The following is a 57,671-nucleotide window of genomic DNA, read 5'->3' on the forward strand; positions in this document are numbered from 1 at the left end:
GTGGAGAGTTCGACGCCGAACATCCGCATCCCGACGATGGTGACGGCGGTGGCCGCCCCCGCCGCGAGGAGATAGCGCAGCCAGCGGTACCGCCGCCGTCGGGTCTCCGACGACCCGGACTCCTCTTCGTCGTCCAGCAGGTCGTCGAGGCCGAATTCGCTCACCGCCCCACCTCCGTGCCGGCCACGTCGGTCAGCTTGGCACCGGTCTCGTCGGTCAGTTCGGCGCGCAACCGTTGCAGGGCGGAGCGGGCCTGGCTGCGCATCCGCTCGTCGACGGTACGGGTGGTGTACCGGGCCTCGCGGTAGACCTGGGCGAACGCGGCCAGCACGTCGGCGCTGACGGTCGTCCGGCCGCGCAGCAGCCGGGTCACGAGGTCGGTGGGGGTGTCGCCGACCTGGCGGGGCAGGCCGGCCGCGGCGGCGGCCTGTTCGAGTCGTACCCAGCAGGCGATCACCGCCCGGCGTGGGTCCACGTCGTCGTCGGATAGTTCGACCAGCCCGGCGTCGAGGGCGTCCACCACCTCCCGGGTGGTACGCGCCGACGTCGGCCGACGCCCATCCGGCCCGGCCCGGCCGGTGTTCCGGCGACGCCGCAGGTCCCGGACGAGGACCCGAAGCAGCAGGCCCACGACGACCGCGACCACGACGACGCCGGCCGCGACGGCGACCACGGTGATCCAGCCGGGTAGTTCGCCCTGCTCGGCTGCGGCCACCCGAGCAGGTGCCGGGGGCGCGGAGGCAGTGGCCGGCTGGTATTCCGGCAACTCGGGGAGTTCGCCGGACGACGTGTCCAGCCGGGTGAACTCGAGTGAGGAGTGGGTGGCGGCGACGCTGGCCAGACCGAGCAGGAGTATGACGGCCACGACCGGCCACAGTCGACGCAGCAGATCGGTGGTCACGACAGCACGCCCGGGCGGTCGATGTGGTCAGTGCACGTCCTGCCGTGCCTTTCCATCACCGTCACCTTTCCGAATCGTCGCCGTCCGCGTCGGTCCACGCCGACGCCGGTTGATCACCCGACGTCGGCCGATCGTCCGGTGCCGCGTCAGTCCACCGCAGCCAGGTGCTTCGCCCGGGCGAAGACCTCGTCCAGCATGGCTGGGGTCAACCGGCCGGTGAACGTGTTCTGCTGGCTGACGTGGTAACAGCCCAACAACTCCGGCGCGGCGGTCCCGCCGGACCAGTTTGCCCCATGGCCAAACGCGGGGCGCGGGCTGGGCGGGCGAACGCCGTACACCTGGGAAAGGACCGGCCACCACGCCGCCCAGGCGAACGCACCCAGCGCGACCACGACGCGGAGGGTGGGTCTGATCAGTTCCACCTCGCGGTGTAGCCACGGCGCGCAGGTGTCCCGTTCGGCCGGGGTGGGTTTGTTCTCCGGCGGGGCACAGCGGACCGCGGAGAAGATCCGGATGTCCCGCAGGGTCAGCCCGTCGTCGGCGGCCACGCTGGTCGGCTGGTTGGCCAGCCCGGCCCGGTGCAGGGCGGCGAAGAGTACGTCCCCGGAGCGGTCGCCGGTGAAGATCCGGCCGGTGCGGTTACCGCCGTGGGCGGCGGGGGCGAGGCCGAGGATGGCGATCCGGGCGTCGGCGGCACCGAAGCCGGGCACCGGCCGGCCCCAGTATTCCTGATCCCGGAACGCGGCCCGGCGTACTGCCGCCACGTCCTCCCGCCACGCCACCAGGCGAGGGCAGGCGAAACAGTCGCTGATCGCGGCGTCGAGGTCGGCCAGGTCGGCCGCCCGCGGTGCGCGGGCGGCCACCTCGTCGGCGGTACGCGGCTCAGCCAAGCCGGGTCCGGAACAGTTCCACGGTACGGGCCCAGGCGCTGGCCGCGGCCGGCTGGTCGTACACCTCGGGGCGGTCGTCGTTGAAGAACGCGTGGGAGCTGCCCGGGTAGTCGTGGAGGGTGCATTCGCCACCGGCCGCCTCGATGGCCTGCCGGGCGGCCTGCACCCCGTCGGCGGCCGAGGTGCCGTCCTCCGCCGAGCAGTGGATGACGGCGGCCTTGCCGGCGTAGTCGGCCCAGTCCGGGCGCATCCGCTCCCACGGCAGGACCGGGTAGAAGCCGGCGGTCGCCACGATGTGGTCGGAGAGCGTCGCCGACCACAGGGCCAGGCTGCCGCCGGCGGAGAACCCGACACAGCCCACCTTGCCGGTCGTCTCCGGGCGCTTCGCGAGATAGTCGGCGGCTCCGGCGATGTCCCGGGCGGCCTGGTCCATCGCCAGCCCCAGGATGAGTTTGCCGGCGCGGTCCGGCTCGGTGGTGGAGACACCGTGGTAGAGGTCGGGGGCCAGGGCCACGAAACCGGCTTCGGCAAACCGGTCCGCGACGGCGGTGATGTGTGGTACGAGTCCCCACCACTCCTGGATCACGATGACGGCCGGACCGGTCGCGTTCCCGGTAGGTAAGGCCAGATAGCCCTCGCTCGTCCCCCCGTTGCTGGGGTAGCTCACCATCTCGCCCATCGGCCGGTCCTCCTGACGGTCAGTCATCGTTGGCTGGTCGCCCAGTGGCGCTGTCGCGCGTGCGGGTAGCCTGCCACGCCGCAGCCGGCCGAGGAAAGACAATGGCAACGTGGTGTACACCTCCCCCTGTCTCGGTGTACACGACGGGGTCTGTCCCCGTACCCGGGCCGAAGCCGCAAAACGGCGGCGCGGTGGGACACCGCGCCGCCGTCACCCGTACGGGCCGAACTACTTCTTGACCGGCTCCAGGCACAGGACGTAACCGTTGCCGCCCTTCTTGCCCTCCCAGTAGAAGGTCTCGGCGGTCGGGTACGCGGTGCAGGGGTTGTCGGACGCCTGGAACTGAGCCTCGGTCTGGTCCTCCACCTTGCCGACCACCTTGTGTTCCGCAGAAGCGTCGTCACACTTGACGGTCTTCAGGTCGCTGCTGGTCTGGCCAGCCATGCAGTCACCGACCTTGGCCGTCTCCGGTGCACCGGAGATGTACTTCCACGCCAGGCCACCGAGACCGATGACCGCGAAGACAACCACCGCCCCGATGATCCGCTTGACGATGCCGCCAACCGGCGAGGACGACTTGGGCGCCGGGCCCGGCTGCGCCGTGGGGGCGTCCGGCGGGACCGGAGCACCCTGCTGGGGCGGGGTGGGTGGGGTGGCCTGCTCTGTCACTTGTGTTTCCTTCCGGGGGGTTGGGAGGAGCCGGCCGATTCGGCGGCTACTCCCCAGATGCAGGCGACACCGTAGCGACGTGGGCCGACATCCCGCATACCCCAGCCATCCACCGTTCAGCTAGTTGGTGAGGGGCTGACCGGTTGTTCCGGCGTTGTTTCGTCGATTCCCCCCGGCGATGTCACTTCAGGTCCCGGGGTCGTCACGCTCCGGCCTGGTTCGCCGGACGTACTCGACCCCGAGGGCGTCGGCGCACCTGGCTGCTCGATCCGGAACGGTGCCCCCTGCGGGCAGTACGGATAGGTCGCCCCCATCGATTCGGGAACGGCCACCTCCTGCTGGATGTCCTCACACCAGGGGTAACCCAGCCGGATGGGTCGACCGTCCTGATCGAACAGGCGCGCCCCCTTCACCAGGCGCCCCTGACTGTCGTAGACGTAAACGTCCCGAATGTCCTGGTAAGTGTTATCCGCAGAGGACGGAACGAAGTAGTCGCCTTCACGGCTCCGACCGTCCGCATCCGCGAAGGCGACGAAACCGAAGAAGACCAGCAGGCCGGTGGCCACCCTGATCGTCCACCTCGGCCAACGGCTGAATCCTCGACTGCGTCGACCGAACCAGATCGAGGCGACCACGCAGACGGCGAGCAGCAGCATCGCGCCGATAATGCTGCCGCCCAGCCGGGGCAGCAGACCGACCGACCACCCGCTCGTCGCCACGGTGATGAACATCGCCACCAGGTAGCCCCGCAACACCCACCACGCCGGCCGAAGCAGCCCGAGGAAGTCGCTGACTTTGGCGTACCCGATGATCGGACCAAGCTGGACGTCGGCGGCCCGCAGCCGTCGCTGGGCCACGACCACGGTCGCGCCGACCCGCTGGTCCAGGTTGCGACGGGCGGCGGCCGGACCGACGCCGGCGGCCAGCCGCAGTTCATTCGCGTACGTCTCCGGCGACCCGAGCCGCTCGACGAGCGACCCGTCGGTTTCGGCAGCCACCTCGGCGAGGTGTTCCGGCAGCTCTTCGAGCAACTCGTCCTGGGTAGCCACGGGCAGGTCGGCCAGCGCGACCCGGACCTGGTCGACGTAGCGCGCGATCTCCTGGTCAGTCGTGACGGTCATGCCGCCCTCCCCCGATCGTCGAGCAGCATGTCCATTGTGGTCGCGAAGGATCGCCACACCTTACCGGAGCGGGTGAGATGGTCGCGGCCGGCGGCGTTGAGCGAGTAGTACTTGCGGTTCGGGCCGGACTCGCTGGGGACCACGTAGGTGGTCAACAGACCAGCCTGGTAGAGCCGGCGCAACGTGCCGTAGACGGAGGCGTCGCCAACCTCGTCCAGACCGGCGGTACGCAGACGGCGCATGATGTCGTAGCCGTAACCGTCCTCCTCCTTGAGGACGGCCAACACCGCGAGATCGAGCACCCCCTTGAGCAATTGGGTGGTGTCCACGCCGGAACACTACAGCGCATAGCGCGGTACCGTCAACGATGCGGTAGGCGTGGCACCTGGGCCGGTGACACCGCCGGGGTCGCTCGCGACGCCGCACTCGTCGGCGCCGCCGGGTTCGCTCGCGACGCCGCACTCGTTGACGCCGCCGGGTTCGCTCGCGACGCCAGCATCGTCCGTGTCGACGAGGGGCGAGCGCGGTGCCGGCGCACCGCATCCCGGTTGGCACACCGGGCCGAACAGTAGCGCTGCCGGCCGCCCCGGGAGATGTCGGCGTAGACGGCAGTGCAGCCGGCCCGGTCACATCGTCCCAGCCGCCCCATGCCCCGCCCGGTGAGGTGCAGCGCGGTGCCGACGCTGACCAGCGCCCGCAACACCGTACCGAGCGAGACACCCTCGTCGCGGTAGTGCAGGTGCCAGCCGGTGCCTGCATGGTTGGACAACCGGGGGTACGTCGACGCCGCCGCGAGCATCCGGTTGAGCACCTCGGACCGAAGCTGCTCATCCTCGGCGTCGACGACTTCACACCACTGGTCGACCAACTCCAGCGCCTCGGTCAGGTCGTGCTCGGTCACCGGCATGTCGATGACGAGCCCTGCCTCGGCACACCGGCGCACCAACTCGTCGACCGAGGCGGGCCGCTGGTTGGCCAGCTCCACGATCAGGCAGACCGCGTCCTGTCCGTAAGGGTTGATATGCACAATGCCATTACACCAGGCTGATGGTCATGACCACCAGTGACGACCACACCTGGACCATCCGGTCCCGGCACCGAACCAGCACGGGCATCGTCAGTTACCAGTCCTGCCACTGCGGCCTGTGGCGGATAACCCACGGGACCGAGAGTGTCCTCGCCCACCACGCGGGTGCAGGCCAGCCCGGGATGACGACGCGGCGGTGGGCACCGGAGTCATCGCCGTACCCGGCGGTGCGCCGACCTCGGAAGTGATCACGCAGTCCGACGCTGCTCCAGACTCAGAAGTGATCACTCAGTCCGACGCTGCTCCAAACTCAGAAGTGATCACGCAGCTCGGCGAAGGCGGTCAGGTGCAGCACCCGCTCGTCTGCCGGGTCCAGCTCGTCGTACTCCAGCACCCACGTGTGCTGGTGCGGGATGAAGACCGCGTTCAGGCCCGCTCGCCGCGCCGGCAGGATGTCCGACTTCGGAGAGTTCCCGATCATCCAGGTCGCCTCGGGCACCAGTTCGTGCTCCACCACCAACTGCCGATAGACCTGCGCGTCCTTCTCCGCCACGATGTGCACGCTGGTGAAGTGGTCGGCGAGGCCGGAGGCGTCCAGCTTGCGCTGCTGCTCCTGGACCGCTCCCTTGGTCAGCAGCCACAGGTCGTGCCGACGCCCCAGCTCGGTCAGCGTGTCGGCGACCCCGGGAATCAGCTCGATCTGGCCCTCGACGAGCGCCACCGCCAACTCCTCGATCTCCCGCTGCTCGGCGGTGGTGGCCGGCCGCTCCCGCAGCCGGCTCAGGCAGTCACCCAGACTTCGCAGGAAGACCCGACTGCCGTACCCGTGGGCTACCGTGTTCGCCCGCTCGATGTCGTCGAGGATGGCCCGGATCTCGACCCGGTCCAGGGTCGGATGCGCCAGCCAGTCCAGGAAGTCTTCGATCACCCGCTCGAACAGGATGTTGTTCTCCCAGAGCGTGTCGTCGGCGTCGAAGACGAGCACCTGCCGGGAGGCGGTCTCCGTCAGGCCCGGCACACTGAGCAGCACCTTGTCACGATCAACACTCACACTGGCACGCTATCCGCCCCCGCAACCGGTTATGGCACCCCGGCCCGACCCGGCGAGACCATGCCCCCGCCATAGGGCACCGGTCGAAGCCCGTTAGGGTCCACTTCTGTCATCGACTGTCGGTGATGCTGACCGAGACGGGAGAGCGCCGTGCCTGGTCTACGGACCGCCCAGCGATTCCGCCGGACAGCCGCCCTCTTCGGGACCCTCCTGCTCACCACTGCCTGTCACATCGCAGACACCGCGCCAGAACGGGTGGATCTGGTGAAGACCTGGTGTGGCGCGAACGGGGAGATCCTGACCCTCAACGACGACGACACGTTCATGGTCGAACGGCTCTCCGAGCGCTACGCCAACGACATCCTGCATGACGACCACTACATCGAGGGTTACCGTCTCCGTACCGAGTTCGGCGGCGTCGTACCCGACTCCGCAGCGGGTAGTTGGGAGCTGGTGATAGCCGGCAACGACTACTTCAGCAGCCACGAGAGCCGGGTCGAACTGTCCTTTCCGGATTTTGGCAGCCAAGCCAGCACGGAATACAACGATCTCTTCTTCGAGTACGACGAGAACGGCCAACTGATCCTGGTCGTATCCCGTACGGACCCGCCCCGGTACGATCCGCTCTTCGCCAGCTGCCCCAGCCCGTCCGTGCGCCCGACGTGACGTCGCGTAGCCTCGGCCCACGCCTGACGCCCCGTCTGCCGCTCTGATCATGGTGAGGAATGGCCCCGTGGGGAGCCTTTTCTCACCGAGATCCAGTCGCTCGGCATCGGCGATACGGGGGGCTACGCCGCCACGGACGCGCGCAGCGCCTCGTCGAGATCGGTCGCCCGCATCCCGAACGTGGCGGTCGCCGCCGCCGAGTCCAGGACGAACGGCCGTTCGAACTGGTAGCGCATCTCCAGGAACTCCCGGGTGAACGAGTCGAACAGCGCCGCCGCACGGATCATCGGCTTGGGGATCTGTCGGACCGTGGGTTCGGGCAGCTTGGCGACCTTGGCCGCCCGGAGGACCAGCTCACGCGCCGTCATCGGTTCGGACGAGGGTACGTGCCAGGGCCGACCCCAGGCCCGCTCGTCGCCGGCGGCGACGACCATGAGCCGGGCGACATCCTCCGTGTACGTGAAGGTGTGCGGGATGTCCAACGGCACCGGCAGCCGAACGGTCTTGCCCGCACGTAGGGCCGGCAGCGACATTTCCAGCACCGAGTTCTTCGGTGCGATGAAGTCGGAGGCGCGGATCTCGGTGACCCTTATCCGACCGGCCCGGTGCGCGGCGAGGGCGTCCTGCCACATCCGTATCCGCACCTTGCCCTTGACCGTGGGTGCGGCGAGGGGCATGTCCTCGGTCATCGGGCGGTCGACCGGCCCGTAGACGTAGAGGTTGCCGGTGATGACCAGCACGGCGCCGCTGGCCTCGGCGGCGGTGAGCAGTGCGGCGGCCAACGGGGGCCAGTCGGTCGGCCAGGTGTGGTACGGCGGATTCGCGCAGTTGTAGAGCGCGACCGCCCCGGCGGTGAGCTGACGCAGCACCGCCGCGTCAGCGGCGTCGGCGACGACTCGTTCGATGTTGGGGTGCTGTGGCCCACCGCCGCTTCGGGTGATCACCCGAACCTGGTCGCCACGCTCGGCGAGCAGACGGGCGACGCTTGATCCGATGGTGCCGGCACCGACGATGACGTGCATGGTTGTCCCTCCACAAGCCACTTAGAGAGCAGCGCTCTCAACCGAGAACAACAATCGCAGATCATGCGACCACAGTCAAGAGCAGTGCTCTCGTATGCGACCATGGGACACATGAAAGCAGCCTCGATCCGTGCCCGCGTCCGTGCCGAGATGACCGACGAGATCAAGAAGATCGCCCGCCGCCACCTGGCCACAGAGGGCGCCAACCTGTCACTGCGCGCGGTCGCCCGGGATCTCGGCATCGTCTCGTCCGCCATCTACCGCTACTTCGCCAGCCGCGACGAGCTACTGACCGCCCTGATCCTCGACGCGTACAACGCGATCGGCGCGGCCGTCGAAGAACGCGAAAGGGCCGTCGCCCGCACCGATCTCGAAGGCCGCTGGATGGCGGTGTGCCACGCGGTACGGGACTGGGCGCTCGCCCACCCCCACGAGTACGCGCTGGTCTACGGCAGCCCGGTCCCCGGCTACCACGCCCCGACCGACACGGTGGCCGCCGCGACCCGGGCGGTAACCGTCCTGGCCGGCGTCCTCCAGGACGGTGCGACATCCGGAGTGCTACGTGACCAGGCCGACGAGAAGCTACCGGCCGGGGTCGCCACGGACGTGGCCAGGCTCGCCGCCACCATCGCCCCGGACGTGCCGCCTCCGATCCTCGCCCGGGGCCTGGCCGCCTGGGTGCAGCTGTTCGGGCTGATCAACTTCGAGGTGTTCGGTCAGCTCAACAACACGATCGAGCACCGGGACGCGTTCTTCACCTACCAGATGCGCGCCCAGGCCGCCCTGATCGGGCTGTAGTCCACCGAGCGGCACCCAACCCGGGTGGCCTGGTCAACTCGCCTTCACACGAATGCGACTCCCCGGACCGATCTTACGCGTACACGAAAGCGCGTACACTACGTTCATGGCCGAGAACACCGTAACTGTCCGGGAAGCCCGCGCACATCTCGCAGACCACATCAACCGGGCCGAGGAAGGCATTCCGACGGTCATCACGCGCAACGGCGCACCAGTGGCGGCCGTGGTTCCGATCTCGGACTTCGCAGCGCTGGAGGAAGCGGCCGACGTGCTGCTGGCCCGCGAAGCGGAAGCGGTCCTGGCCAAGGGCGGCCCCACCGTGACGATGGCGGAACTGCTGGCGGATCTGTTCACCGAACATGGCGGCGAAGCGGCGTGAAGTACGCCTTCCGGTTCACCACGGCAGCACAGCGGCAACTCCGGGCCATCGGCCGGCTCGACGCCATGCGCATCCTGACCGCGTTGACGGCGCTCGGCGACGACCCGTACCGCGAAGACGCCGACATCAAGAAACTCACCGGCCCCTCGGGGCTCTACCGGCTCCGGGTCGGTAGCTACCGGGTCGCCTACCAAATCAACAACGGCGAACTCGTCATCCTCGTCATCAAGGTGGGCGATCGGCGGGACGTCTACCGCAACCTTTAACGCCGCGCCCCGGCACCATCGCCTCCATTACCGACGGACGGTTCCGGATCCGCCCCTCAACGCGGGTCGGGTGCCAAAGACCAGGCGATACCGTCGAGGATGTCGTGCTCGCTGGCCACCACCGAATCCATCCCGGCCCGTTCCATGATCACCCGTAGCACCAGCGCACCCGCGCCGATCACGTCCGCCCGGCCGGGGTGCATCACCGGGATCGCCAGCCGCTGCGCCGCCGACATGGCGAGCAGGTCGGTGGTCACCCGGGCCACCTCGTCGTACGAGATCCGGGCGTGGTGGATCCGGCCCGGGTCGTACGACGTGAGCCCCTGGGCGATCGCCACCACGGTGGTGACCGACCCGGCCAGGCCGACCAGCGTCGCCGCCTCGCGTCCCGGCACCGCCGCCAACGCCCGGTCAACGGCGGCTGTGATGTCCGCCTCCGCCGCCGCGATCTGCTCGGCGGTCGGCGGATCGTCGTGCAGGTGCCGCTCGGTCATCCGGACGCAGCCGATGTCGACCGATATCGCGGCGTCCACCCCGCCGGAGCCGACCACGAACTCGGTGGACCCACCGCCGATGTCGACCACCAGGAACGGTGCCTCGGCGTCGGCGGGCAGGCCCCGCACCGCGCCGGTGAAGGAGAGCCGCGCCTCCTCGTCGCCGGTGACCACCTCGGGCTCGACCCCGAGCGTACGCAGCACCATCGCCCGGAACTCGTCGGCGTTCTCGGCGTCCCGGGAGGCGGAGGTGGCGCACATGCGTATCCGGTCCGCACCCAACGACTCGATCTCGGCCGCGTAGCCGGCCAACGCCGCCCGGGTCCGTTCGATCGCCTCCGGTGCGAGTCGGCCGGTGCGGTCGACGCCCTGACCGAGCCGGACGATCTCCATCCGGCGGGCCAGGTCGACCAGCGGAGCGCTGGGGCCGGCACTCGGGTCGGGCAGGTCGGCCACCAGCAGGCGGATCGAGTTGGTCCCGCAGTCGATCGCCGCCACTCTCTTCGTCACGGCGGCAACCCTAGTACGGCCGCCACGCATCGCCGTAGAGAGTCAGAGTCGCAGCAGCATCCGGGTGTTGCCCAGGGTGTTGGGCTTGACGCGTTCCAGGCCGAGGAACTCGGCGACACCCTCGTCGTACGAGCGCAGTAGCTGCTCGTAGACGGCCTGCGGCACGGGTGCCCCGTCGATCTCGACGAACCCGAAGGAGCCGAAGAACCTGGTCTCGAAGGTGAGTACGAAGACCCGCGAGACGCCCAACTCCCGCGCTGCGGTCAGCAACTCGGTCACGATCCGCTGGCCGAGCTTCAGTCCCCGGCAGTCGGGGTGCACCGCCACGGTCCGGATCTCGGCCAGGTCTTCCCACATGACGTGCAGTGCCCCGCAGCCGACGACCGTGCCGTCGGCGGGGCGGACCGCCACCCAGAACTCCTGCACGTGCTCGTAGAGCGTGACGGTGGCCTTGCTGAGCAGCCGTCGCCCCGAGCTGTACATGTCGATCAGCTCACGAATGCCCCGAATGTCACCGGTCCGGGCACGCCGGACGACGACCTCGGCGTCGGTCATCCGACGGCACGACCAGAATCAGCCGCCGCCTGCTCCGTCGGCTGCTCCGGCACCGCCACGCAGGGGCCGTCGACCCACCAGGGCTCCACCAGGTCGAGCGTCTCGTCGCCGAAGGGGTTGACCCCCGGCCCGGCCGCCAGGGCATGCCCGAGGTGCACGTGCAGGCACTTCACCCGGCCGGGCATGCCACCGGCCGAAATGCCCTCGATCTCCGGCACCTCGCCGACAGCGGCCCGCCGGGCCAGATAGTCCTCGTGAGCGGCCCGGTAACGGGCGGCCAGCTCCGGATCGGCGGCCAGCCGCTCGGCCATCTCCTTCATCACCCCGGCCGACTCCAGCCGGCTACACGCGGCGGTGGCCCGAGGGCAGGTGAGATAGAACAGGGTCGGGAACGGCGTACCGTCCGCCAGCCGAGGGGTGGTCTCCACCACGTCGGGCAGGCCGCACGGGCACCGGTGGGCCACCGCCTGGGTGCCGCGCGGCGGACGCCCGAGCTGGGCGGCCACCGCCGCCAGGTCACGCTCCGTCGCGGGTTCCCGCACCGGCGGCGGTACGCGGTCCGCCGCCGACCGGTCTGGTGGTACGACAGTCACTGGGTTGGCCTTTCGTTGGCAGCCTCGATACTCGACCAGAGAGTGCCGTACCAGGGATCGGGGGCGGGTTTACGCCATGCCTCCGGGTCGACTCCCGCGTCGCGGGCGGCCCCCTCGGGGTCGAAGAGCACCACGAGCGGCTTCTCTCCCGGCTCGACCATGTAGAACCGGGACTTTGCCTGGATCTTGACGAAGTCGTCGTTCTGCCACAGGGCGGCCTTTTCCGACAGTTCGTCGATGCGGGTGCGCTGGGCTCGCTCCGCCGCCTCCATCCGGGCGATGTCCGCCTCCTGGTTGAGGTAGACCCGTACCGGATAGGTGTATGCGAGCGCCAACGCGATCAGTACGGCCGCCAGCACGGTCATCCGGCCGGTGATCCGTCGGGGGCGGGGGGCCGAGGTCCGTTTCGTCCCGGCCGCAGCGGCGACCCGACGAGCCACCGCAGGACGGTTGACCGACCGAGGCGTATCACCGCCCCGGCCGGTGCTGGAGGCGCGGGACGAAGCACCGCGCACCTCGGCGCGTACCCCGGTCTCCCGGGACGTCCGGACGGACCGGGACGCCCCGCCGCTCCGGCCTGGCTGGCCAGGTCGGCGGGCCGGTCGTTGACCGCCCGGTGTGCGGCGCTGGTTCATCGTCGGCGCACCCCTCCCCCAACGGACCCGTTGTGGTTTCCGACGGGTCCGAGCCCAACTGACTCACCCAGACCCGTTGTGGTTTCCGACGGGTCTGGGTCTGGCTGGTCGACGCTGTCAGGCGGAACGGTAGCGCGGGAAGGCGCCCGCGCCGGCGTACCGAGCCGCGTCGGCCAGCTCCTCCTCGATCCGCAGGAGCTGGTTGTACTTGGCGACCCGCTCGGACCGGGCCGGGGCGCCGGTCTTGATCTGGCCGCAGCCCATCGCCACCGCCAGGTCGGCGATCGTGGTGTCCTCGGTCTCGCCGGACCGGTGGCTCATCATGCACCGGAAGTTGGCGCGGTGAGCCAGGTCGACCGCGTCGAAGGTCTCGGTCAGCGAACCGATCTGGTTGACCTTCACCAGTACGGCGTTGGCCGCGTTCTCCGCGATGCCCCGGGCGATGCGCTGCGGGTTGGTGACGAACAGGTCGTCGCCGACGATCTGGATCCGGTCACCGATGGAGGCGGTGAGGGTGGCCCAGCCGCTCCAGTCGTCCTCGGAGAGCGGGTCCTCGATCGACACGATCGGGTACGCGTCGGCCAGCTTGTGGTAGTAGGCCGTCATCTCGTCGGCCGACTTGGTGCCGCCCTCGAACGTGTAGGAGCCGTTCTCGAAGAACTCGGTAGCGGCCACGTCGAGCGCGAAGACGATGTCGGTGCCGAGCCGGTAGCCGGCCTTCTCGACGGCCTCGCCGATCAGGTCGAGCGCGGCGGAGTTGGTCGGCAGGTCGGGGGCGAAGCCGCCCTCGTCGCCCAGGCCGGTGCCGAGGCCCTTCTTCTTCAGCACCGACTTGAGTGCGTGGTAGACCTCGGTGCCCGAGCGCAGCGCCTCGCGGAAGGTGGGCGCGCCGATCGGCGCGATCATGAACTCCTGGATGTCGACGTTGGAGTCGGCGTGTGCCCCGCCGTTGAGGATGTTCATCATCGGCACCGGCAGCAGGTGAGCGTTGGGGCCGCCCAGGTAGCGGAACAGGCTCAGGTCGGCGCTCTTGGCCGCCGCCTTGGCCACCGCCAGCGACACGCCCAGGATGGCGTTCGCGCCGAGGCCGGACTTGTCGGCGGTGCCGTCGATGTCCAGCATCCGCTGGTCGATCAGCCGCTGCTCGCTGGCCTCGTAGCCGATGATCTCGTCGACGATGCGGTCCTCGATGTTGGCGACCGCCTTCTCCACGCCCTTGCCCTGGTAGCGGTCGGCGTCGCCGTCGCGCAGCTCGACCGCTTCGAAGGCGCCGGTGGAGGCACCGGACGGCACTGCGGCACGGGCGATCGTGCCGTCGTCCAGCCCAATTTCGACCTCGACGGTCGGGTTGCCTCGCGAGTCGAGAATCTCCCGGGCGACGATTCCCTCGATGGTGGCCACTGTGTCGCTCCTCGTTATCGATTTCAATCCGGTCCGGGCCGCGACGGTGCGGCTGAGGCATGTCGTGAAGCAGCGTATCCGGCGGGGCTGGTGTGGCGGGCGTTGCCTCCGCCGGTCGGGCCCGCACAGCCGTCGGTCGGGCCCGTAGCGGTCATCGGCTGTGCCCGCAACGGTCATCGCCCGACATACCCGGATTCTCCCGGCGTCAACCGGCAACCGGTTTGCGCCTACTCGGGCTGATCGACAAGGCTAGCGACCATGCCCGCCGTTTCGACCCCGCTCCGCGTCCTCACGGGATCGATCCTCGCCGTACTGTTGCTCTCTGGCTGCCAGGCCATCGAGGACGGCAGTCGAGTGATCGGCCGCGCCGACCTGATCAACGATCTCGCCGCCCGGCTGGACAACGCCGGTGAGTTGACCTACGCGGCGGACTATCAGCTCACCGGAGGTGAGAGTGCCTCGATCGTGCAGACCCAGAAGCCACCCCGCGCCGCCTACATCTACCCGGGCGGCAAGTTGACGGTGAGCGCCGAAGCGACCACCGACTGCGAGATCGGTAGCGCGAAGCCGACGTGCGTGCTCCAGCCGCCGCCGACGCAGCTCAACAAACCCTCGGTCACCGTCTTCGCCAGCGCCAAGCAACACGGGCTGGTCACCCCACCGGTGGTGGTCGGCCTGCTCACCACCGCCGCGCTCGACCCGAACGTCGTCATCGAGCAGACCGACACCACCATCGCCGGCCGGCATGCCACCTGCGTACGTGTCGAGGGCGGCACCGATCCGGGGGCCCCCACCTTCGACGCCTGCGTCACCACCGAAGGCGCGCTGGGCCGGTTCACCGGAACCCTGGACGGTCGGCAGGTCGACATGGCGCTGAGCCGCTACCGGACCGAAGTTGACGCCGGTGCCTTCACGTTGCCCGCCGGAGCCGGAATCGTCGACCGGCGCACCACGAAAGGCTGAGGTTCCACGAAAGGCTGGGGTTCCACGAAAGGCTGGGATCAGGCAGGGCCCTCGATACGAAGGCGATAGGGAGGGCCCCTTCCTAGCCTCACACCCCGAGCAGGGTGCGCAGGTGTCGGGGCGGCGGGGAGCCGTGCGCGAGCATCGCGTCATGCCACTGCCGGGCGGTGGTGCCCGCCGGGCGTAGTGCGGCGACCTCTGCGACCTCGGTGTAACCGACAAAATACGTCGACAGCTGCGTCGAGGTGAGCAGGGCCCGCCGCCACTTGCCGGCCGCCTCGCCCACCTCCTGGAACCCGCGCCCGGTCATCAGCGCCATCGCCTCCGCCTCGGGCAACTCCTCGCAGTGCACGAGCTGGTCCAGAACCGCGTTGAGGCTCATCCTCAGCCGCATCTTCAACTGCTGGATGCGGACCGGCAGGCCACCGAAGCCGAGGTCGGCCAGGGCCTCCTCGGCGTACACCGCCCAGCCCTCGACGAACGGGCCGGACCAGCCGAGCGACCGGACCCGGGTGCTGCCCCGATAGCGGCGGGAGTGGGCCAGTTGTAGGAAATGGCCGGGCATCGCCTCGTGCACGGTCAGGTTGCGGATCAGGTGACTGTTGTACTCCCGGTAGAACGACTCCACCTGCTGGGGCGACCAGTCGGCCGGGGTGGGCGCGATGCAGTAGAAGGTCGGCACCGACGCGGTCTCCAGCGGCCCGGGCGGGTCGCAGTAGGCCACCGCCACACCCCGGGCGAACTCCGGCATCTCGGCGATCACACACGGGTCGTCCGGGATCGACACCAAGTCGTGGGCCCGGACGAATTCGGTGGCCTCGATGAGGGTCCGCTCGGCCAGCGCCACGATCGTCGCGTCGGTCGGGTGCTCGGCGGCCAGCCGGTCCAGCGCCTGCCGTACCGTCTCGTCGGTCGCCGGACCACCGGCCAGCTCGGCGGCGGCGGCACGCAACTCCTCGGTGGTGCGGTCCAGGGCGTTCCGGGCCCGGTCCAGCACCTGCGTGGCGGAGAGTTCGGTGTCCAGGGTGTGCCAGAGCCGGGCCTCCCAGAGCCGCCGGCCCAGCCGGGGATCCCGACCCGGCCCGTCGTCGGCGCGTAGACCGGCACGCAGCCAGTCGGTGAACTCCTCCAGCGCCCGGACCGCCGCCCGGGCCGCCGGCTCGACCTCGCCGCGCAGCGCGGGTGCCTCGGCCAGCAGGGCGGGCAGCTCGCTGCGGATCAGCCCCGCCGTGCCGGCGAACTGCCCGACCGCCGTCTCGGCATGGATCCGCGGCATGTCGCGCAGCGTCGCGCGCGCGGTCGCCAACGCATCCGGTACGGCGGCCAGCCGGCCGGTCAGGCTCGCCAGGCGTACGTCGGCCGGGGCGAACGGCCGGGCCAGCAGGGCGTGCAGCAGCGCTCCCGGGTTGTGCCGCAGCGGATCCCACTCGTGGTCGCGCACCTCGGTCAACTCGAAGAGGTGCCGGTCCACCAGTGCGGTCAGCACCGCGTGGTCGACCTGCTCCGGCAGGTCGAGCCCATCTACGTCAACTTCGGACAGGGCGTTGCCGGCGTCCCGCAACATCGCCACGTCGGCGGCGACCGCGTCGGTGGACAGGTCCGGCAACCGGTCGTCGAACCGGTGGTCGCCGGACTCACTGGCCAGTACGGGGTCACTGCCCAGGATCGCATCGACGATCTGCTCTGAGACGGGTACGAAGGGTGGCATTCCAAGAATCTAATGGATCAGCGCCGCCAGCGTCCGCACAGCGCGGACGAGTTCGGCCGGTGAGTGCGCCGCGTAGCCCAGGACCAGGCCCGGCGGCTCCGGCCGAGGTGGTGTCCCATGGTCGGCCGCCGATATGGGCATCCGGAGCCGGGACAGCGCGAGCGGCCCGAGCCCGGCGGCCCGGGCGGCCCGCCCCCACGCCACGTCGTCGATCCCGTCGGGCAGTTCCACCACGAGGTGCAGGCCCGCTGCCACGCCGGAGATCCGGGCTTCGGGCAGATGCTGGCGTACCGCCTCTACCAGGGCGTCCCGCCGCTGCCGGTAGACCCGGCGGGCCCGACGCAGGTGCCGGTCGTAACCGCCACTGGCCAGAAACTCGGCGAAGGCCATCTGTTCCAGCACCGGTCCGCCCAGGTCGGCCGTGAACTTGGCGGTGCCCGCCACCGCCCGTACCGGGGGCGGCACGGCGAGCCAGCCGAGGCGCATCGCCGGGGCAAGCGACTTGCTGACCGAACTGATGTGCGCGACCAGCTCCGGGGCGAGCCCCTGAAGGCAACCCACCGGGTCGCGGTCGTAGCGGAACTCGGCGTCGTAGTCGTCCTCGACGATCAGCCCGTCAACCCGTCGAGCCCAGGCGAGGAGGGCCGCCCGGCGGGCCGGGGCGAGCACCACACCGGTCGGGAACTGGTGTGCCGGGGTGACCACGACCGCCCGTACCCCGGTTCGGTCGAGCGCTGCCACGTCCAACCCGTCGGCGTCGACCGGCACCGGCACCGGCCGCAGACCCAGGTCGAGAAGTTGATTGCGGAGGCCGAGACTGCCCGGATCCTCGAACCCCACCCGGGTCTCGCCCCGGCTGCGCAACACCGCCGCGACCACGTGAAAAGCCTGCGCCGCACCCGTGGTGACCAGCAGATTCGCCGCCTCGACCCGGGCCGACCGGACCCGACCAAGGTAGCCGGCAAGCTCGACCCGCAGCCGGGCCGCCCCGGCCGGGTCGCCGTAGTCGAGGACGGCGTCGGGTAACTCGCGCAGCGCCCGCTCGTACGCCCGCCGCCACGGCACCCGGGGGAACAGGGCGGTGTCCGGCACTCCCGGTCGCAGCGGCACCACCCCCTGGTCACGGTAGTCCGGCAACCCGTCCGGTCGGTCCTCGACCGGGCGCAACACGTCCAGTCGGGCCGCTCGCCGCCTCCGCCGCCCACCTGCCGGGACCGGGCCCGCCGACGGAGCGGCGACCACGGTCCCGGAGCCGCGTCGGGCCACCAGCCGCCCCTCGGCGACCAACTGCTCGTACGCCTCGACCACCACGCCCCGGGACAGGCGCAGGTCGGCGGCGAGGCCCCGGCTGGCCGGCAGGCGGGTGCCCGGGGCGAGCCGACCCCACACGATCGCCTCCCGCAGCGCCTCGGTGAGCTGGTCGGTGAGGCCGGGGCGGCTCCGGTCCAGTTCGATCAGCGTCTCCAGGGTCGACAAATTGGTCCTCTCCAGAGCCAGGCGATTGGACCTGAGTCCTGGTCCACCCGGACCCTAGCGTCAATCGCGTGAACCCCAAGGATCTTCGGGCCCTGCTGCTCTGCGTCGCCGGCATGGCGATCGTGGGCAGCTCGGTCTCGATCAGCCAGCTCATCCTCGACTACCCGCCACTGACCGGTCAGGCCCTCCGCTACGCACTCGCCACCGCCGTGCTGCTTGCCATCGCCCGCTGCTTTCCGCGACTCGGTGGGGGCGAGGTCGGCACAGGAGGCCGGCTGACCGGGCGCGAATGGGGCATCCTCCTCGCGCTGGCCGCGACCGGGATGGCCGCCTTCAACGCCTGCATCCTGATCGCCCTGCCCCACGCCGACCCGGCCGTCGTCGGCACCTTCATCGGTGCCGCCCCACTGGGCCTGGCGCTGCTCGGTCCACTGCTGCGCGGCGGTCGGCCGACGGTCCGGCTGGTGGCGGCGGCCGGAATCGTGGTCGCCGGCACCGCACTGGTACACGGCAGCGGCCGGTCAGACGTGATCGGCCTGCTCGCCTCGCTCGGCGCGTTCGGCGGCGAAGTCGCGTTCTCGCTGCTCGCCGCCATGGTGTTACCGAGGCTCGGCGCGGTACGCGTCGCCGCCTACAGTTGTGCGCTGGCCGTACCGCTGCTCCTGGTCACCGCCGTGGCCACCGGTGAACCGGCCCGCTGGCGGCTGCCCACCCAGGTGGAGGCGATCACCCTCGGCTACCTGGCCGCGTTGATGACGGTGGTCGCCTTCCTCGCCTGGTTCACCGGGCTACGTCGGTTGGGCGTCGAACGCGCCGGCATCCTCGTCGGGCTGATGCCACTGGCCACCCTGATCACCGCCGCGATCCAGGCCGGGCAGCTACCGGACCTCGGGCAGAGTCTCGGTGTACTGGTGGTCGCCGCAGGGCTCGCCGTTGGCCTGACCGCCCGCCACCGCTCTCCCGTCGATCAGCCCGACCTCCTGGCGGAGGGCGCGGATTCGAAGGTGACGATTGATCCCCTTGAGAGCAATCGTGTCAGACCTCAGGCCGTGGCCGGTGAGGCGGCCGGTTACTCACTGGGAAACAAATCGGGGTCGGCCGCAGCAACCGGTTAGGGGTCCGGTGTGATCCTGGGGAAGGCAATGTCGACAGCGAGGCCACCGTCGGGACGGGCGACGGCGGTCAGATTGGCCCGGTGGGCTCGCACGATCGCGCGCACGATCGACAGTCCCAGACCATGATGGCCGCCGTCGGCAGTGCGGTGCAGCCGCTGGAACGGCTCGAACAGCCGGTCGACCTGGTCGGGTGGGATGACCTGGCCGGTGTTCGCCACGGACAGGACGACCCGCCCAGCCTCGCGCCGTACGCCAATCTCGACAGTGCCGCCCGGCACGTTGTAATGGATCGCGTTGTCGCAAAGGTTGGCCAGCAGATGTGCGAGCAACACCGGGTCACCCGCTATCCGTACGGGCCGGAGCGCGCTCCGCACCCGCAGGCCGCGCCGATGCACGTCCGGTGCCCGGTCTTGGAGTGCCCCTTCGATCAGGCCGGTAAGGTCCACCGGCTCGTCCCGGCTGGTGGCTTCCTCGCTGCGCGACAGCGTGAGCAGCGACTCCAGTAACTGCCCCCGCTGGTCGGTGATGGCCAGCAGCCGCTCGAAGTTGGCCCGGAACGATTCCAAGCTGGCCCCGGGGTCGATCAGCGGCTCCTCCAGCAACGCGCGTTCGACTGTCAACGGCGTCCGCAGTTCGTGGGCGGCGTTGGCAACGAACCGCTTGTGCGCGTCGAGAGCGGTCTCCAACCGGCCGAGCAGCCCGTCCACCGTGTCTGCGAGGTCTTTCAGCTCGTTGCGACGGCCGGGCAGGGACAGCCGCTCGTGCACGTTGCGTTCGGAGATCTGGTGCAGGCGCTCGGTCATGGTCAGCACCGGACGCAGCATGCGGCCGGCGATCAGCCAGCCCAACAGCAGCGATAACACCGCCATGATCGCCAGCGCGATGCCGGGCAGGACCAGCATCTCTGCGGAGAAATCATGGACGCGGGATGCGGTCCCGCCGTCGCCCGCCCCGGGCGGGCCCTGGTATGGCAACGGTAGTGCGGGCGGCCCGGGCCTCGGCCGCACCAGGCGCGGGCTCAGGCTGCTGGCCAGGGCGTACATGATGACCAGCAGAACGGCGCTGGAGACCACCGAAACCAGGCAGTACAGCAGCGTCAGCCGGAGTCGCAGCGGGTGCCGACCGAGCTGCACGTCAGATCCGGTAGCCGGCTCGGGGGACGGTCTCGATGACCGGTGGGTCGCCGAGCTTGGCACGCAGCCGATTCATCGTGGCTTTCACGGTGGTGGTGAACGGATCGGCAGCCTCGTCCCAGACCCGGTCGAGCAGTTCCTCGGCGGACACCACCCGACTGCCGCAGCTCAGCAGGTACTCCAGCACGGCGAACTCCTTCGGGCTCAACGACAGGCGACCCCCGGCGCGGGTGGCTGTCCGCTGTGCCGGGTCCAACCGCAGGTCGCCGTGGACCAGGACAGGTGGCGCGGCGGGCCGGGAGCGTCGGCTCACCGCCCGGATCCGGGCCACCAGTTCGGCGTAGGCGAACGGCTTGGGCAGGTAGTCGTCGGCACCCAGATTCAGCCCTTCGACCCGCTCGGCGAGCGTGCCCGAGGCGGTCAGCATGAGCACCCGGGTCAGCGTTCCGCGGTTGACCAGGGTTCGGCACACGTCGTCTCCGTGCACCACGGGAAGATCCCGGTCCAGGACGATGACGTCGTACTCGACCACCGTGGTTCGCTCCAACGCCGATCCGCCATCGTAGGCGACGTCGACGGCCATCCCTTCCCGCCGCAGCACCCGGGCCACCGAGTTCGCCAGGTCGGGTTGGTCTTCCACCACGAGTACCCGCATCACCCACACCTCCCCGTGACCATCGCTGTCCCGGTCCGAGGCTAACCGCGCGCCTGTCACAGCCCGGTCACAGCGGCGCGGACTCTGCCGTGACCGGCCGCCACGTAAAACGTGTCCGGTGACACCGCGTGTCGGTGCGGGCGAGCGGATGCCCAGCCGGCTTGCGGCAGGTGAGAAGAACTGGACCCACTGAAGGAGTGGATCGTGAGCGACACCGCCGACACGCCCGTGCTGAGCACCCGTGGGTTACGGAAGGAGTACGGCAAGGGGGAAGGGCTGGTACGCGCCGTCGACGGGGTCGATCTCGACGTCGGCGCGGGAGAGACAGTGGCGATCATGGGGCCCAGCGGCTGCGGTAAGTCCACGCTGCTGCACCTGCTGGGCGGGCTGGACCGACCCTCGGGCGGCAAGGTGTTGCTGAACGGCCGGCGTATCGACAACATCGGCGAAAAAGCCCTGGCCAGGATGCGGCGAACCGACGTCAGCTACGTCTTCCAGTCCTTCCACCTGATGGAGGAACTCACCGCCGTCGAAAACGTCGAACTGTCGGCACTGCTCGCTGGACGGTCGCCGAGGGCCGCCCGTCGGCGCGCGGAGGAGTTGCTGGATCAGCTCGGGCTCGCCGGCCGGTCGCGCTTCCTGCCCTCCGCGCTCTCCGGCGGCCAGCGGCAGCGGGTCGCGGTCGCCCGGGCACTGAGCAACGAGCCGCTGGTCGTTCTCGCTGACGAACCGACCGGAAACCTGGACAGCGCCGCCACCCTGGACGTCCTCCAGCTCTTCAAGGACCTGCACGAGTCCGGGCAGACGCTGGTCATCGTCACGCACGACGCGCGGATCGCGGCCACCGCGGACCGGATGTTCTCGATGCGCGACGGCACGCTCGTCGACGATACCCAGCTGACCGGTGACGCCACCGGGCAGCTCGGCGCGCTCGTCGGACTGGAGGACTGATCGGAATGGGTCGCATCCTCCTCGTGGTCCGCCTGGCGCTGCGTGACCTCCGACGGCGTCGTAGCGAAGCCGTGCTTCTGCTGATCACCATCCTGGCCGCCACCACGACACTGACGCTCGGGCTCGTTCTGCGCGACGCGGCCAGTGATCCGTACGAGAACACCCGGGCGGCAACCAAGGGACCCGACGTGGTCGCCACCATCGGTCAGTCCGCCGACCTCGCCAGCCTTGAGAAACTGGCCACCGCCTCCGGCGTCACCGAGCACAGCGGACCGTACCCCGTCATCGCCGAAAAGCTCGGGGCGTCTGGCCGGACATCGGACGTGCAGGTCGAAGGGCGCGACGCCACCAGCGCGGCGGTCGATCAGCCCGAGGTGACGCAGGGCAGTTGGGTCAGCGACGGTGGCGTGGTGCTCGAAGCCGCCTTCGCCAACTCGCTCGATGTGGGTGTTGGTGACTCGGTCACCCTGGGCGATAGGTCGTTCAAGGTCGTCGGCGTCGCGGTCACCGCCGCCATGCCGCCCTATCCCGGGGCATCCTGCATCGTCTCCGTCGGCTGCATCAACGGTGCCATCCCGCAGGACCAGCAGCTGCCGGCGGGGTTGCTGCACAATCCCGGGCTGGTCTGGCTCACTCAGGCCGATGTGCGCAGCCTCGCCTCGGCCGCCCAGGGCTCGATGTCCTATGTGATGAACCTGAAGCTGGCCGACCCGGACGAAGCCCAGGCATTCGTCGACTCGATCGGCGGCGATCATGGCGGTGCCATGTCGATGCAGACCTGGGAGAGCATCCTCGCCGACGCCACCGACCTGGCCCGCGACTCCCAGATCCTGCTGCTGATCGGTGCCTGGCTACTCGGCCTGCTCGCCGTGGCCAATCTCTCGGTGCTGGTCGGCGGCCGGATGGCCGACCAGACCCGGCGCGTCGGACTCCTCAAGGCGGTCGGCGGCACCCCGGGCCTGGTCGCTGTCGTACTGCTCGCGGAGTATCTCCTGGTGGCCATCGTCGCGGCGGCGGCCGGGCTGACGATCGGGGCGCTGACCGCTCCGTTGCTCACCGAATCGAGCGCGGGCCTCGTCGGCAGCGCGGGGACCCCGTCGTTGACCTGGTTCACGATCGGTTCGGTGACCGCCGTGGCACTCGGCGTCGCGGTGGTGGCGACCGCTGTTCCGGCCGTACGCGCGGCCCGCTCCAGCACCGTCAGCGCGCTGGCCGACGCGGCACGCCCACCTCGCCGCACCGGCTGGCTTATCGCTCTCTCGGCGCGCCTGCCCGTCCCGCTGCTGCTCGCTCTGCGGGTCGCCGCCCGCCGGCCGCGACGGGTGGTGCTGGGCGTGGTCAGCATCGCGGTCACGGTCAGCGGGATCTACGTCCTGCTGGTGCTCAACGCCTTCCTCGGCGATCAGTCGGACGCTGGCGGATACGACGAGAGTCAGGTCGCGACCCTGCGCCAGGTGCTCGGAGTCTGGACGGTCGTCCTGCTCTCCCTGTCGGCGGTCAACGCCATCGTCATCACCTGGGCGACGGTGCTCGACAACCGGCATGCTTCGGCGCTGGCACGCGCCCTCGGTGCCACCCCGCAGGAAATGACCGTCGCTCTGGCGGCCGCGCAGGTGCTACCCGCGCTCGTCGGTGCCGTCCTGGGGGTCTTCCCAGGAGGCTGGGCGCTGTTCGCCGCCATCAACGCAATCACCGGCGGAGACAGCGACAAGGCCACGCTTCCGGCGCCCTGGCAGCTCGTCGGCCTGGTGCTGGCAACCGTGCTGGCGGTGGCGGCGCTCAGTGCCGTACCCGCCCGCCTCGGCGGCCGCCGGCCCGTGACCGCGACTCTTTGAGCCAGGCCGAAATGATTACGAAGGTGGGTGGGACGCCCCGACCGCACGCACTATCAGCGTTCCCAGGACTGCACAGGCCGGACGCGGTGGTAGTAGATCGTGATGTCCTCGGGCGCATGGAGCCGCTGGTCGTCATCGCCACCAGCGTGGAGCAACAACACCCAACCGGGCTTCAGGCCAGCGGGTCTGGTGATGATGAAGGGCCCCGTACCGTTCTGTGCCCAGACCTGATCCCCGACCCGGACGCTGTGACCATCTTTGGTGCGATACGTCGATGCCATACGGCATTGATACCAGCGATATCGATCGCTGCACCATGCCTGATCACACCAGGTCGGACCCCGAAACGTTGTCCGACACTTCGCGTTCGGCGGCACGTACGGCGTCGGCGTAGGCCAGGGCGGCCCGGCGCAGGGCCGCCTCGGCGTCCAGCCCGGCGGCCCGGGACTGCGCCACGATCGCCAGCAGGCTCGCCCCGAGCCGGGTCTCGGCATCCGTCGCCTCGGGCTGCGGCACGTCGAGGCCGGCCCGCGCCGCCCGTTCCAGGATCTTCTCGGTGAGCGCCAACGCCGGCTGGCTCAACGCGATCCCGTCCAGCACGGAATCCCGGGCCTTCTCCGCCTTCTTGATCTCTTCCCAGCTGGCGGTGATCTCCTCCACCGTGCCGGCCTGGGCACCTGCGAAGACGTGCGGATTGCGCCGGACCATCTTGTCGACCAGCCCACCGGCCACGTCGTCGACGGACCAGCGCTCGTCCTCGGGCAACTCCTCGGCCAGCCGGGCGTGCAGCACCACCTGCAACAACACGTCGCCCAACTCCTCACGGAGTGCCGCGAGGTCGCCAGCACCGATCGCGTCGTACGCCTCGTAGCACTCCTCCAGCAGGAACCGGGCGAGCGTGGCGTGGGTCTGTTCCCGCTTCCACGGGTCACCGCCGGGCGACAGCAGCCGGTCCATCACCGCGACCGCGTCGAGCAGCCGGGCACCGGGCGGATCCCAGGAGCCGTACATCAGCTCCAGCTCGGCCAGCCCCGGCTCACGGGCCAGCCGCAACCCCAACTCCCGGGCCAGGGTCTCGTCGCCGGACGGGCCGGCCAACCACACCGCCGTGCCATGCTCGGCAGCGGCGGCCAGCAACGCCTCCACCGGCCGAGCATCCGGATCCACCGGCCGAGCATCCGGATCCACCGGCCGAGCATCCGCGTCGACCCGGGACCCGTCGCCGAGCACGGTCACCTCGGCGCCCGCCACGCGCACGGCCGTGGTCAGCTCGCTCTCCGCCCCGGCGAAGACCGGATTGGCGCGTACGACATCCCAGGCCGCCGCCGTGAGCAGACCCGCCGGCAGCCGGGGCGAGGTGACCAGGAGTACGACCCGCGCGGTCATCGTCACTGAGCGGCGGGGCCGGTCACGTCCGACACCGGGGCGGCCGAGTCGACGTAGGGCAGGGCATAGGTCCGCGATCCCACATTTGGTAGGTCGATGTAAACCGGTGCGCCAACCGGACGGAACCTCGGGTTGACGGTGGTGCCGACCTGTTCCGCTCGCTGAGCCAGGGCGGCGCTGACGGCGGACGCGCCGCTGATCTGGTTACCGAGCGCATTCCGCACCTGCGCGATCGGAACGTTGGGCTTGAGCACGCCGTCGTCGACAAGCGCCTGGTAGGCCAACGTGACCCGGTCATCGGTGAGTTCCACCGATGGCAACTGCTCACGCAGCCCGATGTAGATGTCGACCCATTCGGCCCACAGTTGGACGTACTCGGTCGTCGGCGACAGCCGAAGCACCCCGGCAGCGTTGACCGCGTCAACCTCGTCGGTGACCCGGATGTTCTTCTCGGCCACGACCTGCTTGCCGAGTTCGAGGCTCACCAGCAGGTCCACCACGTTCTGTCGGCTGATCGGCGACTCGACCCGCGCCGGTGGCGTCTCGCCACGCTGGGCGAACTGCTCCCGTTCCGTTTCCTGGAACCGCTGGTCGGCGTCGGTATAGATGGCGTCGACCCGGTCCATCGAATACGTGGTGTCGCCGACGTAGGCGGCGACGGTGGGGGCGGACCGGGCACAGGCACCGAGGCCGATGACCCCGAGGGCGGCCACCGTGACGACGGCGACGAGACGACGAGCACGCTGCATGGCCGCCACTCTCTCACGCACCGGGGGTTCCGGTGGGTACCGGGTCACCGAGAACATCGGAGAGTAGTTGGGCGCACCAATCCAGCAACGCCTGGTCGCGCAGTGGCTCGCCGCCGATCCGGCGGGTGCTCGGCCGGGGCACGCTCACCTGGTCGGTGGCCTGCTTGTAGACCGAGTCCGGGTGGTAGCGCTTGAGCCGTAGCTGCTTCGAGTCGGGCAGCGCCAGCGGCGAGAAGCGCAGATGCTTGCCCTGCACGGAGACGTCGCTGAGGCCGTACCGGCGGGCGAGTAGGCGGAACCGGGCCACCGCGACCAGGTTCTGCACCGGCTCGGGCGGGGTGCCGTACCGGTCGGTCATCTCGGCGACGACCTCACGGAGCCGGTTCTCGTCGCGGGCCTCGGCGAGCTTGCGGTACATCTCCAGGCGCAGCCGTTCGACGCCGACGTAGTCGTGCGGCAGGTGCGCGTCCACCGGCAGGTCGATCTTGACGTCGACCTCCTCCTCCGGCCGCTCGCCCTTGAACGCCTGCACCGCCTCGCCGACCATCCGGACGTAGAGGTCGAAGCCGACCCCCTCGATGTGCCCGGACTGCTCGCCGCCGAGCAGGTTGCCCGCGCCTCGGATCTCCAGATCCTTCATGGCTACGTACATGCCCGCGCCCAGCTCGGTGTGCTGGGCGATGGTGGCCAGCCGCTCGTGCGCGTGCTCGGTCAGCGGCTTCTCCGGCGGGTAGAGGAAGTACGCGTACGCCCGCTCCCGACCCCGGCCGACCCGGCCCCGGATCTGGTGCAACTGGGACAGGCCGAGCAGGTCGGCCCGCTCCACGATCAGCGTGTTGGCGTTCGGGATGTCGATGCCGGACTCGACGATGGTGGTCGAGACCAGGACGTCGTACTCCTTCTCCCAGAAGCCGACCATCACCTTCTCCAAGGCGTCCTCGCCCATCTGGCCGTGCGCCACCGCCACCCGGGCCTCGGGTACCAGCTCCCGCAGCCGACGAGCGGCCCGGTCGATCGACTCGACCCGGTTGTGCAGGTAGAAGACCTGGCCGTCACGGAGCAGTTCCCGGTGGATCGCCGCCGCCACCTGCCTGTCGTCGTACGCCCCGACGGAGGTCAGCACCGGGTGCCGTTCCTCGGGCGGGGTGGCGATGGTGGACATCTCCCGAATCCCGGTGATCGCCATCTCCAGGGTCCGCGGGATCGGGGTGGCCGACATGGTGAGCACGTCCACTGCGGTCCGCAGGCCCTTGAGGTGTTCCTTGTGCTCGACGCCGAAGCGCTGCTCCTCGTCGACGATGACCATGCCGAGGGACTTGAACCGGGTGGCCGACTGGAGCAGCCGGTGGGTGCCGATCACGATGTCGGCGGTGCCGTTGGCCGCCGCCTCCAGGGTCAGCTCGGCCTCCTTCGGCGTCTGGAACCGGGACAGCTGCCGGATGCTTATCGGGAACTGCCCCATCCGCTCGGCGAACGTGTTGTAGTGCTGCTGCGCCAGCAGGGTGGTCGGCACCAACACCGCCACCTGCTTGCCGTCCTGCACCGCCTTGAACGCCGCCCGTACCGCGATCTCGGTCTTGCCGTAACCGACGTCGCCGCAGATCAGCCGGTCCATCGGGGTGGACTGCTCCATGTCCCGCTTGACCTCTTCGATCGCCGCGAGCTGGTCCGGCGTCTCCGTGTACGGGAAGGCGTCCTCCAGTTCCCGCTGCCAGGGGGTGTCCGGGCCGAACGCGTGCCCCTGGGACGCCTTCCGGGCAGCGTAGAGCTGGATCAGCTGGGCGGCGATCTCCTTGACCGCCTTGCGGGCGCGGGCCTTGGCCTTCTGCCAGTCGGAGCCGCCCATCTTGTGCAGGGTCGGGGCCTCGCCGCCGACGTACCGGGAGAGCTGGTCGAGCTGGTCGGTCGGCACGAAGAGCCGGTCACCGGGCTGCCCGCGCTTCGAGGCGGCGTACTCGATGACCAGGTACTCCCGGTCCGCGCCGTTGACCTTGCGCTGCACCATCTCCACGTACCGGCCGATGCCGTGCTGCTCGTGCACCACGTGGTCGCCGGTCTTCAACTCCAGCGGGTCGATGGTGTTGCGCCGCCGGCTGGGCATCTTGCGCATGTCCCGGGTGGTCGAGCCGCGCCCACCGGTGATGTCGTTGCCGGTGACGACGGCGAACCGGGATGCCTCGTCGAAAAAACCGTGGTTCAGCGAGCCGCAGGTGATGATCAGCTCGCCGGGTTTCGGCGCGGCGGTGATCGTCGCGGCGGTCGCCACCCCGAGCCCGGCGTCGCGCAGCACCTCGGCCGCGCGCTGCGCCGGCCCGTGCCCCTCGAAGACCAGGGCCACCGCCCAGCCGTCTCCGGTCCACCGCTTCAGGTCCTCGACCACCCGGCTGGTTTCGCCGTGATAGAGCGGCGTCGGCTGGGCGGTCAGGGTGACCGGGATCGTCTCGTCGGGTGTGACACTGACCTGGGCTGGCTCGTCCTCCCAGGGCGCGACAGCCGGTGCAGACTCGGCCTGCACCAGGCCGAACGGGGACACCGACCACCAGGGCTGGCCGAGTCGACTCGCGGTGGCGCGTACCTCGGCGAGGGTCTTGAAGGCGGCGGCGCCGAGGTCGATCGGGGCCTGGCCACCGACGGCGGCTGCGGCCCAGCTGGCCTGGAGGAACTCCTCCGAGGTACGGACCAGGTCGTGCGCCCGGGTGCGGATCCGCTCCGGGTCGCAGAGCAGTACGTGGGTGCCCGCCGGCATGCAGTTGGGCAGCAGTTCCAGCGAGTCCGGCCCGATCAGCACCGGGGCCAGCGACTCCATCCCCTCCACCGGGATACCCTCGGCCAGCTTGTCCAGGATCTCGGCCAGCTCGGGGTGCTGTTCGGCCAGGGCGGCGGCCTTGTCCCGCACGTCGGTGGTGAGCAGCAGTTCCCGGCACGGCGGGGCCCAGAGCCGGGGCACCGCGTCGATGGTGCGCTGGTCGGCGACGGCGAAGGTACGGATCTCCTCCACCTCGTCGCCCCAGAACTCGACCCGGGACGGGTGCTCGTCGGTGGGCGGGAAGACGTCGAGGATGCCGCCGCGCACCGCGTACTCGCCGCGCTTGGTGACCAGGTCCACCCGGGCGTACGCCAGGTCGGTCAGCCGCCGGGCGATCGTCTCCAGTTCCGCCTCGGCCCCGACGGCGAGCTGGACCGGTTCGAGGTCGCCCAGCCCCTTGAGCTGCGGTTGCAGCACCGAGCGAACCGGGGCGACGACCACCCGCAGCGGCCCGCCGCTCTCCTCGATCTCCGGGTGCGCCAGGCGGCGCAGTACGGCCAGCCGGCGGCCCACCGTGTCCGACCGGGGGGAGAGCCGCTCGTGCGGCAGCGTCTCCCAGGACGGGTAGACCACCACCTGCTCGGCGGGGAGCAGGCTGCCCAGCGCGCTCGCCAGATCGTCGGCCTCCCGGCTGGTGGCGGTGACGGCCAACACCGGACGACCCGCGCCCCCCTGGGCCGTGTCGGCCGCCACGGCGGCCACGATGAACGGCCGCAGGGACGCCGGGGCGGTCAGGTCGAGCGCGTCGCCCCGCTCCTTGCGGGCAAAATCACGGGTACGGGCCAGCGCGGAATCGCCGAGGGCCGCGTGGAGCAGACCGGCGAGCGTCGTCATCGATCACAACCTCTGCATGCGCACGACAATCACCCCGCCTCCGGCCGGTACGGGGGTAAGCCGGCCGGGCAGAGCGGGGAAGGTGAACCTTTCCACCCTATCGCCGTACGGCGATCATGCCGGCATGCTTGCCCGTGTGACGGAACACGTGGACGCGGCAGCCCAAGAAACCGGTGGCCGGTGAACCGGCGGATCTGTCACCCTGCCGCACATGGCTGAAGTAGCAGCAGCGCCGCGATGAGTTTCGAAGAGGGCGACAAATCGCCCGAGTGGCGCTACGCGTCGTACCGCACTGTGCGCGGCGCGCTGCAACGAGGCGTGGCTGCTGCGGTAGCCCGGCTACGTGACCGACCGGGACCGGCACAACTGGTCTACGAGTGCACCAGCCGTGACACCCGTTGGGATTGGCAGGTCGACGACCGCTACACCTATCTGGCCCGGCTACTGCGTGACCTGCGCCTCGATCCGGCTCCCCTGGTCGCGCAACTTCGGGCCTGCGGTCCGTACCGGCCCTGGCCCCAACCGGATCCCACGGACGACGACAACCAGTTCAATCTCGCGGTCGGGATCCTGGAGACACTGGCCCGCGCCGGCGACACGCAGGCCCGCGCGGCACTGCGGGCATACGTCCGCGACGGCATTCGCTGGATCGATGTCCTGGAGGCGCTGACCGACGAGTGGCCCGTCGAGTGGTGGGATGACCTCTGGGAGGTCGCCGCCAAGCGCATCTCCGCCGCCGACGCGGCAGAACTGTTGATCAAGGGGGAGCCGTGGCAACGCTGGCGCGGTCGCGACGTTCGACTCGATGCTGTGCTCGACGCCGCTGACCGCACCCGGCCCTCGACCGATCGTCGTCGGATCGACCTGGCCACGGCATCCGACGCTGAACTGGTTGCCGCCCTGCGGGCGGCAGTAGACACCAATCCGCGCAGCGCGGGAGCCGTACTCTGGCAGATCCGACGCCGGGGACGTCCCGTACCGGAACTCCTCGACCTCATCGAACACCTGGCACCGGCACGGCCGGCGGGCCTGCTCGGCGCGCTGCGTCTACTCGGCCCCCTGGGCGTCCCGGCGGCTAGGCGGTGGGCCGCCGATGCCGAGCACCCGCTGTTCCACCACGCCCCGGACCTGCTCGCCGCGTACGGCGACGGGCAGGACATCCCGGTGCTACTCGCCGCCCTCGACCAGCTCACCGACCGGTGGTGCGGTTACGACCGCCTGACCGAGGGCCTCGCCCGAATCCTCGCCGGCTCGCCGCCGGCCGCACACGCCGACACCCAGGTAAGGCTGGTCCGCCAGTTGCGCTGGCTGACCATCGCCTCACCACACTCGTACGAGCGAGCCAGCTATCTGCGCAGTCTGCTGCTCCTGGACCCGCAGCGCACGACGGATGCGCTGCCGATCCATCTGCTCGACTGCGAGCCCGAGGTGCGGCTGTTGGCCGCCCAGCACGCTCCGCTCACCGAACACGCCCAGCGCTGGTTGGCCGAGTTACGCGACGACCCCATCGAAGAGGAAAAGGTCCGGCGCGCTGCGGCCGACCGGGTCAATCGCTGAGCCACCCCACCCGCCCAGGTTCGCCCCCGTGGCGTCGCGACCAGCGGACACAACTGCCCTGTCGCCGTACGGCGATCTGCCGGCATGCTTGCCCATGTGACAGAACACGTGGAACCGACACCGGGGCAGACGGAAACGGCACAGTGGCGGGCGCAGTTCGACGCGGAGGTCAGCTTTGCCAACGGTGGCGGACTTCGCACGGAGGGCTTTCGGCTGGACATTCCGGGCACGACGATCGAGGGTACGACGATCGGCGACGACGAGTTGGCGGCGCTCTTCGTCCGCCATCTCGGGCTACTGATGGTGGCCGAGGTGCGGATCAGCAACAAGACGATCATCCAGGAGGCACACAAGGGTGGCCGGGGCGTGACTGCCTCACCCAGTGTCGGGGCTCGTCGCATGATCGAGTTGAGTCACGTCATCCGGGACGGGATGGTCACCCTGCCGGGCTTCCCGGCACCCCGGATCACCGACTGGATGAGCTGGGCGGACTCCCGTGCGCGGTACGCACCGGGCACCGAGTTCCAGATCGGCCGGATCGACATGATCGCCAACACCGGCACGTACGTGGACACGCCCGGACACCGCTGGGCGGGGCAGGTTGACCTGGCCGGCGTGCCGCTGGACCGCCTCGCCGACCTGCCCGGCATCGTCGTACGGGTGCCGGCCGGGACGCGCGCCGTCGACCGGCTGATGCTCGCCCCGTACGAGGTGGCTGGTCGGGCGGTGCTGCTGCACACCGGGTGGAACGAACACTTCGACACCGATCGGTACGGCTCGCCGGAGCACCCGTACCTGACCGGGGACGGCGCGCAGTGGCTGGTCGAGGCGGGTGCGGCGCTGGTCGGCATCGACTCGATCAACATTGACGACATGGGCCCGGCGTCGGCCGGGACCCGACCGGCGCACAGCGCCCTGTTGGCGGCCGGCATCCCGATCGTCGAGCACCTGCGCGGGTTGGGCCAGTTGCCGCCGGACGGGTTCCGGTTCACCGCCGCACCGCCTCTGGTCGCCGGGATGGGCACCTTCCCCGTACGGGCCTTCGCCGTGCTCGACTCCGCCTGATCGTCGCTTGATCTCTGGGTTTGTGTGCATCCATTGCTGTCCCACAGCAGCAATGGATGCACACGGACCAGTCAGGAAACCTCAAGCGGCCCGAGGTAGCTGGGTCTCGGACTGCCGCAGCAGGGCTTGGAGGAGGGACGGAAGGGCTTGCGACTGCGCCAGGTCGATCGGCCACCGCTCGATGTCCGCACCGACGGAGAGTTCCAGCATGATTCCGCCAACTAGGAGCGACGCCGCCTGCTCTTCCGCTGGCAGCCCGGGTTCGCGTGCACGTTGGTTGCTGCTGTCGACACACACAAGTTCAGTCGGGCATTACGTCGAGGTCAGGTGTATGTGGTGCGCTCCGGCAGGACCGGGATGCACCTGCTCCATCGCCTCGCTGTGGGCCACCAGCGCCGGGTAGTCCACGGCCGCACCCCGCAACAGCGTCTCGATGGCGCTCTCGGCCTCGGCGTCGGTCAGGTGCTCCCGGCCGAAGAGGGCGCGATAGTGCACCAGCGCACCCACGATGTCGAGCAACTGGTCCCGGTCGGCGTCCGCCCGCAGGTCCCCGCGCGTGATGGCCCGATCGAGTGTGCGGCCGACGGCCTGACGGGACGGTTCGACGACCGTCTCCAGGTAGCGTGCCTGCAGCGCCGGGTCCGGCGCGCACTCGGCGTAGAGGGAGCTGAGCACCTCTGGGCGAATCGTGCGGTAGGCAGCCAGGAAGACGTTGAAGCTCTCCGCTAGGTCGCACAGCGTGCAGCCGGTGTCTGGCGGCGCGGGTACGGCCAGCCGGCTGGCGATGGCGGCGAGCGCAAGTGGCGCCCGTCCCGACCATCGGCGGTAGATCGCCGGTCGCGAGGTGCCGGCCCGGCGGGCCACCTCCTCCAGCGACAGCCCGGGGTAGCCCGTCTCGTCGAGCACCTCCAGCGTGGCCGCGAGGACAGCGTCGTCGATTTGGGGGTTGCGGGGTCGCCCGCCGCTGCCCCCGGCTGCGGACCTGCGCGGTTGAGACATGCGGCCCAGGCTAACCCACGATTACACACCAGTACGTAATGAAATCTTCACCAAAAGTGAGGAGGCATTACCTCTTCCCCCCTTACATTACGTATCGTATCGTAATCTAAATCTCTGGGAGGGGCCTCACTGATGTCAAGCACGACGAACCGGCTCGAAGGCCGCACGATCCGCCTGGCTCGAACGGGGGACGCGCAGTGAGCGGACCCGGCACGAACGTAGGCCACCCCGGGAGCGATGCGACCGCCGCGGAGCGGGCCACCTGGCGGGAGTGGACCGGGCTCGCGCTCCTGGTGCTGCCCATGCTGATTCTGTCGACCGACCTGACAGTGTTGTTCTTCGCGCTGCCCACGCTCAGCGCTGACCTCCAACCCACCGCAACCCAGACGCTGTGGATCGTGCACGTCTACGGCTTCCTGATCGCCGGGTTCCTCGTCACCATGGGACGACTCGGCGATCGGGTCGGCCCCCGGCGGCTCCTGCTGACCGGCGCTGCGGCGTTCGCCGCGATGTCCGCCGTCGCCGCGTTCTCCGTCAGCACGGAGATGCTGATCGCCGCCCGTGCACTACTGGGGATCGCCGGTGCCACGCTGATGCCGTCGCTGTTCTCGCTGCTGCGCACCATGTTCCGCGACGACCAGGAGCGTCGGCTCGCCATCGCCATCATGTTCAGTTCGTTCTCCGTCGGCGCGGCGGTCGGCCCGCTCCTGGGTGGCCTGCTGCTGACGTACTTCTGGTGGGGGTCGGTCTTCCTCATCAACGTGCCGCCGATCCTCCTGCTCCTACTCGTCGGTCCTCGGCTGCTCCCCGAACGCCCGGAGCGAACCCCTGTCCGGCTCGATGTGGCGAGCGTCGCGCTCTCCGTGATCGGCATGTTGGCCGTGGTCTACGGCCTGCAGGAACTCGCCGCTGGGCAGGAAACCGACACCGGTTCGATCTGGCCGAAGCTCGCCAGCATCGCGGTCGGCGTCGTTGTCCTGACCCTCTTCGTACGCCGGCAACGTCGGCTCCGTGACCCGCTGCTCGACCTCGCCCTCCTCACCAACCGACCCGTTGCCGCCTCGCTGGCAACCCTGCTGCTCGTCGGAGTCGGTGTCGTCGGCGTCTTCTACCTGTTCACCCAGTACCTCCAGTGGGTCGTCGGCCTCTCCCCCCTACAGGCTGGTCTCTGGACGCTGCCATACATCGTGGTCAACATCGTTGGGGCGATGCTCGCACCAGCCCTCGCCGCGCGGTTCCGGCCGGCGACCGTCATCGCGGGCGGTTTGGTCATCGCCGCGCTCGCCACGATGCTGGTCGTCGTTGCCACCGGCACGGGGGCACCGCTCGCCCTTCTCGTGGCGGCGACATCGGTCATCGGCCTCGGGCAAGGCGCAGCAAATGCGCTGGTCAGCGACCTGATCATTGCCAACGCCCCAGCCGAACAGACGGGGTCCGCAGCCGCCGCACAGGAAGTGGGGGGCGAGCTGGGAGCCGCGCTCGGTTTAGCAGCCGGCGGCGCGATCAGCATGCTCGCCTACCGCGCCGCACTATCGGACACCGCGCTGCCCGAGGTGCCAGAATCGGCCACGCGAGCGGCGGAATCCAGCATCCATGAGGGGGTCGCCGCAGCGGAGGGCCTGACCGCCGAGGGCCTTGCCGCACACGGCTCGGCGCTCCTCGGCGCAGTACGCGACGCGGTGACCCACGGGCTACAGATCTATGCCGGGGTGGGGGCGGCCCTCGTGGCCGGGGCCGCCGTACTCGTCACCGTTGTCCTCGTCATGCGCAAGGGGGAACCCACACCCCACGACTAGACGATCGATGTGCGGTCTGCTCATCCCGGCCGGCGGCCTTAGCTACCGCCGCCAGCACCGCCGCCAGCTGCCGTGGCAGCTCCGGCCACGGCAGCACCCAGCCTGGGTACGGGACACGGAGAGCTCGACCAACGCCGCGACGACGTCCTCGGGCGCGAACAGGTCACGCATTCCGGCCGCGAACGAACCCACCGTCTTCGTACCCAGCGCGCCCGCCTCCGCGAACTCCAGGTGGCTCGCCAACCAGGCGGTCCCGTCGACAGGCAGCGAGTGTTCCTTCTCGATGTCACGCGCGTCTTCGTTCGGGGCAGCGGGTGGCTATCCGGTGACGGCAAGCTGTCCGAATGCCCCGAGCACCCCGGGTACCCCGAGAGTTGGCGTTTCTCCCGTTCTCAGCGCGGCGGGCCGTCGCTGCCGGGTTGCTGACCAGGAGCATGCTCCGCGGGCCCTCCTGGCGCCGACTACTGCCCGACATCTACCTGCACGCCAGCGCCTACCGGGAGGACGACCACCGGATGTGGTGTGACGCCGTCGCCCTCACCCTGCCGCCGAATGCGGCGATCGGGGGCTTGAGTGCGGCGTATCTGTGGGGCGTCAACCTGCTCAACCGCGACAGCCCGGTCTGTGTCGTACTGCCCGCACCGACCCGGCGCCGCCCCAACCGGCGCGTTGCTGTCAGCCACCACACGCTGGCAGCCGAAGACATCGGCCGATTCGCCGGATTGCCGGTCACCACTCCCATCCGGACCGCCTTCGACCTCGGCCGTGGTGCGTTCGATCCCGACGGTGGCGCGTTCGCACCCGACGGGCGGCACCAGGCTCAGACCGAGGCGGTGGTGGCGGTGGATGCGCTTCTCCACCGCAGGGTGGTACGGCTGCCCGCGCTGGGTGAGTACCTTGCGACCCACCGCGGCTGGCCCGGAACCGCCCAGCTACGTCAGGTGCTGACGCTTGCCGAGCCATTGAGCGAGTCCCCGATGGAGACCCGTCTCCGGCTGCTCCTACACAACGCCGGCGCGCCACCGCTGACCGCCCAACACGACGTCCACGACGCGCGGGGCAGGTTCCTCGGCCGAATGGACCTGGCCTACCCACGGTGGCGTATCGCCATCGAGTACGAGGGCGACCACCACCGGGAACGCGGTCACTTCCGCCGCGACGTCGCTCGACTCAACGCGCTGCGGGCGGCTGGGTGGCTCGTCCTCCGGTTCACCGCCGACGACGTACTCCGGCATCCCACCCGAATCATCCGCCAAGTGAATCGGGCAATCCACGAGCGCCGATCCTGATCACTTCTGCCGTTCGCGATCTGAGCGCCAGAGGCGCTAAACCACCCCGGTAGCGCCTCTGGTGCTCAGATCACCAACGATGGTCCGGGGCGGAGTTGGCGAAAATGGGCGGACGACCAACGAAGAGCTTGATGATCTGCGACTGGTACACCGGTCACCTCGACCGGGGGTACATTTGGCGTGAGCCCGCGCAGGCAGCCTGACTACCTGCGCCAGGTCGGCCTCACTGGCCCCTTCTGGGGCGCCGGCACCTGATCCCCCAACATCTGTATGTTGCAGACGGTCAGTAGCCCATGATTCTCGAGCCGATGACGGTCTGCCCCACGAACTCGGCCAACCACTGCACCCGGGCGTCCTCACGGCTCGGCACATGCACATAGAGTGTGTGGTCGTCCCTCGGCACCCGTTCCTCAATGCCTTCGCCGTTCATCACCAACTCAATGCCGACATAGTTGGCCTGTCCATCCAGCGCCAGCTTTGGCACGGCTGGCCAGGAGCCCACCCACCACAAGATATTTGCCAGATCGGTGTCGACAGCGGCAAGGAACTGGTCCTCAACGGAGCCGATCTGCTCGTGTTCCATCGTCAACTTGACGGGCAGATCTGGCAGCCTGGCCAAGGCTGCCACCGTCACCTCGGTAAGGTCCATCAACAGCTCGACATCGCCGTCTTCCTTCCAGGACCAGTAGTCAATGCACTGCGGAAACAGCGCATCGCGCGGTGAAGCCAGCAAATCCCAGGCATGCGAAGCCGCAATAGCGGGCACCACCAATTCCAGCCACCCCCCATGCAACGCAGTGAGAAAGCGGGGCAAACCAATGTGCGTACGGGTGAATGCCTCCACCTCCATCATCGCGCCCGACGAGGTCAGGTCAGCAATATCCAGCAGTTTCCGGGCTACCCGCCACGCCTCAGAAAGATCACTGGTACGCAGAATCGGATAGGCCAGGGAATAGCCCATCAGGTCAGCCTCCTGATGATCGACGTCCCAAAAGCGTACGGAGATGGGCCGAGTCGACGCGGTGCGCCCTGATCGACGCGGTCAACAGGCTGGTCAGCGGGGCTGGTCGCCGTTGAGGACGCGCTGCCAGGCGGAGACGTACAGCTCGGTCAGCGGCCGGGTAGGCCAGGAGATCCCCTCGACCTCGCTGCCGTCGGCAGAGCCCTTCAGGTCGTAGAGCGCTGCCTTCCAGGATTCCAGCGGAAGATGCTTCTTGCCCGCCTTGACCCACCCGCCCGCTAGGAACACCCCACGCCCGGCTCGGGACCGCTTCGCCTCGACCACCAGGCCCCGCTCGACCAGCGTCGCCACCGCCGTCTTGTGCCGGGCCGGCGTCCACCCGTTCCAGGTACGGATGTTCCGGTCGGTCGGTTGCAGCAGCGTCAACAGCTCAAGGTAGAGGGCGGCCGGGTCGGATGCCAGGTCCAGCCGCTGGCCCACCTCGGCCACCAGCTCCGGCACGCTGGCCAGCGGGTACGCCTCATACGCCCCGTCGGGCAGCTTCCCGGACCGGATGCGCGCCACCATCCGTCCGCACTCCTCGCTGAGCAGCCACTGCACGACGGCGAAGTCCCAGACGCCGAGCCAGGCCGTGGCCCGCAACTGCTCGGATCGGGTGTCGTCGCCGTAGAACGCCGGTCTGAAGAAGAGACTCGGTTCCAGGTCCCGTTGGACGCCCCGGAGTAGACGGGTCCCACCCAGGGTGACGACGGTGAGGCCATCGTCGATGGTCGCCACGTCGAGGGGATCCGGACCGTGGTACGGCTCGTCACCGAAACGGGCTCGCAGGTCCTCATGCGCGCAGTGACGGTAGTGCGGGCTACCGGCCTTCAGCAGGAGCCCCGGATGGGAGAGCCGGGCACGCAGCAGCTTCACCGTGTCGGGAACACCGGCCCGCACCGGATCACCGGCGGGCAGTTCGGCATAGGCCCACTGTGCCCCCATGGCAAGGGTCCTGAGCAGGTTCCCGAATCGCCAGGCAGCCGTGCCCCCTTCGTCATCGGTGACCTTGTAGCCGTACTCCCCCTTCTCGATCCAGGTGTCCAGGTTGGTGGTGAGGGACGAAATGGCGTACGGCTCCGCGAGCATCACACACAGCTCGGCGGTGGACTCGACCGTGGGCAGTTTCGTCGCCGCTGCCAGGGTCGCCTCGGGCACGCTGACCCTGCGGCCAACCATGGAATTCCACCGCTGCGCCACCCGCTCGGCCACCGCGCACATCCCACCCGGCTCCCACAGCTCGGCCGGGTCGGCGGGCAGCACATCGGCGAGCAGGTCAAGCCTCTGCTCGGGGCGGAGCATCCCAAGTTCCTGCCGGCCGGCTTCCGCCTCGGCGGTCTTCAACCGGAGAATCTTCCGTTCCGTCTCGTCCAGGAACGGCGGACTGTAGGAGCCGGTACCGGGAATGCCGGCGAGGATGAGCCCGGCGGCGGGGCGACTCAACCCCGTACGCTCGGCGAGGACACCGACCGCCGCGACGTCGTACGGCACCGGCCCACGCTCCCGGACGAGGGTGATGATGCGGCACAGCGTATCCGCACTGCCCCAGCCGCCGCGAGGGGCGTCCGCCACCTCGACCACAGTTCCCAGCGCTGGCGGATCGCCGGCACCGGTCCGCAGTTCGACGAATCGCCGCCGGTCCCTGGTGACCCAGCCGAGCGCGGCCGCAGCCCCGTACTTCCCTTGGACGAACAGCGGCCCGGTCTGCTCGGTCTCCACCACACCCATCCGCAGCGACGCCTCCGGGTCGGCGAAGGGCGTCTGTGCCCAGACCTCCAACAGGGCCAGCAGTCGGGCCCGACGCTCGTCCCGGGTGGAGGCGGCCACGGCCCGTAGGGCGACACCACCGATCCGGCCGATCAGTGACACCCAGTAGTCGGTGACCGGCAGCCCGCGCTCGGCTTCGGCGGCGAACCGGTCCGGGGTCACGACACCGGTGAGGAAACCGCCGACGAGTTGGATCCCGCGTAGCGATCCACCGTCGCGCTGCGCCGTCCAACGTTCGGCCAGCCCGTACAGCGCCCCGGTCACTTTGGCATCGTCCAGGGGATGCCTGGCATCGTCCAGGGGAAGCCGGGCAGCATCCAGGGGAAGCCGGGCCGTCTCCTCCACCGGCGCCGTCCCGGCCGACGCTGGCTCGGCCCCGGCCTCAGCCGCCTGGTCAGCCCCAGCCGCCTGGTCAGCCCCAGCCGCCTGGTCCGCCCCAGCCGCCTGGTCCGCCCCAGCCGGTTGGCCCAGCCGGCGCAACGCGGGAACTCGTTCCAGGTCGCCCTTGTTCCAGTGCCGGTCCAGTTTGCTCCGCAGCAGCGTCGCGAACACCGGGTCGGCCACCAGTGCTGGAATGTCCTCTTCTGGGTCCCGGTCGAACATCCAGACGTGGAAGGCGAGCCCGGCGTCCGCCGCCGGTGCCGCCACCGGTACGCCCTTCGCGAGGCAGGTTTCCAGCACCCGTACGTCGATCGCGCGTTCCCAGTAGGCGGCGCCGTCAAGCCGTACGGGAATGGCGTCTGCGACGAGCCGGGCGCTCAGTGCAGCGATGAGCCATCCGAACTGGCGCGGCAGCGTCCGGTGCACGCGGTCCCGGGAAACCCGCCGCGCGTGGATGACGGCCCGGCTGAGCCAACGTGCCGCGGTCTGGGCCGGCGCGACTGGAGCGACGCTCTCCTGCACGGCTGTCTCGTGTTGAGTGGACGATACGTGCGTCAGGAGGTCGAGCGCGCCGCTCTCGTTGAGCAGCTCAAACCACCAGCCGTCGATACCGTCGGCCACGGGGAACACCTCGAGCAGCCGACGCTGGATCTGCGTCGAGCCCTTGGCCAACGCAATGAGCGCCGGCCGCCACGCCTTCCACACCGCCGTCGGTGACTCACGGATTGCGGGCAACGGCAGCAGCCGTTCGATGAGATGTTTCTGCTCGACATCGACGTCCCGGCCAGCCGCGCGTGCCGCCGCCGTGAGCTGTCGCGGCAGTTCCGGCCAGGGCGACTGGCCATGCTGGGTACGCAGCTCGGCGAACTCGATCAGTGCGGCAAGCGCGGGTTGGGGCGCGTACCGGTCACGCAGCGCGGCCCCGAACCGGCCGGCCACCTTGGCACTGATCGCCCCCGCTGCGGCGAACTCCCGATGGGCCGCCAGCCAACTGTCGCCGTCGACCGGAAGGCTGTGCGTCTCCTCGGCATCCCGGGCCCGGCTGAACGCCATCGCCGCCCGTTTGGTGTCCCGCCTGATGAGCTGCCGGCCGGCATGTTCCCAGAAGACCGGCAGGTGCCCCACCGGCAACCGGCGGGCCTCCCATTCGTACGTGCCCATCGCGTCGTGGGGGGCCTTACCGGCGGCTCGCTTCAAGTGGTCGACCACCGCGAGGGCCGCCTCGGCGTTGTTCGGATCGGCGATGAGTGCCCAGGCGGGATACGTCCGGCAGGCCAGCACCTGCGCGGGAATCGGATCACACTCCCTACCCGTCGCATCGCGACAGGTCAGCCCCGTTCCGGTCAGGCTGAGTTCGTATCCGTCGCCGGCCGAAACCCAGACGGCCTCGCTGCTGCTCCGCATGGCCGGCATGATGGCAAACCAGGCTGACATTCTCCGATGTGCCACATGACGATGCGGCGTGACTTCGGGGCCGCCACGGCTTCGGAGGTAGCACGAGTTCTTCGGGGCAGCGCGCAACGTTCCGTGACGGCAGGCTGTCGGAATGTCACGACCACCGCGCATTCCCAGAGAGTTGGCATTCCTCCCGTTCTCCGGCAGTCAGGCGGTCGTCGCCGGCCTGGTCACGTGGCGAATGCTTCGCGGCCCGTCCTGGCGTCGCATGTTGCCCGACATCTACGTCCACATTGACGGCTACCGCGAGGACGACCATCGGATGTGGTGCGACGCCGTCGCCCTGACCCTGCCGAGGGGTGCCGCCATCAGTGACCTCAGCGCGGCGTTTCTGTGGGGTATCGACCTCCTGCCGCGCGAGAGCCCGGTCTTCATCACGCTTCCGGGTACGGCCCGCCGACGCTCCAGCCCTCGCGTGTCGGTCAACCAACGGTCCCTACTGGTTGAGGAGATCACCCGGTTCGCCGGGCTACCGGTCACCACCGGTCTCCGCACCACGTTCGACCTCGGGCGGCAGCTGCCCCGGACGGACGCCTTGGTCGCGGTGGACGCGCTGCTGCATCGGCGGGTGGTCAAGCTCCCAGATTTGGCCGGTTACCTGGACGCGCACAGCGGCTGGCCCGGCACCGCCCAACTGCGCGAGGTGGTCACGCTGGCCGAGCCACTGAGCGAGTCCCCGATGGAGACCCGGCTCCGGCTCATCCTGCACGACGCCGGCCTGCCACCTCTGACCGCGCAGCACGACGTCCATGGTGTTCATCCGCAGCGCGGACGTATCTTTCTCGGCCGTGTCGACCTGGCCTATCCCCGGTGGCGGATCGCTCTCGAGTACGAGGGCGACCACCACCGGGAACGCGCACACTTCCAGCGCGATGTCGCGCGACTCAACGCTCTACGGGCGGCGGGCTGGCTGGTGCTGCGTTTCACGGCGGACGACGTACTACGGCATCCTGCCCGAATTGTCCACCTGGTGACTGGCGCGATTCTCGAACGCCACCGTTGATCATGGGGCAGCCGAAGGTGATCAGGACTCCATGGACCTTATCCACCGGTCGTAACGTCCATGGGGCCCTGATCACGAGCTGTCCGGACGGCAGCAGGCCGGCGCAACAGGCCGGCGCAACAGGCCGGCGCAGCAGGCTGGCTCAGTAGCGGACGGAGATGCGCCGGCTCACCGCGTCGACCCGGGCGGTGCCGCCGTAAGGGACGATCAACTGCGGGTCGGTGTGCCCGATGTCGAGGTCGAACACGACCACGGCATCCGGGGCGTACTCGGCGAGGGCGCGCAGTACGGCGGCGCGCTGCGCCTCGGCGTACTCCTGCTTCTGCTCCTGGGTGTGGGGTTTCGCGAAGTCCCAGGCCTTCGCGCGACCGACCAGTACGGCCGGGAAGCCGGCGAGCAGGCCGCGCTCCCCCAGGTTGCGCAGGATGCGGTAGACCTCGACATCGGAGGGCAACTCCTCGGAGGTCTCCATCAGGAAGACCGAGCCGGCGTACGACTCGCTCGGGCCGACCCGACCGGCCTGGAGGATCCCGGAGAGGATCTCCAGGTTGCCACCCCAGATCGGCCCCTCGACGATGCGGGCCGGGCCATGCCAGCTCCAGCCGGTGCCGGGAAACATGGTCAACGGCCGGTCCAGGCCCGCCGGGTCCTGCCAGTCGCCCGGTTCGTCTCCCCACTCGGTAGCCGGCGCGAGGTCGTACCAGTCGGCGGTGAACAGGGCGGCGCGCAGCGAGTCGAGGCTGGCCGGGTGCATGGCGACGGGGCGGCCGAGGTGCACCAGTACAGAACCACCGTGGTAGCCGACGATGCCGAGGCCGTACAGGTGGTGGAGCAAATTGGTGTTGTCCGAGTAGCCGAAGAACGGCTTGGGGTTGGCTCGCAGGATCTCGTCGTCCAGGTACGGGACGACGGTGAGCTGGTCGTCGCCACCGATGGTGGCCAGCACCGCCGTGATCGTCGGATCGGCGAAGGCCGCGGTCAGGTCCCGGGCCCGGTCGCGCGGGTCGGCCTGCCACTGCCGGGTGGTCGGATATTCCACCGGCACCAGGCCGAGTTCGTCGCGGAGCCGGCGCAGGCCCAGCTCGTGGACGTGCGGGAAGATCGCCGGCAGCGCGGTGGACGGGGACACGACGGCGACCTGATCCCCCGGCTGCGGCTTCGCTGGATACCTCAGCTCTTGCATGCTGAGACGCTATCGCCCGGACCAAACGATTAAATCTCTCATAAGCTGACAGAGCGACCAGCGCGGATCATCCCCGCCCGGCTGAGGTGTAAGGAAGGGCCCCTTCCTATCGTTTTTTGTATAGGAAGGGGCCCTTCCTAACACCCGGGCCCACGCGGATACGATCCAGCCAGTCGGACAGCGCTGTCCTTCGCACTTTTGGGTAAGGAGCGCATGGTGACCGACCTGCATGATCCCAATGGACCCGACGCCGCTCTCCGGGCCGACATCCGCCGGCTCGGCACCCTGCTCGGGCAGACCCTCGCCCGCCAGGAGGGGCCCCCGCTGCTCGACCTCGTCGAGGAGATCCGGGCCCTGGTCCGTTCCGACGCCGAAGCCGCCGCCACCCGGCTCGCCGGGATGGACGTCACCACGGGCACCAAACTGGCACGGGCCTTCTCCACCTACTTCCACCTGGCCAACATCACCGAGCAGGTCCACCGGTCCCGTGACCTGCGCCGGCAGCGCGCCGCCCAGGGCGGCTGGCTGGACCAGGCGGCTCGGCTGATCGCCGAGCGTGGCGTACCGCCCGAGGAGATCGCGGCAGCGGCCCGACGGCTGGCCGTACGGCCGGTCTTCACCGCCCACCCCACCGAGGCGGCCCGCCGCTCGATCCTGTCGAAGCTGCGTGCGGTCGCCGACGAACTGGACGCCGAGACGGCCAACGCGGTGCTCTACGGGGCCAGCGACGAGGGGCCCACCAACCGGCGGCTGGCCGAACTGCTCGACCTGCTGTGGCAGACCGACGAACTGCGGTTGGACCGGCCCGACCCGACCGACGAGGCGCGCAACGCGATCTTCTACCTGCGCGACCTGTACGCCGCCGCCGCCCCGCAGGTGCTCGACGATCTCGCCGACACGCTGCGTCGGCTGGGGGTGGAGACCTCCCCCACCGCCCGCCCGTTGACCTTCGGCACCTGGATCGGCGGCGACCGGGACGGCAACCCGTTCGTCACCCCGCTGGTAACCCGGGACGTCCTGCTCATCCAGTACGAGCACGGCATCCAGGCGACCGAGGCGGCGTTGGAGGGACTGATCACCGAGATCTCGGTCTCCCGACGGCTGCGCTCGGTGTCGCTGGATCTCTCGGCCAGCCTCGCCACCGACCTGGACGCGCTGCCCGAGGTGGCGCCCCGGTTCCGACGGGTCAACGCCGAGGAGCCGTACCGGCTCAAGGCCCGGTGCATCAAGGCGAAGCTGGCCAACACCCGGCTCCGGCTGAGCCGGGGCACTCCGCACGTGCCGGGGCGGGACTACCGGGGGTCGGCTGAGCTGATCGCCGACCTGGAGCTGATGCGCGCCTCGCTGGCCCGCAACTCCGGCCAGCTCACCGCCGTCGGCCGGCTCGCCACCGCCATCCGTACGGTTTCCGCCTTCGGCCTGCACCTGGCGACGATGGACGTACGCGAGCACGCCGAGGCGCACCACGCGGTGCTGGCCCAGCTCTACGGGCAGGTCGGCGAGGTGACCGACTACAGCACGCTGCCCCGGGGCGAGCGCACGAAGCTGCTCGCCGAGGAGCTGGCCGGCCGCCGTCCGCTTTCTACAGTGGACACGCCGTTGACCGAGGCGGCCCGTAAGACGTTCAACGTCTTCGGCACGATCCGCGAGGCGCAGGACCGGTTCGGCAGCGAGGTGATCGAGTCGTACATCATCTCGATGACGATGGGGGCCGACGACGTACTGGCCGCCGTGGTGCTGGGCCGGGAGGCGGGCCTGGTGGACGTACACAGCGGGCGGGCGCGGATCGGCTTCGTACCACTGCTGGAGACCCCGGCCGAGCTGAACGCCGGCGGTGAACTCCTCGACGAACTGCTCTCCCTCCCGGCGTACCGGTCGATCGTCGCCGCCCGGGGGCACGTGCAGGAGGTGATGCTCGGCTACTCCGACTCCAACAAGGAGGCCGGGATCACCACGAGCCAGTGGTCCATCCACAAGGCGCAGCGCGCGCTGCGCGACGTGGCGGCCCGGCACGGCGTACGGCTGCGGTTGTTCCACGGTCGCGGCGGTACGGTCGGTCGGGGCGGTGGGCCCACGCACGAGGCGATCCTGGCCCAGCCGTACGGCACGCTGGACGGCGCGATCAAGGTGACCGAGCAGGGTGAAGTCATCTCCGACAAGTACACCCTGCCGTCGCTGGCCCGGGAGAACCTGGAGCTGACCCTGGCCGCGGTGTTGCAGAGCGCCCTGCTGCACACCACTCCCCGGCAACCGGCCGAGATGCTGGAACGCTGGAACGAGACCATGGAGTTGGTCTCCGACTCGGCCTTCCGGCAGTACCGGTCGCTGGTCGAGGATCCGGACCTGCCGGCGTACTTCTGGGCGTCCACGCCGACCGAGTTGTTGGGCGCGCTCAACATCGGCTCCCGGCCGGCGAAGCGTCCCAACACCGGGGCCGGGCTCGGTGGCCTGCGCGCCATCCCGTGGGTGTTCGGCTGGACCCAGACCCGGCAGATCGTGCCCGGCTGGTTCGGGGTGGGCTCGGGGTTGGCCGCCGCCCGCGAGGCCGGACTGTCGGACGTACTGGCCGAGATGCACCGCAACTGGCATTTCTTCGGCACGTTCCTGTCGAACGTCGAGATGATGCTGACCAAGACCGACCTGAACATCGCCCGGCGCTACGTGGAGACACTGGTACCGGAGCCGCTGCACCCGATCTTCCACAAGATCGAGGAGGAGTACGAGCGGACGAAGAGCGAGGTACTCGCCGTCACCGCCTCCCCCGCACTGCTGGAGAACTCGCCGGTGTTGCAGCGGACCCTCGCCGTCCGGGACACCTATCTCGAACCGTTGCACCACCTACAGGTGGCGCTGCTGCGGCAGTACCGGGACTCGGGGGCGGCCGGGCGGGCGGTCGCCACCGCCCCCGGGGGTCGGCGCGCTCCGAGCGACGGTACGGCGCTGGAGCGGGCCCTGTTGACCACGGTCAACGGCATCGCCGCCGGCATGCGCAACACCGGCTGAGCCGTATTCGGCACGTGCGGCGCACCGGCTCAGCCCAACGCTCCGGGTGTCAGAAAGGGCCCCTTCCAAGGCGGGAAGCGACAGGAAGGGGCCCTCCCAACAGCAAATCAGCTCGTCTCGCCCGCCACGCTGAACGAACGCAGCCGGTGGATGGCCAGCACCGTGAAGCCGACCGAGAACACCACGGCCATCACGATCGCGATCGGCGTCGAGACGGTGGTGCTGAGCAGTTCGGTCGGGGCGATCCGGTCGGCCAGCGCCACCACGTACTGCTGGATGGAGAGCACCCGGGTGCCGCTGACCAGGTTGCTCAGCAGCCCCTCCCAGATCAGCACGTAGACCAGGCCGAGCAGCACCGGCCGCCGGGTGACCAGGCTGAGCGCCAGGAACACCGCCGAGTACGCCAACGCGCCGACCGTACCCGCCACCGCCAGTCCCAGCCCGAGGCGTACCGACTCGGCGAGCACCCCGGCGACGTAGAGCGGGACGGCGGTGGTCAACGCGGTGACCCCGGTCGCCACGAGCAACTTCGGCAGCACGATCTGCCAGCGGGGCAACGGCTTGGTCAGGATGTGCACGATCGTGCCGTCGTCGATCTCGGAGCCGAGCACGCCGGTGCCGACGACCAACGCGACGACCGGCAGCACCACGGCCAGCCCCAGGCCCAGCAGCACAGGTGGCCCCCACTCGCCGGGGTCGACGCCGAAGGATCGGGCCGTCACGGCGAGGACGATCAGCAGGGCGGGCAGGGGTAGCAGCATCAGGAACCGACGGCGGCCGAAGAGCCCACGTGCGGTGATCCACGAAACCGTCGACATGATTACTCCTTCGTTTGCGACTGTGGGGCTCGCAAAACCAGCTCTTCTCGCATTCCGGCTCGGTCGCGTCCCACGCGAACCGCCCCGGAACGCTCGCTCCTCGCGCGCACGGCCTCAGGCCTCCACCAGGTAGGAGAACACGCTCTCCAGGGACTCGTCCGAGGGCAGCAGCCGACGCACCCGGATGCCGGACGCCAGCGCAATCTTGGGCAGGGCACGGGTGAAGCTGCCGTAGTCACCGGCCCGTACGGTCAGGCCGGTCCGGTCGATCTCGACCCCGGTCACCGACGGCTCACCGATCAGGGCGACCGCCAACCGCCGGTCGTCGGTGGACTGCACCGCGAAGACGTGCGGCCGGTTGGTCATCAGCCGTCGGATCGTCCGGAAGTCGCCCGACGCGGCCAGCCGGCCCGCCACGATCACCTGTACGGTGCCGGAGACCTGCTCGACCTCCTCCAGGATGTGCGAGCTGAACAGGATCGTCCGGCCCTCGCCGCCGAGCCGGTGCAGCAGGTCCATCATGTGTAGCCGCTGGCGGGGGTCCATGCCGTTGAACGGCTCGTCGAGCAACAGCACCGCCGGGTCGTGCACCAGTGCTGCCGCGACCCGGGTGCGTTGCCGCATGCCCTTGGAGTAGGTGCCGATCTGACGGTCCTGGGCGGCGGTCATCTCGACCAGCTCGATGGCCCGTCGTGCCGCCGCCGCCGGGTCGGGCAGCTTGTGCAGCTTCGCGCTGGCCAGGACGAACTCGTACGCGGTGAGGAAGGTGTGCACCGCCTCCCGCTCGCTGACCAGACCGAGCTGACGGTAGACGGCGGGGTTGCGCCAGGTCGGGGTGCCGTCGACGGTGACGGTGCCCCGGGACGGGGCGAGGAAGCCGGCCATCATGTGCAGCAGGGTGGTCTTCCCAGCACCGTTGGGGCCGAGTAGGCCGGTCACCCCGGTGCCGAGGCTCATGGTCACGTCGTTGACGGCAACCACGTTGCCGTACCAGCGGGAGACCGCGGTCAACTCCACATTGGTCATTTCGCGGCGACCTTCCGGTAACGGGCGAGCAGCAGGGTGACGCAGCCGGCGACCAGCAGGACCAAGGCCGCGAGGTAGACCGGCCCGGTGTCACCGATCCCCATGGCCGCACCGGCCTCGGGGAACAGCCAGCTGCCGACCGACTGCACCAGGGTGGACGGGGAGGCCAGGAAGGCCAGCTCGTTGACGATCCGCGACGGCATGACCGACAGCACGCCGACGATCGGGGTGGTCATCAGGAAGACCGCGACGATCCCACCGGCGGCGAACGCCCGCTTACCGGTCAGCGACGCCACCAGCAGGCTGATCGAGGCGAACAGCACCGCCCACATGCCGGCGTAGAGCAGACCGGGTACGAGGTCGGTGAACTCGTCCCACACGCCGCGCATACCGGTCTTGGTGGTGAACGCGCCCCCGGCGAACATCAACAGTTGCGGGCCACCGAGCAGCAGCCAGACCGCCGAGGCCAGCGCGGCGAGCTTGGCCAGCGCGTAGTCGGAGCGGCGCAGCGGCCGGGAGAAGTAGAGCGGAAGAACGCCGCTGTGCAGGTCCCGGGAGACAAGCTCCGGGGCGAGCACCGCGACGAAGAAGATGAGCAACCAGCTCATCGAGCCGGCGAAGGCGGTGTAGGTCAGGATCACCTCACCGAACTGGGCGCGGACGGCGGTGAGTACCGCCGCCACCACCGTCATGATGCTGACGATCATCCACGGGAAGATCTTGGCCTTGGCGCTGCGGCCGAGGCCGAACGAGGTACGCAGACCGTGCAGGTAGAGGGAGCCGACGACGTGACGGCGACCGAGCCGGGGCCCGCTGTACCGCTGGTAGCCGATGTCGTGGATCACCCCGCCCGGCGCGGCGGGTCGGGTCTCAAGCGTGGACACTGGCAACCTCCCGGGTGGCGAAGAGCTCGGCCACGCGGTGCCGCCGCTGGTCGAGGCGGTGTAGCGGCAGATCCAACTCGGCCACCGCGGTCAGGATCAGGTCGTACGTCCCGTCGGAGGCCAACGGTACGAGCAGCAGCCGGCCCTCCCGCCGTACCGGAAGGTCGAGGGCGACCAGCCGCGCGGCGAGTTCGTCGGTGCCCTCGCTGACCTCGACGGCGAGTACGTCGGTCGCCTCGGTCATCGCCGAGATGTGGTCGGAGCGCAGTAGCCGGCCGCCGTCGATCGCGACCAGCGAGTCGCAGATCCGCTCGACCTCACCGAGCAGGTGCGAGCAGACCAGGACAGAGATACCGAACTCGGTGCCGATGCGGTGGATCAGGGCAAGCATGGCGTCCCGGCCAGCCGGGTCGAGACCGTTGGTCGGCTCGTCCAGGAGCAGCAGGTCAGGATCGTGCACCAGCGCCTGGGCGAGCTTGACCCGCTGCTTCATGCCGGTGGAGTAGCCGCCGATCTGCCGGTAGCGCTCCTCGTAGAGCCCGACGTGGCGCAGCGCCTCGGAGGCCCGTTCCCGGGCGATGGTGCGGGGCAGACCGCTGACCCGGCCGAGGTGGGTGACGAACTCGGCGGCCGACAGGTCGGGCGGCAGGCAGTCGTGTTCCGGCATGTAGCCGACCCGGGCGCGGACCGCCGCCGCGTCGGTGGTCGGATCGAGGTCGAGCACCCGCACCTGGCCGCTGGTCGGCGCGAGCAGACCGAGCATGATCTTGATAAACGTCGACTTGCCCGCGCCGTTGGCGCCGACCAGCCCGACGATGCCCGGCTCGACGGCGACCGTCAGGTCGGCCAGCGCGGTCACCCGCCCGCCGTACGTCTTGGTGAGCGACTGGGTCGCGATCAGTGTCACCGGCTCAGCCTAGGGACCGGGCGCTCGTCGCGGTGACCATCCCGTCCCTGGTCGCCCCCTGATCCTTTCCTGTCCTCCCCCATTAGGGGGAACAGCCGGCTCGCCGCTGACCCGGCCGCCGCCACACTCGAAGGATGCCCGACAACTGACCCTGCCGCCGCCACACTCGAAGGGTGCCCGACAGCCGGCCGGGAGAGCGGTCCACGGCCGGACGGGACGGGTCGTCCGGGGAGCTGACGGCGGTTGACGGACAGTCGGGTGGAGTGGCGCTCTCGACCGATTGGCGGTCGGCTGCGAAACTGTGTGCCGATCGGTTGTCTGGGGGTGCGATGAGCAACGGATGGGTGCTGCCCGACGAGGTGCTGCGGGACGCGCCGGCGTACACGCCGCGTCCCCACGAACTGGCCGATCTTGAGTTACTGCTCAGTGGGGCCTACGAACCGCTGACCGGCTTCCTCGGGCGAGCGGACCTGACCTCGGTGGCCCGACGTGGACGGTTGGCCGACGGCACGGCGTGGCCGGTACCGGTGACCCTGCACGTGCCCTCGGGGCTGGTCGAGGGGCTGGACCTCGGTGACCCGCTGCGGCGGGCCCTGGTCCTCACCGACGCCGAGGGCGCCCCGGTCGCGCTACTGGAGGTGGCCGACACCTGGCCAGCCCGGGACGGCACGGCCGGGGTCGGCGGCGCGGTACGCCGGATCGGCGACGGCGGGCACGGCCCGTTCCAGCGATTGCGGCGTACTCCTGCCGAGGTCCGGTCGTTGTTGCCTCCCGGCCGGGTGCTCGGGGTCATCGCCGACCGGCCGTTGCACCGCCCGCAGCTGGCCCAGATCGCGCACGCGGCTCGGACCCTCAACGCCCATCTCCTCGTCCTGATCCCGGTGACGGAGGGGGGCAGCGAAGGGCTGCCGCCCGAGGTGCTGGTACGGAGCGTGTTCGGTGCTCGGGACCGGATGCCACCGGCCACCCTGGTCGCCGTACCGATGGCCCGGCGGGGGAACGAGATCACCGACGCCCTGCTGCGGGCCCGGGTCGCCGCCGCGTACGGGGTGAGCCACCTGCTCTCCACCGTCGACACGCTCTCCGGCGGTGGGCTGCGGGTGCTGGTGCCCCGCGAACTGGCCTACGACAACCGGGACGGGCAGTGGCGGTGGCGGGAGGACATCCCGCCGCGCAACCGGCGCCTGGCGCTGAGCAACGAGGAGATCGAGGACCTACTCGACCGGGGCTTCCCGTTGCCCGAGTGGCACACCCCGCCCGCGGTGGCCAAGGAACTCTCCCGGGCCCGGCCGCCACGTCGACAGCGCGGGCTGGTGGTGTTCTTCACCGGGCTGTCCGGATCGGGCAAGTCCACCATCGCCCGGGGCCTGGCCGACGCGTTACGGGAGAGCGGAGACCGGTCGGTCACGCTGCTCGACGGTGACGTGGTCCGCCGGGAACTCTCCGTCGGACTCGGCTTCAGCAAGGCCGACCGGGACCTCAACGTACGCCGGATCGGCTGGGTAGCGGCCGAGATAGCCCGGCACCGGGGGCTGGCGTTGTGCTGCCCGATCGCACCGTACGCGCAGGCCCGCTCGGCGGCACGGGCGATGGCTGTGTCAGCCGGCGCCGGTTTCCTGCTGATCCACGTCGCCACGCCGCTGGAGGTGTGCGAGCAGCGGGACCGCAAGGGCCTCTACGCCCGGGCCCGGGCCGGACAACTCGTCGGGATGACGGGCATCGACGATCCGTACGAGGTGCCGACCGACGCCGATTTGGTGCTGGACACCAGCGAACTGAGCATCGAGGAGGCGGTGCGGGCGGTGCTGCACCACCTGACCGAGACCGGTTGGGTGGAGTCCCGGCTGCAACCGGCCTGACCGGCCCCCGGAAGCCCGGCCGTAACGGGGCCCGGCCGTAACGGGGCCCGGCCGTAACGGGGCCCGGCCGTAACGGGGCCCGGCCGTAACGGGGCCCGGCCGTAACGGGGCCCGGCCGACATCCGACGGACCGCGGACGGGGGCGCGGGGGGCCCGGAGAGTGGGCCCCCCGCTGGGAAGGGACGGCCGGCTGTGCGCGACAGCCGGGAAGACCGACCGATCGGCCGGCGCCCAATTTCGGGGCGGCTACGAATGACCGGCCTTCCTGGACGCGACTGGCATCACATCCAACCTGTTCAACGGCCTGAGGCAGCCGAAAGTGACGGGCGATTGGATGATGGACGATTACCGTCGGTCACGATTGGTGCCTGTCGGAGCCGGCATGGCGAACGGCCCGCCGGCGCATGGCCGGCGGGCCGAACGAGTGCGAGACCGGGTCTCGCGGGTGGATCAGGCGGCGAGCTTCTTCGCCAGGTTCGCGTCCAGCGCGGCCATGAACTCGTCGGTGGAGAGCCACGGCGCGTCCCGGGAGATGAGCAGCGCCAGGTCCTTGGTCATCTGCCCGCCCTCGACAGTGTCGATGATGACCTGCTCCAGGGTGTTGGCGAACTCGGTCACCGCCGGGGTGCCGTCCAGCTTGCCCCGGTGGGCCAGGCCCCGGGTCCAGGCGTAGATCGAGGCGATCGGGTTGGTCGAGGTCTTCTCGCCCTTCTGCCACTGCCGGTAGTGCCGGGTAACGGTGCCGTGCGCCGCCTCGGCCTCGACGGTACGGCCGTCCGGGGTCATCAGCACCGAGGTCATCAGGCCGAGCGAGCCGAAGCCCTGCGCGACGGTGTCGGACTGCACGTCACCGTCGTAGTTCTTGCAGGCCCAGACGAAGCCGCCCTCCCACTTGAGCGCGGCGGCCACCATGTCGTCGATGAGCCGGTGCTCGTAGGTGATGCCGGCGGCCTCGAACTCGGCCTTGAACTCGGTCTCGAAGACCTCGGCGAAGATGTCCTTGAACCGGCCGTCGTACGCCTTGAGGATGGTGTTCTTGGTCGACAGGTAGACCGGGTAGCCCCGGTCCAGCCCGTAGCGCAGCGAGGCGCGGGCAAAGTCGCGGATCGACTCGTCGAAGTTGTACATGCCCATCGTGACGCCGCCACCGGGGAAGTTGGCGACCTGCATCTCGACCGGGGCGCTGCCGTCGGCCGGGGTGTAGGTGAGGGTCACGGTGCCCGGACCGGGGACGACGAAGTCGGTCGCCTTGTACTGGTCGCCGTGCGCGTGCCGGCCGATGATGATCGGCTTGGTCCAGCCGGGCACCAGGCGCGGCACGTTGGACATGATGATCGGCTCGCGGAAGACCACACCGCCGAGAATGTTACGGATGGTGCCGTTGGGCGAACGCCACATCTTCTTGAGGCCGAACTCCTCGACGCGGGCCTCGTCCGGGGTGATGGTGGCGCACTTGACGCCGACGCCGTGCTGCTTGATGGCGTTGGCGGCATCGACGGTCACCTGGTCGTCGGTGGCGTCGCGGTGCTGGATCGACAGGTCGTAGTAGTGCAGGTCGACGTCGAGGTAGGGCAGGATCAGCTGCTCTCGGATCTGCTTCCAGATGATCCGGGTCATCTCGTCGCCGTCGAGTTCTACGACCGGGTTGGTTACCTTGATCTTCGCCATCGGCCGGCGCTCCTCTCGCAAGACAGGTCAAGCAGTACGAGCGTACTGCAGAGGTGATGGCCACTGACATCCGGTCGGATGGCTCCGCCAATTAGCGCTTTCGATGACGCCCAGGAAACCTCCGACGGACTAAATCTGTTCGAGCTCACCATCCAACTCTCAGGGAAGGTGTTACGTGGGCTCGATAAGATCGATAAAGCTTGGCGCAACCGCCACCGCGACTGCGCTGGCGACCGCGCTGGCGGGGCTGGGGCTGGGGCTGGGAATCTCCCCGATGCCCGCCACCGGGTCCGCCGGTAGTCCATTGGCCGGAGAAGCTCCGGGCGACAAGGTGGTGACCCTGCTCACCGGTGACCGCGTCTACGTCGGCGACCGTGGGGTCTCCCGCATCGTCCCGGGCAAGGGACGCGAGAAGGTGAGGTTCTCCACCAGACGCAGTGGCGACCAGCTCTACGTCGTACCGCTCGATGCCGTCGCCGAGGTTGCGTCCGGCAAGTTGGATCCCCGGCTGTTCGACGTCGCGGGGCTGGTCGACCAGGGATACGGCGACGACAAGCGCGGCGACCTGCCGCTGATCGTGCAGGGTGTGGTCTCCGGCACCATGGCGACCAAGAAGCTGGGTGCAGTCGCTGGCCAGGCACTGCGGGTCCGCAAGGACGACCCCACCTTCTGGCGTACGGCGTTGGGCAACGGCGCGAAGCGGATCTGGCTGGACGGCATGATGAAGCTGTCCCAGGACCGCAGCGTCCCGCAGATCGGCGCCCCGGTGGCCTGGAAGGCGGGGTACACCGGCAAGGGCGTCACCATCGGGGTGCTCGACAGCGGCGTGGACATCACCCATCCCGATCTCGCGGGCAAGGTCGCCGAGGTCAAGGACTTCACCGGCGAAGGTGAGAAGGACCTGGTCGGGCACGGCACCCACGTCTCGGCCACGATCGCCTCAGGAGACCAGAAGTATCGCGGAGTCGCACCGGACGCGTCCCTGGTGGTCGGCAAGGTCTGCGACCAACGCGGCGGCTGTCAGGAATCGGCGATCCTCGCGGCGATGGAGTGGATCGCGGCCGAGAAGCACGCGAAGGTCGTCAACATGAGCTTCGGTGGCCCCGACTTCGAGGGAGTCGACCTACAGGAGGCGGCGATCAACCGGCTCACCGCCCAGTACGGCACCCTGTTCGTCTCCGGTGCCGGCAACAACGGTGCCGGTGGTGCGCGAAGCCTGACCTCACCGGCGAGTGCCGATGCCGCGCTGGCCGTGGGTGCCGTGGATCGCGACGACAACCTCCCGCTATTCACCAGTCGCGGCCCACGGAGCGGCGACTACGCCCTCAAGCCGGACATCACCGCACCGGGTGTTGGGATCGTCGCGGCCTCGTCGAAAGATGGCCAGGTCGGTGAGCCGGGCGAGCCGCGAGCGGCAGGGTCCGGCACCTCGATGGCCGCTCCGCATGTGACCGGTGCCGCGGCGTTGCTCTTCCAACAGCACCCGGACTGGACGCCCGCACAGGTCAAGTCAGCGCTGATGGGGTCCGCCAAGCCCACCCCGGGCGCGAACGCGTTCGCACAGGGTGCCGGCCGGGTGGACCTGAGCCAGGCGATCAAGCAGCAGGTGCTCACCAGCCCGTCCAGTCTCAGCTTCGGGCTCACCAGTTGGCCGCACGCCGACGACAAGGTCGTCGACCGTGACCTGATCTATCAGAACACCAGCGACCAGGACATCACGCTGGCCCTGAAGGTGTCGGCGACGGGACCGGACAAGAAGCCCGCCGACGTGTTCCGCCTGTCGGCCCCGACGGTCACCGTTCCGGCCCACGGCAGCGCGGTTGTCCGTGTCTCCGCCGACACCAGTGGCGACGGGCCGGACGGGGAATACACCGGCCGGGTGAGCGCGACGTCGGGTGACACCGTCGTCGACACGCCCATCGGGGTGGTCCGTGAGGCGGAGAGTTACGACCTCACGATCAACATCATTGACCGGAGCGGCCAGCCCGCGAAGGACTTCGCGATCGGGCTGAGCGGCTATGTGGATGGCCCGATGAAGCAGGCCTGGGGATTAAGTGGGAGCGTCGTTCTCCGCGTCCCCAAGGGCGACTACGTCCTCGACGCCGCCATCAACACCGGCACGGACCCGAACCGCAACGATGTCGACTTCCTGGTACGGCCCTGGTTGGAGCTGCGCTCCGACCAGACCGTCACGCTCGATGCCCGGGTCACGAAGGCATCACCGGTGACGGTCGAACGGGCCGACGCGGAGCTGGCGGTGGGCACCCTGGGCTACAGTTCGCGGGCCGCCAACGGCGCGATCTCCCAAGCCTTCATCGACACCACCGACTTCACGAACACGCGGACCGGCCAGATCGGTCCGGACGGACCGAAGGACAAGTTCGTGTCCGCGCAGCGCGCCATCTTCGCGGTACGCGGGCAGGGCGAGCGAGAGTTCGCGAACTCGCCGTACGTCTACCACCTGGGCTGGTTCACCGCCGGCAAGATGTCCAACGGCGACCGAAAGGTCCGGGACGCGGACCTCGCCAAGGTCAAGACGACCCTGCTGCCCCAGGGCAAGGGCACCCAGGGTGAGAAGGGCGCGGGTCCGAACCCGGTTGACGCGCCCTGGGCCGGACTGGGATTCCCGATCTTCCCCGTCAGCCTGCCCGGCTCCCAGGAGGAGTTGTACAGCACCGAGGGCGTGGCCTGGTGGCAGGCGCTGGTGCAGGGCGCCCAGGAGGACATGGAGGCGGAGCAGTCCCGCCCCTGGCAGATCTACCAAGCCGGAACCAGGTACGACGAGACGTGGAACGGTGGCGCCGTGTTCGGTCCGTCGTTGCCCGGCCCGATAGAGCTGGGCTCCCACGCGGCGCAGTACGCGGACCGGCTGAGATTCCAGGTTCCGCTCTTCGGCACGGCGGCGGGGACAGCGGGTAACTCGCGAACTGACGAGACGCGGACGGCCATCTACCGGGACGGTCAGAAGGTCTGCGACACGGTCCGGCCGAGGTGCGTCGTCGAGGGACCACCGGTGGCCGGCAAGTACCAGGTCACGGCGTCGGCACGACGCAGCCTCTCGGACATGTCGACGAGGGTGACCGGGACGTGGACCTTCCAGCACGACGGGACGGAAGGACAACTCCCCATCCAGGTCATCCGGTTCTCGCCAAGGCTCGACCAGGCCAACACCGCGCCGGCTCATCATCTGTTCGGCGTGCCGGTGTCGGTGGGGCGGAACCCGAGTTCGCCCGCTGCCAAGGTCAAGTCGTTGACCGTCGAGGTCTCCTACGACGACGGCGAGACCTGGAAGAAGGCGCCGGTCGTCAACGGCGTGGCCTGGCTGATCCACCCGAAGCAGGGCTACGTGTCGCTACGTGGCACAGCCGTTGACAGCGAGGGTGACTCCGTGCAACAGACGATCATCCACGCGTACCGGTTGCGTTGACCGGTACCAGCAACAGCGAAACGGGGCACCTGTTCCGCCAGGTGCCCCGTTTCTCGGTAGGCGGCCGTGGGTCAGGTCGCCACCGGCAGGGTTACCGTGACGACCAGGCCGCCCCCGTTACGGGGCTCGGCGCGTACGTCCCCGCCGTGGGCCCGGGCCACCGCCTGGACGATGGACAACCCCAGGCCCGCGCCGGGCGTGGTGTAGACCCGGTCGACGAGCCGCCGGAACGGCTCGAAGAGCTTCGGGACCTCGTACGGGGGTACAACCGGACCCGTGTTGCTCACCTCCAGTACGACCGTGCCGTCGGGTCGGGTATCGCTGGTGATCCGCACCCAGCCGTCCTCGGTGACGTTGTGTCGTACCCCGTTCTCCACGAGGTTCTGGACAAGCCGTTCGAGCAGGACCGGGTTGCCGATGGTCGGTGCCTCGCCGGCTTCGGTACGTACGGTGACCCCGTCGCTCGGTATCCGCACCGCCACATGCTCCACGATGTCCGCGAGGTCCACATAGGAACGCTCGATGATCTCGCGTTCGGAGCGGGCCAGCAGAAGCAGTCCGTCGATCAGCCGCTCGTGGCGAGCGTTGACCTCGAGCAGGGTCTCGCCGAGCTGGCGGATCTCCGGTGACGCGGTCGTACGCTCCACCGCGATCTCCAACAGTGCCCGATTGACGGTGAGCGGGGTACGCAGCTCGTGCGAGGCGTTGGCGATGAAGCGGCGTTGGCCGTCGAACGAATGGTCGAGCCGTTCGAGCATGACGTCGAAGGTGTCGGCCAACTCCTTGATCTCGTCGTGCGGTCCGTCCAGCGCGATGCGTTCGTTCAGATTCCGGTCCGCCGCCGGGGCGTCGGCGATCCGCCGGGCGGTCTCGGTCACCCGGTGCAGCGGTTGGAGCATCCGGCCGGCAATCAGCCAGCCGAAGGCGACCGCGGCGGCACCGACCACGGCCAACGCGATCCCGCCCTGGGTGAGCATGGTCTCAAGCGCGTCATTCTGGGCCTCACGCATGATCGTCTGGCTCTGGACCGGTGCGTTGGCACTGGCGTTGGTGGGAGGCGGAACCGGCTGACCGGTGCGGTAAGCGGTCGTATCAGTGCTGGAAATGGTCGTGTCGGTGCTGAACGAAACCTCGGCGGTGCGTAGTTGTTGGGAAACGAGCACATAGGTCACGCCGAGCAGCAGCAAGCCGGCGATCAGGAACAGCCCGCCGTAGACGAGCGTCAGCCGGGCGCGGATGGTCGGCCGGGGGATTCCGAGGTTCTTCACGGAATCCGGTACCCCACTCCCGGCTCGGTCAGCACGGCCGGCGGGTCA

The 57,671-nt window shown here is 69.6% G+C and carries 52 protein-coding genes (2 of these 52 running past the window's edge); 17 read left to right on the forward strand and 35 right to left on the reverse strand.

The genetic code is table 11. The annotated features are described in order from the left end of the window. The 8 genes from FHR38_RS08800 to FHR38_RS08835 all read right to left on the reverse strand — a co-directional run. On the reverse strand, window positions 1-164 hold the 5' portion of the coding sequence (locus FHR38_RS08800; protein ID WP_184534214.1) for a hypothetical protein. 412 nt of this gene lie to the left of the window's left edge; 164 of the gene's 576 nt are visible here — the first part of the coding sequence; the start codon lies at window positions 162-164; the stop codon falls past the left edge of the window. Next, window positions 161-901, reverse strand: coding sequence for a DUF4129 domain-containing protein (locus FHR38_RS08805; RefSeq protein WP_312881982.1), 741 nt, complete (start codon window positions 899-901; stop codon window positions 161-163). Before FHR38_RS08805 ends, FHR38_RS08800 begins: the two co-directional genes overlap by 4 nt. Before the next feature lie 146 nt (window positions 902-1,047). Next, window positions 1,048-1,764, reverse strand: coding sequence for a uracil-DNA glycosylase (locus FHR38_RS08810; RefSeq protein ID WP_184539416.1), 717 nt, complete (start codon window positions 1,762-1,764; stop codon window positions 1,048-1,050). 19 nt (window positions 1,765-1,783) lie between these two features. Continuing rightward, window positions 1,784-2,470: a dienelactone hydrolase family protein gene (locus FHR38_RS08815; RefSeq protein WP_184539418.1), complete on the reverse strand. Its 687-nt coding sequence runs from the start codon at window positions 2,468-2,470 to the stop codon at window positions 1,784-1,786. A 228-nt stretch (window positions 2,471-2,698) separates the two neighbouring features. Next, complete coding sequence (locus tag FHR38_RS08820; RefSeq protein ID WP_184534215.1) at window positions 2,699-3,139, reverse strand: LppU/SCO3897 family protein; 441 nt, start codon at window positions 3,137-3,139, stop codon at window positions 2,699-2,701. A gap of 116 nt (window positions 3,140-3,255) precedes the next feature. Further along, complete coding sequence (locus FHR38_RS08825) at window positions 3,256-4,260, reverse strand: HAAS signaling domain-containing protein (RefSeq protein ID WP_184534216.1); 1,005 nt, start codon at window positions 4,258-4,260, stop codon at window positions 3,256-3,258. Continuing rightward, window positions 4,257-4,589 carry a PadR family transcriptional regulator gene (locus tag FHR38_RS08830; protein WP_184534217.1) on the reverse strand — a complete coding sequence of 111 codons (333 nt, stop codon included), beginning with the start codon at window positions 4,587-4,589 and terminating at the stop codon, window positions 4,257-4,259. The genes FHR38_RS08825 and FHR38_RS08830 overlap by 4 nt, the downstream gene beginning before the upstream one ends. Before the next feature lie 32 nt (window positions 4,590-4,621). Further along, a complete protein-coding gene (locus FHR38_RS08835) occupies window positions 4,622-5,287 on the reverse strand; it encodes a CGNR zinc finger domain-containing protein (RefSeq protein WP_184534218.1) in 666 nt (221 codons plus the stop codon). 26 nt (window positions 5,288-5,313) lie between these two features. Between FHR38_RS08835 and FHR38_RS08840 the strand changes: the two genes are divergently transcribed. Further along, entirely contained in the window at window positions 5,314-5,535 is a 222-nt protein-coding gene (locus FHR38_RS08840; RefSeq protein ID WP_184534219.1) for a hypothetical protein, read from the forward strand. Window positions 5,536-5,597: 62 nt separating this feature from the next. Here the strand turns inward: FHR38_RS08840 and FHR38_RS08845 are convergent, their stop codons facing one another. Continuing rightward, window positions 5,598-6,272, reverse strand: a complete 675-nt coding sequence (locus tag FHR38_RS08845) for an HAD family hydrolase (RefSeq protein ID WP_184539420.1) — start codon at window positions 6,270-6,272, stop codon at window positions 5,598-5,600. A gap of 216 nt (window positions 6,273-6,488) precedes the next feature. On the opposite strand from FHR38_RS08845, the gene FHR38_RS08850 reads away from it, so the two are divergent. Next, window positions 6,489-7,004 (forward strand): hypothetical protein, encoded by a 516-nt coding sequence (locus FHR38_RS08850; protein WP_184534220.1) that lies wholly within the window; start codon window positions 6,489-6,491, stop codon window positions 7,002-7,004. A 122-nt stretch (window positions 7,005-7,126) separates the two neighbouring features. On the opposite strand, the gene FHR38_RS08855 is transcribed toward FHR38_RS08850, so the two are convergent. Next, window positions 7,127-8,026, reverse strand: coding sequence for an NAD-dependent epimerase/dehydratase family protein (locus FHR38_RS08855; protein ID WP_184534221.1), 900 nt, complete (start codon window positions 8,024-8,026; stop codon window positions 7,127-7,129). A 111-nt stretch (window positions 8,027-8,137) separates the two neighbouring features. Between FHR38_RS08855 and FHR38_RS08860 the strand changes: the two genes are divergently transcribed. From FHR38_RS08860 to FHR38_RS31555, 3 genes are all read left to right on the forward strand, one after another. Further along, the gene (locus FHR38_RS08860) at window positions 8,138-8,824 is read left to right on the forward strand and encodes a TetR/AcrR family transcriptional regulator (protein ID WP_184534222.1); all 687 of its coding nucleotides are present in this window, start codon (window positions 8,138-8,140) and stop codon (window positions 8,822-8,824) included. A 106-nt stretch (window positions 8,825-8,930) separates the two neighbouring features. After that, window positions 8,931-9,203: a type II toxin-antitoxin system Phd/YefM family antitoxin gene (locus FHR38_RS08865; RefSeq protein ID WP_184534223.1), complete on the forward strand. Its 273-nt coding sequence runs from the start codon at window positions 8,931-8,933 to the stop codon at window positions 9,201-9,203. Further along, window positions 9,200-9,469: a type II toxin-antitoxin system RelE family toxin gene (locus FHR38_RS31555; protein ID WP_184534224.1), complete on the forward strand. Its 270-nt coding sequence runs from the start codon at window positions 9,200-9,202 to the stop codon at window positions 9,467-9,469. Before FHR38_RS08865 ends, FHR38_RS31555 begins: the two co-directional genes overlap by 4 nt. A gap of 56 nt (window positions 9,470-9,525) precedes the next feature. Here the strand turns inward: FHR38_RS31555 and FHR38_RS08875 are convergent, their stop codons facing one another. The 5 genes from FHR38_RS08875 to eno form a co-directional block, all read right to left on the reverse strand. Further along, window positions 9,526-10,461 (reverse strand): Ppx/GppA phosphatase family protein, encoded by a 936-nt coding sequence (locus FHR38_RS08875; protein ID WP_312882529.1) that lies wholly within the window; start codon window positions 10,459-10,461, stop codon window positions 9,526-9,528. Between the two features lie 54 nt (window positions 10,462-10,515). Then, a complete protein-coding gene (locus FHR38_RS08880) occupies window positions 10,516-11,028 on the reverse strand; it encodes an amino-acid N-acetyltransferase (RefSeq protein ID WP_184534226.1) in 513 nt (170 codons plus the stop codon). Next, window positions 11,025-11,621, reverse strand: a complete 597-nt coding sequence (locus FHR38_RS08885) for a DUF501 domain-containing protein (RefSeq protein ID WP_184534227.1) — start codon at window positions 11,619-11,621, stop codon at window positions 11,025-11,027. The genes FHR38_RS08880 and FHR38_RS08885 overlap by 4 nt, the downstream gene beginning before the upstream one ends. Further along, window positions 11,618-12,256, reverse strand: a complete 639-nt coding sequence (locus FHR38_RS08890) for a septum formation initiator family protein (protein ID WP_184534228.1) — start codon at window positions 12,254-12,256, stop codon at window positions 11,618-11,620. The genes FHR38_RS08885 and FHR38_RS08890 overlap by 4 nt, the downstream gene beginning before the upstream one ends. A gap of 117 nt (window positions 12,257-12,373) precedes the next feature. Continuing rightward, window positions 12,374-13,657, reverse strand: coding sequence for a phosphopyruvate hydratase (gene eno, locus FHR38_RS08895; protein ID WP_184534229.1), 1,284 nt, complete (start codon window positions 13,655-13,657; stop codon window positions 12,374-12,376). A 258-nt stretch (window positions 13,658-13,915) separates the two neighbouring features. Between eno and FHR38_RS08900 the strand changes: the two genes are divergently transcribed. Next, window positions 13,916-14,620 carry a hypothetical protein gene (locus FHR38_RS08900; RefSeq protein WP_184534230.1) on the forward strand — a complete coding sequence of 235 codons (705 nt, stop codon included), beginning with the start codon at window positions 13,916-13,918 and terminating at the stop codon, window positions 14,618-14,620. A gap of 88 nt (window positions 14,621-14,708) precedes the next feature. Here FHR38_RS08900 and FHR38_RS08905 read toward each other — a convergent pair whose 3' ends face one another. Together FHR38_RS08905 and pdxR are read right to left on the reverse strand one after the other, a co-directional pair. Further along, window positions 14,709-16,328, reverse strand: a complete 1,620-nt coding sequence (locus tag FHR38_RS08905) for a DUF885 domain-containing protein (RefSeq protein ID WP_184534231.1) — start codon at window positions 16,326-16,328, stop codon at window positions 14,709-14,711. Between the two features lie 9 nt (window positions 16,329-16,337). Next, on the reverse strand, window positions 16,338-17,804 hold the full coding sequence (gene pdxR, locus FHR38_RS08910; protein WP_221448961.1) for a MocR-like pyridoxine biosynthesis transcription factor PdxR: 1,467 nt from the start codon (window positions 17,802-17,804) through the stop codon (window positions 16,338-16,340). Window positions 17,805-17,872: 68 nt separating this feature from the next. Between pdxR and FHR38_RS08915 the strand changes: the two genes are divergently transcribed. Continuing rightward, the gene (locus FHR38_RS08915) at window positions 17,873-18,919 is read left to right on the forward strand and encodes a DMT family transporter (protein WP_184534232.1); all 1,047 of its coding nucleotides are present in this window, start codon (window positions 17,873-17,875) and stop codon (window positions 18,917-18,919) included. Here FHR38_RS08915 and FHR38_RS08920 read toward each other — a convergent pair. Together FHR38_RS08920 and FHR38_RS08925 are read right to left on the reverse strand one after the other, a co-directional pair. Then, complete coding sequence (locus FHR38_RS08920; protein WP_312881985.1) at window positions 18,916-20,052, reverse strand: sensor histidine kinase; 1,137 nt, start codon at window positions 20,050-20,052, stop codon at window positions 18,916-18,918. The two genes, FHR38_RS08915 and FHR38_RS08920, sit on opposite strands and share 4 nt — an antisense overlap. Before the next feature lies 1 nt (window position 20,053). Further along, a complete protein-coding gene (locus FHR38_RS08925; protein WP_184534233.1) occupies window positions 20,054-20,707 on the reverse strand; it encodes a response regulator transcription factor in 654 nt (217 codons plus the stop codon). Between the two features lie 204 nt (window positions 20,708-20,911). Between FHR38_RS08925 and FHR38_RS08930 the strand changes: the two genes are divergently transcribed. Together FHR38_RS08930 and FHR38_RS08935 are read left to right on the forward strand one after the other, a co-directional pair. Then, complete coding sequence (locus FHR38_RS08930; RefSeq protein ID WP_312881986.1) at window positions 20,912-21,658, forward strand: ABC transporter ATP-binding protein; 747 nt, start codon at window positions 20,912-20,914, stop codon at window positions 21,656-21,658. 5 nt (window positions 21,659-21,663) lie between these two features. Further along, window positions 21,664-23,493 (forward strand): FtsX-like permease family protein, encoded by a 1,830-nt coding sequence (locus FHR38_RS08935; RefSeq protein WP_184534234.1) that lies wholly within the window; start codon window positions 21,664-21,666, stop codon window positions 23,491-23,493. 324 nt (window positions 23,494-23,817) lie between these two features. Here the strand turns inward: FHR38_RS08935 and FHR38_RS08940 are convergent, their stop codons facing one another. From FHR38_RS08940 to mfd, 3 genes are read right to left on the reverse strand one after another with little or no spacing between them, the layout of a single operon-like run. Further along, the gene (locus FHR38_RS08940; RefSeq protein WP_184534235.1) at window positions 23,818-24,879 is read right to left on the reverse strand and encodes a nucleoside triphosphate pyrophosphohydrolase; all 1,062 of its coding nucleotides are present in this window, start codon (window positions 24,877-24,879) and stop codon (window positions 23,818-23,820) included. Between the two features lie 2 nt (window positions 24,880-24,881). Further along, a complete protein-coding gene (locus FHR38_RS08945; RefSeq protein WP_184534236.1) occupies window positions 24,882-25,628 on the reverse strand; it encodes a SurA N-terminal domain-containing protein in 747 nt (248 codons plus the stop codon). Between the two features lie 13 nt (window positions 25,629-25,641). After that, window positions 25,642-29,268, reverse strand: a complete 3,627-nt coding sequence (gene mfd / locus FHR38_RS08950; RefSeq protein ID WP_184534237.1) for a transcription-repair coupling factor — start codon at window positions 29,266-29,268, stop codon at window positions 25,642-25,644. Window positions 29,269-29,505: 237 nt separating this feature from the next. Here mfd and FHR38_RS08955 point away from each other — a divergent pair, with 237 nt between their 5' ends. Continuing rightward, the gene (locus FHR38_RS08955) at window positions 29,506-30,825 is read left to right on the forward strand and encodes an amino acid adenylation domain-containing protein (RefSeq protein ID WP_184534238.1); all 1,320 of its coding nucleotides are present in this window, start codon (window positions 29,506-29,508) and stop codon (window positions 30,823-30,825) included. A 96-nt stretch (window positions 30,826-30,921) separates the two neighbouring features. Beyond that, window positions 30,922-31,890, forward strand: a complete 969-nt coding sequence (locus FHR38_RS32095) for a cyclase family protein (RefSeq protein ID WP_312881988.1) — start codon at window positions 30,922-30,924, stop codon at window positions 31,888-31,890. 81 nt (window positions 31,891-31,971) lie between these two features. Here the strand turns inward: FHR38_RS32095 and FHR38_RS32820 are convergent, their stop codons facing one another. Both FHR38_RS32820 and FHR38_RS08965 read right to left on the reverse strand, forming a co-directional pair. After that, window positions 31,972-32,100: a hypothetical protein gene (locus FHR38_RS32820; protein WP_281384840.1), complete on the reverse strand. Its 129-nt coding sequence runs from the start codon at window positions 32,098-32,100 to the stop codon at window positions 31,972-31,974. Between the two features lie 102 nt (window positions 32,101-32,202). Next, entirely contained in the window at window positions 32,203-32,889 is a 687-nt protein-coding gene (locus tag FHR38_RS08965) for a TetR/AcrR family transcriptional regulator (protein WP_184534240.1), read from the reverse strand. 197 nt (window positions 32,890-33,086) lie between these two features. Here FHR38_RS08965 and FHR38_RS08970 point away from each other — a divergent pair, with 197 nt between their 5' ends. Further along, on the forward strand, window positions 33,087-34,685 hold the full coding sequence (locus FHR38_RS08970; RefSeq protein WP_312881990.1) for an MFS transporter: 1,599 nt from the start codon (window positions 33,087-33,089) through the stop codon (window positions 34,683-34,685). Window positions 34,686-34,727: 42 nt separating this feature from the next. Here the strand turns inward: FHR38_RS08970 and FHR38_RS08975 are convergent, their stop codons facing one another. After that, on the reverse strand, window positions 34,728-34,928 hold the full coding sequence (locus FHR38_RS08975) for a hypothetical protein (RefSeq protein WP_184534241.1): 201 nt from the start codon (window positions 34,926-34,928) through the stop codon (window positions 34,728-34,730). Window positions 34,929-35,029: 101 nt separating this feature from the next. Between FHR38_RS08975 and FHR38_RS08980 the strand changes: the two genes are divergently transcribed. Beyond that, window positions 35,030-35,974: a DUF559 domain-containing protein gene (locus tag FHR38_RS08980; RefSeq protein ID WP_184534242.1), complete on the forward strand. Its 945-nt coding sequence runs from the start codon at window positions 35,030-35,032 to the stop codon at window positions 35,972-35,974. A 283-nt stretch (window positions 35,975-36,257) separates the two neighbouring features. Here FHR38_RS08980 and FHR38_RS08985 read toward each other — a convergent pair whose 3' ends face one another. Together FHR38_RS08985 and FHR38_RS08990 are read right to left on the reverse strand one after the other, a co-directional pair. Further along, the gene (locus tag FHR38_RS08985) at window positions 36,258-36,935 is read right to left on the reverse strand and encodes a hypothetical protein (RefSeq protein ID WP_184534243.1); all 678 of its coding nucleotides are present in this window, start codon (window positions 36,933-36,935) and stop codon (window positions 36,258-36,260) included. Between the two features lie 93 nt (window positions 36,936-37,028). Then, window positions 37,029-40,526 (reverse strand): hypothetical protein, encoded by a 3,498-nt coding sequence (locus FHR38_RS08990; RefSeq protein ID WP_184534244.1) that lies wholly within the window; start codon window positions 40,524-40,526, stop codon window positions 37,029-37,031. Between the two features lie 142 nt (window positions 40,527-40,668). Here FHR38_RS08990 and FHR38_RS08995 point away from each other — a divergent pair, with 142 nt between their 5' ends. After that, window positions 40,669-41,580, forward strand: a complete 912-nt coding sequence (locus tag FHR38_RS08995) for a DUF559 domain-containing protein (RefSeq protein WP_184534245.1) — start codon at window positions 40,669-40,671, stop codon at window positions 41,578-41,580. 142 nt (window positions 41,581-41,722) lie between these two features. On the opposite strand, the gene FHR38_RS09000 is transcribed toward FHR38_RS08995, so the two are convergent. Then, window positions 41,723-42,763 carry a S66 family peptidase gene (locus tag FHR38_RS09000; protein ID WP_184534246.1) on the reverse strand — a complete coding sequence of 347 codons (1,041 nt, stop codon included), beginning with the start codon at window positions 42,761-42,763 and terminating at the stop codon, window positions 41,723-41,725. 216 nt (window positions 42,764-42,979) lie between these two features. Between FHR38_RS09000 and ppc the strand changes: the two genes are divergently transcribed. Continuing rightward, on the forward strand, window positions 42,980-45,766 hold the full coding sequence (gene ppc, locus FHR38_RS09005) for a phosphoenolpyruvate carboxylase (protein WP_184534247.1): 2,787 nt from the start codon (window positions 42,980-42,982) through the stop codon (window positions 45,764-45,766). A 107-nt stretch (window positions 45,767-45,873) separates the two neighbouring features. Here the strand turns inward: ppc and FHR38_RS09010 are convergent, their stop codons facing one another. From FHR38_RS09010 to FHR38_RS09025, 4 genes are all read right to left on the reverse strand, one after another. Further along, the gene (locus tag FHR38_RS09010) at window positions 45,874-46,584 is read right to left on the reverse strand and encodes an ABC transporter permease (RefSeq protein ID WP_184534248.1); all 711 of its coding nucleotides are present in this window, start codon (window positions 46,582-46,584) and stop codon (window positions 45,874-45,876) included. A 114-nt stretch (window positions 46,585-46,698) separates the two neighbouring features. Continuing rightward, window positions 46,699-47,610, reverse strand: a complete 912-nt coding sequence (locus FHR38_RS09015) for an ABC transporter ATP-binding protein (RefSeq protein WP_184534249.1) — start codon at window positions 47,608-47,610, stop codon at window positions 46,699-46,701. After that, window positions 47,607-48,494, reverse strand: a complete 888-nt coding sequence (locus FHR38_RS09020; RefSeq protein WP_376771393.1) for an ABC transporter permease — start codon at window positions 48,492-48,494, stop codon at window positions 47,607-47,609. The genes FHR38_RS09015 and FHR38_RS09020 overlap by 4 nt, the downstream gene beginning before the upstream one ends. Beyond that, window positions 48,481-49,401, reverse strand: a complete 921-nt coding sequence (locus FHR38_RS09025) for an ABC transporter ATP-binding protein (RefSeq protein WP_184534251.1) — start codon at window positions 49,399-49,401, stop codon at window positions 48,481-48,483. Before FHR38_RS09025 ends, FHR38_RS09020 begins: the two co-directional genes overlap by 14 nt. 329 nt (window positions 49,402-49,730) lie before the next feature. Between FHR38_RS09025 and cysC the strand changes: the two genes are divergently transcribed. Next, complete coding sequence (gene cysC / locus FHR38_RS09030) at window positions 49,731-51,260, forward strand: adenylyl-sulfate kinase (protein WP_184534252.1); 1,530 nt, start codon at window positions 49,731-49,733, stop codon at window positions 51,258-51,260. Between the two features lie 450 nt (window positions 51,261-51,710). On the opposite strand, the gene FHR38_RS09035 is transcribed toward cysC, so the two are convergent. Next, window positions 51,711-52,928: an NADP-dependent isocitrate dehydrogenase gene (locus FHR38_RS09035; RefSeq protein ID WP_184534253.1), complete on the reverse strand. Its 1,218-nt coding sequence runs from the start codon at window positions 52,926-52,928 to the stop codon at window positions 51,711-51,713. 175 nt (window positions 52,929-53,103) lie between these two features. Here FHR38_RS09035 and FHR38_RS09040 point away from each other — a divergent pair, with 175 nt between their 5' ends. Next, window positions 53,104-56,355 carry a S8 family peptidase gene (locus tag FHR38_RS09040; RefSeq protein WP_184534254.1) on the forward strand — a complete coding sequence of 1,084 codons (3,252 nt, stop codon included), beginning with the start codon at window positions 53,104-53,106 and terminating at the stop codon, window positions 56,353-56,355. A 71-nt stretch (window positions 56,356-56,426) separates the two neighbouring features. Here the strand turns inward: FHR38_RS09040 and FHR38_RS09045 are convergent, their stop codons facing one another. Then, entirely contained in the window at window positions 56,427-57,608 is a 1,182-nt protein-coding gene (locus FHR38_RS09045; protein WP_312882530.1) for a sensor histidine kinase, read from the reverse strand. Window positions 57,609-57,619: 11 nt separating this feature from the next. Then, window positions 57,620-57,671: the end of a response regulator transcription factor gene (locus FHR38_RS09050; protein WP_184534256.1), read on the reverse strand. It continues 605 nt past the right edge of the window; the window shows 52 of its 657 coding nt (coding positions 606-657); its start codon lies off the right edge, out of view; the stop codon is at window positions 57,620-57,622.

It is taken from the genome of Micromonospora polyrhachis, from assembly GCF_014203835.1.
In the GTDB taxonomy this organism is placed as follows: Bacteria; Actinomycetota; Actinomycetes; order Mycobacteriales; family Micromonosporaceae; genus Micromonospora_H; species Micromonospora_H polyrhachis.

What these genes read in the sequence shown, in the direction of transcription:
- FHR38_RS08815 (WP_184539418.1), bottom strand. Translation starts at nt 2,470, where the DNA reads ATGGGCGAGATGGTGAGCTACCCCAGCAACGGGGGGACGAGCGAGGGC.
- FHR38_RS08825 (WP_184534216.1), bottom strand. Translation starts at nt 4,260, where the DNA reads ATGACCGTCACGACTGACCAGGAGATCGCGCGCTACGTCGACCAGGTC.
- FHR38_RS08840 (WP_184534219.1), top strand. Translation starts at nt 5,314, where the DNA reads ATGACCACCAGTGACGACCACACCTGGACCATCCGGTCCCGGCACCGA.
- FHR38_RS08855 (WP_184534221.1), bottom strand. Translation starts at nt 8,026, where the DNA reads ATGCACGTCATCGTCGGTGCCGGCACCATCGGATCAAGCGTCGCCCGT.
- FHR38_RS08860 (WP_184534222.1), top strand. Translation starts at nt 8,138, where the DNA reads ATGAAAGCAGCCTCGATCCGTGCCCGCGTCCGTGCCGAGATGACCGAC.
- FHR38_RS08865 (WP_184534223.1), top strand. Translation starts at nt 8,931, where the DNA reads ATGGCCGAGAACACCGTAACTGTCCGGGAAGCCCGCGCACATCTCGCA.
- FHR38_RS08880 (WP_184534226.1), bottom strand. Translation starts at nt 11,028, where the DNA reads ATGACCGACGCCGAGGTCGTCGTCCGGCGTGCCCGGACCGGTGACATT.
- FHR38_RS08890 (WP_184534228.1), bottom strand. Translation starts at nt 12,256, where the DNA reads ATGAACCAGCGCCGCACACCGGGCGGTCAACGACCGGCCCGCCGACCT.
- FHR38_RS08900 (WP_184534230.1), top strand. Translation starts at nt 13,916, where the DNA reads ATGCCCGCCGTTTCGACCCCGCTCCGCGTCCTCACGGGATCGATCCTC.
- FHR38_RS08905 (WP_184534231.1), bottom strand. Translation starts at nt 16,328, where the DNA reads ATGCCACCCTTCGTACCCGTCTCAGAGCAGATCGTCGATGCGATCCTG.
- FHR38_RS08925 (WP_184534233.1), bottom strand. Translation starts at nt 20,707, where the DNA reads ATGCGGGTACTCGTGGTGGAAGACCAACCCGACCTGGCGAACTCGGTG.
- FHR38_RS08935 (WP_184534234.1), top strand. Translation starts at nt 21,664, where the DNA reads ATGGGTCGCATCCTCCTCGTGGTCCGCCTGGCGCTGCGTGACCTCCGA.
- FHR38_RS08940 (WP_184534235.1), bottom strand. Translation starts at nt 24,879, where the DNA reads ATGACCGCGCGGGTCGTACTCCTGGTCACCTCGCCCCGGCTGCCGGCG.
- FHR38_RS08945 (WP_184534236.1), bottom strand. Translation starts at nt 25,628, where the DNA reads ATGCAGCGTGCTCGTCGTCTCGTCGCCGTCGTCACGGTGGCCGCCCTC.
- mfd (WP_184534237.1), bottom strand. Translation starts at nt 29,268, where the DNA reads ATGACGACGCTCGCCGGTCTGCTCCACGCGGCCCTCGGCGATTCCGCG.
- FHR38_RS08955 (WP_184534238.1), top strand. Translation starts at nt 29,506, where the DNA reads ATGAGTTTCGAAGAGGGCGACAAATCGCCCGAGTGGCGCTACGCGTCG.
- FHR38_RS32820 (WP_281384840.1), bottom strand. Translation starts at nt 32,100, where the DNA reads ATGCTGGAACTCTCCGTCGGTGCGGACATCGAGCGGTGGCCGATCGAC.
- FHR38_RS08965 (WP_184534240.1), bottom strand. Translation starts at nt 32,889, where the DNA reads ATGTCTCAACCGCGCAGGTCCGCAGCCGGGGGCAGCGGCGGGCGACCC.
- FHR38_RS08980 (WP_184534242.1), top strand. Translation starts at nt 35,030, where the DNA reads ATGCCCCGAGCACCCCGGGTACCCCGAGAGTTGGCGTTTCTCCCGTTC.
- FHR38_RS08985 (WP_184534243.1), bottom strand. Translation starts at nt 36,935, where the DNA reads ATGGGCTATTCCCTGGCCTATCCGATTCTGCGTACCAGTGATCTTTCT.
- FHR38_RS08990 (WP_184534244.1), bottom strand. Translation starts at nt 40,526, where the DNA reads ATGCGGAGCAGCAGCGAGGCCGTCTGGGTTTCGGCCGGCGACGGATAC.
- FHR38_RS08995 (WP_184534245.1), top strand. Translation starts at nt 40,669, where the DNA reads ATGTCACGACCACCGCGCATTCCCAGAGAGTTGGCATTCCTCCCGTTC.
- FHR38_RS09000 (WP_184534246.1), bottom strand. Translation starts at nt 42,763, where the DNA reads ATGCAAGAGCTGAGGTATCCAGCGAAGCCGCAGCCGGGGGATCAGGTC.
- FHR38_RS09010 (WP_184534248.1), bottom strand. Translation starts at nt 46,584, where the DNA reads ATGTCGACGGTTTCGTGGATCACCGCACGTGGGCTCTTCGGCCGCCGT.
- FHR38_RS09015 (WP_184534249.1), bottom strand. Translation starts at nt 47,610, where the DNA reads ATGACCAATGTGGAGTTGACCGCGGTCTCCCGCTGGTACGGCAACGTG.
- cysC (WP_184534252.1), top strand. Translation starts at nt 49,731, where the DNA reads ATGAGCAACGGATGGGTGCTGCCCGACGAGGTGCTGCGGGACGCGCCG.
- FHR38_RS09035 (WP_184534253.1), bottom strand. Translation starts at nt 52,928, where the DNA reads ATGGCGAAGATCAAGGTAACCAACCCGGTCGTAGAACTCGACGGCGAC.